Raw genomic sequence first — 44,716 nt, forward strand, 5'->3', positions numbered from 1 at the left:
CGGCTACGCCATTATCTGGATGAGAAGGGAAATAATTCTCCTACAAACATTTTACTCATACAGTTGTGTATTTTTCTGTTTTAACATCTACAATTTCCATATCATATTTTTTACTATTTTTATTTTCTTCTGAAGAAGCATACCCAGTTGAGGCACCGAGCATTAAGATAAAAGCTAATAATGGAAAAATAAATTTAAATTTTTTTGCCATCTTTAATTCCCTCCTTAAATTATTGAAAAATTTTTAAGTATTTCGCCTTCACTTGATGCTGCATTTGCTGTAAAACCAGAAGAAATAACTAGTGAAGCTAATAATACTGAGGTAAAAGATTTAAATAAATTTTTTTCATAGTACACTTCCTTTTCTTGGATTATAATTTCAAGAAGATCATACCAATTTACAAAAGGAATAAATAGGGAAAAAAGTCGTGTTTTCTAAAAAAATAAAATTTTTACTATACGAGGAGCAAAAATTATGAGAAAAATACTAATTATTTCGCTTTTAATGTTAGTGGTTGTTATCGTGATTATTATGATTATGAATAAAACTCCAGATTTTCCAGCAAATGAAATCAATGATTCTGATGCAATAGACAAACTAAGGCAATCTGAAACAGATATTGTACTAGTAGGTAACGCAGAAGATAAAGAATGGTATTTAACCCTGTTCAATAAAGGGGAAGGCCAAAAGAATTTTATCAAAGAGATGGAAAACAAGGGATGGACTTTTGAGACTCAAGAAGGTTCAGGATTTTTATTTAGAAAAGGAGAACAAGAATTGAAAGCTTCATGTGTCATATGGAATAAGAAATACAATGTCTGTCATGCTCCAGAAACAAATAATTAAGAAATCATAACTAAACGGAATATGATTCTTTCTGACTAATTTATCCCCGTTAAGTTACTATTAAAGGCTCAGTAGGAAATACAAAAATGGTAGTAGAAGAAATTGAAATGATTATGATATAACTTTATTAAAAAACTATATTCGACAATCGAAGCGCTTTAATGAAGTAACTAAAGCCTAATTTCTCACTTACAACAACGAGAAATTAGGCTTTTTATTTTAGATTTTCTTAACGTTGTAAATCCGCATTTTCCTGACTCTACCCCTTTATACATAAAAAACAGTTTCGCTTTAACGAAACTGTTTTTCGGAATGCTTTTATTGTCTTATGCCATTAAAGCCCCCGTTAACGGAACTATAATGACAGGCTTTGAAAAAGCGTAATGGTTATAACTAATGCAGATAAAGAACCAGCAGACAGTAATGTTATCATTTTCCACCAGTTTATTTCTTTTGAAGGTTTTACAGCCTCTTTAGACACCGTAACCCATATAGCCATAGATACTATAACTAAGATAAAAGTAACTTCTTTAGACACATTTAACACCTCCATAATTTAAATCAATCTTCTTGCCGTATGTACGAATTAGAAAAATTAAAGTTTCACTTATTAAAGTAAACTGCCCGTTAATTGAACAAACCTTTTATCTATATATTAACATAAAATCCCATAACCTTTTGATTTAATATTTAAAAACCACAATATTTTAGAAAACAGGCTTTATCTAATAGTTTAAAAGCCATTCGACAATTTAAGGCGGTTTGCAAAAGGAAAAACTTATGATATAGTAGCTATGAAAATATTATATGTTTATCACTGGGGGTGCCGGATTCGTGGCCGGCTGAGATTAAGACCCGTTTATGTCTTTGACCCTTATACCTGATCTGGTTAATACCAGCGTAGGGAAGTGTATTGTCGAAACCGTACATACGCAGACTCTATTGCTGGAGTCTGCTTTTTGCATTCTCCGCAAATTGGACGCCAAAAATTTCGGTTTGCCATTCCATCCCCCCAGTGCCTATTAAAACTGGAGGGATTTTTTATGGGGAAAACAAGAAAGCTCACCTTAACCGCACTGCTTGTTGCAGTGGGCACGCTAACAAGCCATGCATTTTTTATCCCGATCGGGTTCGCCAAGGTTTTTCCGATGCAGCACTTCATTAACTTGCTGTCCGCGGTGCTGCTCGGGCCATACTATGCCGTCATGCAGGCATTTACCGTTTCCCTGCTCAGAAACATGCTCGGGACCGGGTCGGTGTTTGCTTTTCCAGGCAGCATGATCGGCGCTTGTTTGGCCAGCTGGTTGTTTATGAAAACAAAGAAAACATACATGGCTTTTGCAGGAGAAGTCGTCGGGACAGGCATAATCGGCGCCGTCGCCTGCTATCCGATTGCAGTTCTCCTGCTTGGCCAGGATGCAGCTTTGTTCGGCTTCATCCCGGCATTTGTATTTAGTTCCCTGGCTGGAGCTGCAATCGGATTGGTTATTGTCAATGTGTTTTTGAAAAAGGTACCTTTTGGGAGGGATTTACATGAAAACAGCACTCACAATAGCAGGTTCTGATTCGAGCGGCGGAGCCGGTATCCAGGCAGACTTGAAAACGTTTGCGGCCCATCGTGTTTATGGAATGTCGGTGATTACCGCGGTAACAGCACAGAATACAACAGGAGTTCGCTCAATTGCGAATATTCCTGAGGGGATTATCAAAGATCAAATAGAGGCGGTCTATGAAGACATTGCGGTTGATGCTGTGAAAATCGGCATGCTGTCAACCTCAACCATTATTACGGCTGTTGCCGATGCGCTGACCAGTGTGAAAGCAACCAATATCATTGTCGATCCGGTTATGGTCTCCAAAAGCGGACACCATTTGCTTCAGCGCGAAGCTGCTGATGCATTAAAAGAACAGATCATCCCGATCGCAAAGGTCATTACTCCTAACTTACCGGAAGCAGAGGTTCTGCTCCAACAAAAAATTCAGAGCGTGGAGGAAATGAAAGACGCCTGCCTTGAATTAAAGAAGCTGGGGCCGGAAATGGTCCTGTTAAAAGGGGGCCATCTGTCCGGGGATCCTATTGATATTTTGTTCGACGGCAATGAGTTTCATATTTTTAGTGAACAGAGAATTGACACGAAGAACACGCATGGAACCGGCTGTACGCTGTCTTCTGCGATTGCGGCCAATCTCGCAAAAGGCTGGCCGATTGTTGAAGCAGTAAAAAATGCGAAAGAATATATCACCGGCGCAATTAAACATAGCTTAAACATTGGCCACGGAAATGGGCCAACCAACCATTTTTACGCTTTGTATGAACAAAACTGTGTTGCGTTGAAGGAGGAATAGCCATGCTTAAAGACGAAATTGGCAAGCTTTTTCTGAAGCTAAAAGAAAAACAGCCTCTCGTCCACCATATTACGAATGCCGTTACGATCAACGACTGTGCCAATGTTACGCTGGCGATCGGCGGTTCACCGGTCATGGCTGACAGCCCGGAAGAAACGGCCGAAATGGTTGCTCATGCGAATGCACTCGTCATCAATTTCGGGACTTTAAACAGCAGTTCATTCTCGGCGATTGTAAATGCCGGGAAGCGAGCCAATGAACTCGGAATTCCGGTTATTTTCGATCCGGTCGGGGTTGGCGCAACGAATTACCGAAATGAAAAAGCAGCGCTATTGCTAAACGAGGTTCAATTCGCAATTATTCGCGGCAATCATAGTGAGATTGCCAGTCTGGCAGGAATAACTGCGAGCACTAAAGGTGTTGATGCCGGTGAGGTTTCGGAATCGGCTTTCAATACAGCGAAAAAAGCAGCATTGCGATTTAACACAATTGTCGTCGTGAGTGGCGAAACAGACTACATTTCGGACGGGGAAAAAACATGCTGCATCGCGAACGGTGACCTGCTCCTGACAAAGATTACCGGAACGGGCTGCACAACAGCGTCTTTGATAGGATGCTTTGCAGGCTCTGGCGACAATCTTTTTTTAGCAGCGGTTGCCGGCATTTCGACGATGGGCATTTGCGGGGAACGGGCCGCAAGAAGACTCGCTTCTGGTGAGGGTCTTGGTACTTTTAAAACAAGGCTCTGGGATGAAATATCATTAATCGACGGGGATGTCTGGAAAGAGGAAGTGAGATTAAATGAGTAGAAGAATTGCTGACTTACTGAACCTATACTTGGTGACAACAGACGGCCTCCCGGCAGAAGAGCTTGTCGGCTATGTTGAAGAGGCGGTCAAAGGCGGTGTGACGCTCGTCCAGCTGAGGGAGAAAAATACATCCGGAAAAGATTTTTTTGCGAAAGCGGAGCAGCTGAAACTGATGCTTGAAAAATACCAGGTTCCATTAGTGATCAATGATAGAATCGATGTTGCATTGGCGGTAGGCGCGGCGGGAATCCATCTTGGTCAGGAAGACATTCCGGCCGATGCCGTCCGTTCCTTCATCCCCAAAGAAATGATTCTGGGAGTGTCTGTAAAAAATGTTGAGCAGGCCCTTGAAGCGGAAAGAGAGGGAGCAGATTATCTTGGTATCGGTGCCGTTTTTGCGACTTCCTCAAAAACCGATGCGGAATTACTCACAGAGGGTGCATTGGAACAAATTATTGAATCGGTCTCTCTTCCAGCCGTAGCGATTGGCGGGATTAATTTGGAAAACATCGATCAGCTGGCAGGGAAAGGGTTGGCGGGGGTTGCCGTAATTTCTGCGATTCATCGTTCTGCCAACCGGTCTGAACAGGTAAAGCTTTTGAAGAGAAGGTTTAATCAATAAAATTTGAGGAGGAAAAACAAGATGAACAATTCAATTGAACTGCACACTTCATTCCCGGGAAGCAAGAAGGTTTATGTACAAGGTTCTCGCGAGGACATCAAAGTGCCGATGCGGGAAATATCCCAGCAGCCGACGGAAGGTTTTTCAGAAAAAGAGGAAAATAGCCCGGTACGGGTTTATGACACGAGCGGGTTATACACGGACCCGGATTACAAGATTGATATTAATCAGGGGCTGCCCGCACATAGAAGGGGATGGATCCTTGCACGCGGGGATGTAGAGGCATACACTGGAAGGTCTGTCAGGCCGGAAGACAACGGCTATAATCGGGAAGATCAGGCTCTAAAGATCGACACTTTCCCCAATATCGCTGCCAAACCGTTGAAAGCAAAGCAGGGCCGGGCAGTTACGCAAATGCATTATGCAAAAAAGGGAATTGTCACCCCGGAAATGGAGTATATCGCGATCCGTGAAGGTTTGGAGCCGGAGTTTGTCAGAGATGAAGTAGCGCGTGGCCGGGCGATTATCCCGGCTAACATTAATCATCCCGAAAGTGAGCCGATGATTATCGGGCGGAATTTTCATGTGAAAATTAATGCGAATATTGGCAATTCCGCTGTTTCCTCCTCGATTGACGAGGAAGTCGAAAAAATGACATGGGCGACTAGATGGGGCGCGGATACAATTATGGACTTGTCCACCGGGAAAAATATTCATGCAACCCGGGAATGGATTATCCGCAATTCTCCTGTTCCGGTCGGCACCGTCCCGATCTACCAGGCGCTGGAGAAAGTGAACGGCATCGCCGAGGATCTCAGCTGGGAAGTTTACCGTGATACATTAATTGAGCAGGCCGAGCAGGGCGTTGATTATTTTACGATTCATGCCGGGGTGCTGCTGCGCTACATTCCGATGACGGCGAAGCGGACAACCGGGATAGTTTCAAGAGGTGGGTCGATTTTAGCGCAATGGTGCCTGGCCCACCATGAAGAAAACTTTTTGTATACCAACTTCGAGGAAATTTGTGAAATTCTCAAAGCCTATGATATTTCGGTGTCGCTTGGGGACGGACTCCGGCCGGGCTCGATTGCCGATGCCAACGATGAAGCTCAATTTGCCGAACTTGAAACGTTAGGGGAGCTCACGAAAATCGCCTGGAAGCATGATGTGCAGGTGATGATTGAAGGTCCCGGACATGTGCCAATGCATTTAATCAAGGAGAATATGGATAAGCAGCTTGAAATCTGCCAGGAGGCACCATTTTATACGCTTGGACCGTTAACAACCGATATTGCCCCAGGCTATGACCATATTACTTCGGCAATCGGCGCGGCAATGATTGGGTGGTTCGGTACAGCCATGCTCTGCTATGTCACTCCTAAAGAGCACCTCGGTCTTCCAAATAAAAATGATGTGCGTGAGGGGGTCATTGCTTATAAAATTGCCGCCCACGCAGCCGATCTCGCTAAGGGGCATCCGGGAGCACAAATCCGTGACAATGCTCTGTCAAAGGCAAGGTTTGAATTCCGCTGGAATGATCAGTTTAACTTATCGCTAGATCCGGAGCGGGCCCGGGAATACCATGATGAAACGCTTCCCGCAGAAGGTGCCAAAACAGCCCACTTTTGTTCGATGTGCGGACCAAAGTTCTGCTCGATGAGAATTTCCCACGACATTCGAAAACGGGGGACAAATAAAGGTGAGTTCGAAGAGGATGTTGTTGAACAAGGAATGAAGGAAAAGGCAAAGGAGTTTGTCGAGCATGGATCTTCCCTTTATCGCTAATCCTCATGGCGCAGATACTGTCCCTGATTTAAGAAAGGAAATTGCACAGCTTAAAAATAACATTATCGAGCTTGAAAAATGTATTTTCACGATTCAGCAAAATTGTACCCATGTTTTTGTTGAAGCTGAAGGCTACCGGAAATGTACGAAATGCTGCAAGGTCGAAGTCTGTTATTATTAAGTCTTTTAACCCCGCTGATGATTTGGTGGGGTTTTTTGATGTAAAATGGTAACTTGTTGCAGCAGTAGAACTACTGTTGGGAGATTGCAGGCCATTGATCCTCGACCAGCCCACTCCGTGAAAAAAACCCTCTATAAGAACGTGCATTCGCTTTTTGAAAATGTTAAAATGAAGAAAAAGCGGATGCGAGGAATTATTGATGAAAAAGATCACCTTTATTCATGCGGCCGATCTTCATTTAGACAGCCCTATGTCCGGATTAAAGCATCTTCCGGAAGCGATATTTGACAGGCTGCAGGAGAGCACATTCCGGGCTTTTCGAAAAATAACGGATGAGGCGATCAATCGCCAAGTCGATTTTTTGATTATTTCCGGAGACATATTTGACGGCGAGGACCGGAGCATTCGGGCCCAGACCCGTTTCAGGAAAGAGATGGACAGGCTTTTCAAGCACGATATCCAGGTTTATTTGATTCATGGCAATCATGATCATTTAGGCGGCTCATGGGTCGAGCTTAATATGCCGGCGAATGTCCATATTTTCAGAGATAATGTAGAAGTATTAACGTATAACACTAGTGAAGGTACCAGCGTGCATTTATATGGTTTCAGCTATGTAAAAAAACATGTGCTTGAACGCAGGATTAATGATTATGTGAAAAAAACTGGTGCGGACTTTCATATCGGTATCCTGCACGGCAATCATGAAGGAAACAGTGATCACGGCAACTATGCACCGTTTCATTTACGAGAGCTGATCGAAAAGGAATTTGATTACTGGGCATTGGGTCACATCCATAAACGGACGGTGCTGTCAGAGATGCCGGCGGTCGTTTACCCCGGAAATATTCAAGGCCGCCACAAGAAGGAAACAGGCATGAAAGGCTGTTACTTTGTTTCATTAGCCGGTACAGAAACAAAACTTGAATTTATTCCTGCTTCCGATGTGATCTGGGAAAAAGCTGAATTGGATATGGCTCGTTCAGAAGCGGCAACGTTTGGGGATTTATGCAAACTTTGCAGCATGGTCCTTGAAGACCATCGTCATGAAGGACTGGCGACTATTTTGCAGATCACTTTAAAAAACGTCTCGTTCGAAACGCAAACGAATGTCCTTGCTGAGGAGCTGCTTGAGGTTTTACAGGAGCAAGAGCGGGATGAAGAGTCATTCGTCTGGACAGCATCCATTCAAATAGAAGAAAGAATCGATTGGGACAGGGATCGATTGAAAAGCGAAGCTGATTTTTACAGTGAATTGTTTAATATTATTGACAAGTATGATGATGCTGAAGGAACTCTGTCTTCGTTATACAGCCATCCTGCCGCAAGGAAATACCTTGAACGTTTAACAAAAAGTGAGCAATCAGCGCTTATAAAGGAATCTGAACAATTGCTGATCCGATTGTTGTATCAATAACGGAAAGGAGGTTGGTTTATTGTTATGAAAATACTTGAAATCAATATTTACGGCTACGGTAAGCTGGAGAATACAAGAATTACCGATTTGCAGGACTTCCAGGTTTTTTATGGGGGAAATGAGGCGGGGAAATCGACAATCATGTCGTTCATACATAGTATTCTATTTGGCTTTCCCACTAAACAGCAAACCGAACTACGCTATGAGCCGAAAAACTCTGCCAAATATGGCGGACAGCTGACAGTCGTGTTTTCAGGCCGGGGCAAAGCCGTAATTGAGCGGGTGAAAGGCAAAGCAGCCGGAGATGTCTCGGTAATGCTTGAGGATGGTACATATGGAGGGGAAGAACTTCTTCAGGATTTGCTTTCCCATATCGATAAATATTTATATCAATCGATCTTTTCGTTCAATCTTCATCGCCTGCAAAATGTTCATTCCATTAAGAGTGAAGACCTGGGCAGATTTTTGTTCTCTGCGGGCGCTGTAGGCTCGGACAAGCTGCTCATTGCAGAAAACAGCCTGCAAAAGGAAATGGAGCTGCTTTTTAAGCCAAATGGCAAAAAGCCAATTATTAATGAAAAGCTGCTAAAGCTTCGCGATCTTCATAGCGAACTTCTTAAAGCTGAACAGCAAAATGGCAGATACTCGGATTTGATTAATGAAAAAGAAACGATCGAAAGCAGGATCACCGATCTCAGCAAAGAAAATGCACGCTTACAAAAACAGATAAATAAGCTTGAGGAATGGAAAAAGCTTTATCCTGTTGTAAAAGAGCAGGCGGTTATCAGGGAGGAATTAAAACAGTACGAAAATCTCCAGTTTCCGGTGGACGGAGCGGAACGGCTCGAGCATCTTGAAAATAAAGCCCAGGAATATGAAAGCCGCAAGAATAGTTTAACTGCACGAATTTCAGCAACGGCTTCGCTGCTCGAGGATTTGTCCGTTTGTACAGATCTATTGAACAGTGAATCTGCAATCGTGAATGCTTCAGAAAGTTTACCCTTATATGAACAATTAAGGCAGGAGCAAAATCAATACAAGTTAAAGTTGGAGAAATTGGAGCATGAAGTCAAAGCTTTAAGGGAAAAACTCCATTTCACAGTTAAAGAAGAAGACTTGTTAATGCTCGACACAAGTATATTTATGAAAGAAAAGATCAGTGATGCCCACTCGACACAAGCGCGCCTGAAAGTAAAAAAGGATGATCTTGACCGAAGGTTTAATGAAGAAAAGGCCAGGCTTGAAAGCCTGGAGCAGCAACTTAAAAGCATCAAAGCGCAACTCCTCCCAGACGATGAAGTGGAGGAGCTTAAAAAACGGGTTGCCCAATCGGACAAACAGGAGGATCTTCAGGCTGGGCTCGTTGATCTGCAAGAACGTCTGGCATCCCGGCAGAATGCCTACAAACAAGAAGTGGGCAGGGCGGCCAAAGAGAAAAAGCTGTTCACGACGCAAAGGGCAGCGTTTGTCGCATTGTTTGCTGCTTTAATTGTAGTAGGGATATGGAGCAGCCAATGGCTGCTAACCGCTGTCGGGGCCATCGGAGCATTATTTGTGTTGATTTCATTCCGTAAAAGTACGGTTTCGTATAGAACCGAGGATCTTCGAGCTGAAATCGAACAACTGCGCGAAAAGGAAAAGATATTAAAAGACAAGCTTGCCGAGTTTGCGAAGGGTGAACAGCCATTTTTAGCAGGAAAACTTGAAAAGGAAATGCAGCTGAGAGAAAAGCATCATTTGCTTCATATAAAATGGGATGAGCAAAATGGGCAATACGAACGGATTATTTCTGCTTTTGAGCAGTGGGAACAGGATGCAATCAACCATAAGGCATTGCTTATCAAGATCGGGCAAGATTTGCTGCTGCCGGACCATATAGTCTTAAATTATTTAAATGACGCGTTCCAGTTGATTGAAAAGCTGAAAATAGCATATCGGGATAGGCAATATTTAATCGAACAATATCGAACTGCTTCAAGCTCCCTTGAAAAAATAGAAACCCAGATTAAAACTTTAAATGACAAGTTTTTAAAAAATAGTCATCTATCGATTCAGGAAACTGCCTTGTTGCTGCGCAACAAAGTAAAAGCAGAGCTTGAAAAAAGGATTCAATACGACGAAAAACAGGCTAAGCTAACCGAATTAACTGAAGAACTCAAGGAACTGGAGACTGAATTAACCGCTACTAAAGATGAACAAGCTAAATTGCTAAACTTGGCACGGGCGGCTACAACAGAAGAATTCCGAAAGCTTGCCCATGATTCAGAAAGGAAAGAGAAGCTCTCAGACGAATTAGACAGTCTTTCCAGGCAATTAAAAATAACGACGATCACGGCGGAAGAAATAGCTGCGTTTTTATTAATAGAAGATAGCGATGAAGAGATGGCCAAACAAACGATGCGACTTGGTGAAACTGAAAAAGAATTTGCAGCTCTCCAAAGCCAGCTTGCAGATGTAAGGCACGAGATTAACCAGCTTGAAGAAGGAGAATCATATGCAAACCTTCTCCATACATTCGCGCTTCAGAAAGCCGAGCTGAACGAAGAGGCAAAAAAATGGGCAAAGTATACGATCGCAAAGGATTTACTTGCAAAAACAGCGAACCATTTCAAAAATGACAAACTGCCAAAAGTGCTCAAACACGCTGAGGAATTTTTAGACTTTTTAACAGAAAGAAACTATATTAGGATTGTTCCTCAGCAGCATGCTCAGGGGTTCTTGGTCGAACGCTCTGATGGCATTTTATTTGAAGCGAATGAACTCAGTCAGGCGACAGCCGAACAAGTTTATGTATCGCTAAGACTTGCACTGGCAACAGTCTTATACGAAAAACTTCATTTCCCGATCCTGATTGATGACAGCTTTGTAAATTTTGATCATAAAAGGACCAGAAAGATTTTGGAACTTTTGCAGCGAGTTGAAGGAAATCAAATTCTTTTTTTCACTTGCCACCAGCACCTCCTGCCAAGTTTTGAGGCTAAACAGGTCATACAACTGCGGGAAGAGGACCGGGTTCATGTCTGGCAGCAATAACAGTGGAGCCCCTGCTTTGTTAAAACTGTTGATCGCGTTTGGAAATCCTTTAATAAAAAATGGTCTGATACAAGATTAAAGTCTGTTAAGACAGTGTATAAGTGATAAGATAGGAAATAGTGAAAATACAATATTGCATAAGAAATTTATTAAAAGTTTCTTCACTTAAAAAAGTCAAGTTGGCAGAATGGCCAACTATTTAGCTAGTGCTCATTCAAGCTATTGAAAGGAAAAATTTATGGAAGATCAACAGCAGATCCAAAAAAGAAGCAGAGGGCCTCTAGCCTTATTAAGCTTTAATTTATTTATCATTATGGTTGGAATCGGACTTGTCATCCCGATTCTTCCGTTTTATGTTGAACTATTTGATGCCAATGCTCAAATTATGGGGTTACTTGTCGCTGTTTTTTCGTTTATGCAGTTCCTGTTTGCCCCGATTTGGGGCCGGCTTTCCGATAAAATCGGCAGAAAGCCGTTAATTACCGTGGGCTTGTTTGGCTTTGCAATTGCCGAGTTTATTTTTGCATTCGCAAATGGACTATGGATGCTTTTTTTATCAAGAATTTTAGCTGGCACGTTTGGTTCTGCGCTCATGCCTACGGCCATGGCCTACGTTTCGGATGTTACACCGCCTGAAAAGCGTGGACAGGGGATGGGAATGCTTGGTGCTGCAATGGCTTTTGGGATCGTCATTGGCCCGGGGATAGGCGGCTGGCTTGCTGAATTTGACTTATCCTATCCATTCATTTTTGCTGGTATAGCCGCAACTATTGCCGGAGTTGTTTCGCTGCTCATTCTTCCTGAATCCTACCCGCAGGAAAAACGGACGGCCGAGGCGGTGGACAGCCGATCAGAAGGGCAACTTTTCTTAATGAAAAAAGCGTTGTTCAGTCCGGTTGGTTTTCTATTAATTCTTGTATTCATCATGAGCTTCGGGCTTGCCAACTTCCAAGCAATTTTTGGCTATTACACAATGGAGCGTTATTCCTACAGTCCACAGCAAGTCGGCTTGATTATCCTGATAACCGGGATTGTTGGAACAGTTATCCAGGGTGGTGTTGTCGGCAAATTAGTAAGCAAGTTTGGCGAGGAACGGATCTTGACGAGTTCCCTTTTACTAAGTGCCGTCGGTTTTGTGATCATGACACTTGCGACAAACTTCATGTGGGTGCTGATCACTACGTCGATCTTTTTTATAGGGAACTCAACGCTGCGACCTTCTTTAAACTCATTTATTTCGAAACTTGCCGGCAATCGCCAGGGAATGATCATGGGTTTAAATAACTCGTTTTTAAGCCTTGGGAATGTAGCAGGGCCAATTTTGGCGGGCACACTTTATGAATGGAATATTCATATCCCTTATCTTTTCGGTGCATTTGTCATGATTTTTGGCCTTGTTGCCACTAAAATTTGGATTGCAAAAAAGCAAAAAAGGGCTGGTTTAGAGAGCCAGTAAGTTATTTTGCGATAGTTTAAATTTTCAATCTGAAATGGAAAGTGATTATGATATACTATGGCTAGAGAAAGGAGCGTCGGAGGCATGAACAGAGGTATACTGCAATTCGATGTTGGCGAGCAAGTTGAATTATTTCTATTAATCAAAAGCTCTGTAAAAGGAATAGCGAGCAATGGCAAGCCCTTTTTAACTTTAATTTTGCAGGATCAGTCCGGTGAAATAGAAGCGAAGCTATGGGATGCTTCTGAAGAAGATGTAAAAAACTATGCCGCCCAAAACATTGTAAAAGTAAGCGGAGATGTCCAAAATTATCGGGGCAGAAGCCAATTAAGAATCCGCCAGATTCGTCCGGCGTCTCCTGCGGATCCTGTGAAAATATCAGACTTCCTTGAAACAGCCCCTGTTAGTACGGAAGAAATGATGAGCAAGGTAACTCAATATATTTTTGAAATGAAGAACCCAAATATCCAAAGAGTGACCCGCCATTTGTTAAAAAAGCATCAACAGGCGTTTCTTGAATTCCCGGCAGCAACGAAAAACCATCATGAATTTGTTTCCGGGCTTGCCTACCATGTTGTCAGCATGCTTGATCTGGCAAAGATGATCTCAGGCTTATATCCGAGCCTTGATAAGGATCTTCTCTATGCCGGTGTCATTCTCCATGACCTCGGCAAAGTAATCGAACTTTCCGGTCCGATCTCAACCGTGTACACGATTGAAGGAAATTTGCTTGGGCATATTACGATAATGGTCAATGAAATCGGCAAAGCTGCTGATGAGCTTGGCATCAGCGGTGAAGAAGTGCTGATTCTCCAACATTTAGTTCTTTCCCATCATGGCAAAGCGGAATGGGGCAGCCCTAAAGCACCGCTTATAAAAGAAGCCGAAATTCTGCATCATATCGATAATTTGGATGCAAAAATGAATATGCTTGACCGTGCATTGGTTCGGGTCAAACCAGGAGAATTTACAGAGCGCATATTTGCTCTTGAAAACCGCTCATTCTATAAACCAACTTTCCATAAATAATAGATTCATAGAAGAAAAGCCGATTACAGTCGGCTTATTTTTTTGGTGAAATTTAATTAGCGTGTTTGGAATAAGTCTTAAGAGGCACGAAGATTAAGTATAAAAGAAAATCTAGCATAATTTCCGCGGATGAACATATTTTTAAATAAAGTCTAGTTTGGACAAACACTTAAAAGGGAGGCTGGGTAATGATCATCCCCGTTTGGATTTACTTTGTTGTTGCCGGCATTGTCGTCAGCGCTTATATGGCTGTCAAGGCCGGAAAAGAGGAGCGCCGCGAGCAAAATGAAGATATTGAACGTGAAGGTGAAATCTACATGGAGCGGTTGGAAAAAGCAAAAGAGGAACGAAAAGCAAATGAAAAATCTTTTGGTATTTAAGTAAATTTCACAATGTAATAAGCTAAACCGAAAAACGAATGAAGTTGTCTAAATAAACAGGAGTACGCCATAGGAAACAAATAATACTATCTTAATTTTAAATAACTGTTCGTTTTTCAGTTAAAGAATTGCTTTATGAAATTCATTCATTTAAAAAAAGGTTCCCGAGGGAACCTTTTTTTTTGAAATTATCCTTGTGCCGGTGGAGCTTCCGGAGTGTCAAGAATGCTTTCCAGGTCTTTGTCTTTAATTTCAACGTCTGCCGCCTTAAGCTCGCGCTCCATTGCTTTCTGGATAGCGGCTTGGTCAATCTTGGACCTTTTTACCTCGGTTTCAAGCTCTTTCTTCATGTCTTCGAAAGGCTCTTTTTCTTTCTTGTCAGTCAATTGGATAATATGCCAGCCGTTCTGGGTTTGGACAGGCTCACTGATTTGGTTTACTTCAAGGGCGTAGGCTGCTTCCTCAAATTCAGGAACCATTTTCCCTGGTCCGAACCAGTCAAGATCTCCGCCTTTTTCTTTTGACCCGGGATCAGTTGAATGTTCTTTGGCAAGATCAGCCATTTTTGCACCGCCATCCAGCTGCGCTTTTAATTCCTTGGCTTTTGCTTCATCTTCAACCAGGATATGGCTTGCACGAATATCAGTGCGATAATTATCGTAAGCTTCTTGAAGTTCTTTATCTGTCACTTTGACATCTTTCATCGCGGCCTTCTCTTGAAGGAGCCCGATTTTAAACATACGTTTTAAATCTTCGTCACCCTCATAGCCGTATTGGGCAAGGGCCTGTTCATAATTGGGTCCCAGTTGCTCCTTTACCTCTTCAACCTTTTTATTGATTTCCTTATCTGATACTTCATACTTGTCGGATAGAACCTTTTCAAAGACAAGTTCTTGGAGAGCCTGCTCACCGTGTTTTTCTTTCATTGAGTTATAAAGCTCTTCCTGTGTAATATTTCCAGCTTTAGACTCCACTACAGCAGCAGAATCTCCGCCATCTTGATTACATGCGCTTAAACCAATAACCCCTGCTGCAAGAGAAAGGGATAGAATCCATTTATTCATGCTGAACACTCCTAAAAAATTTCTTTGTGATGCTATTCCACAATGTCTATCATAACATAAATAACATTAATCACAAAAACTATTGTCTATGTAAAAAATGAGAGATTTTGACTGGGAGAAGCATTAAGCCATGCAGTCATGAGCAAAGCATTTCATAAAAATGGAACAAAAAGGAATAGGAAACAAGATTGCAGGCGGAGCCAAAGAATAAGTACCTGTTCAAGAAAAATGGGTTAAGCAGGATACCAGCCTATTCGCTATCCCGATAGTTTGAATAGTATAGTGTAGCAACTCTAAAGGAGGTGTTAACATGAGTGGAGGTTACGGTGGCGGATTCGCGTTAATCGTTGTTTTATTTATCTTGTTAATCATTGTAGGAGCAGCTTGGTTATAAGAACGCGGGCATGATGGCCAGAATCCATTGTGCCCATGGGGAAGGAGAATATGTACATGTCCGGTAGTTCAGGTTATTATGGAGGATTTGCTTTGATCGTTGTCCTCTTCATTCTTCTTGTCATAATCGGCGCAGCTTGGCTATAAAATACCAAAGATGAAAAAACGGCAGGCAGAAGCCTCGCCGTTTTTTCATATGTATGATTAAGCAAACAATAATTCTAAATAAGAAGATGTCAGCAAAATCAGGATCAAAATATTAATCGTCCGGAATACTTTTGGCTGTCGGTCCTCCGGGATTTCTTTTTGGATGCATAGGGAATTGGTCATTTTATTAATGTAAAAAACAATAAAGACAGCAAACGCAATAAAAACAGCGGAGATCATCCAAGATTCCCTCCTTCTTTCAGTACAGACTTTGGTAATACAATATCAAAATATCAAAAAAAAAGATAGCAATGTGATTGGGGAACTGGGAGTTGTTTTTGCAGATGATGGCATGTCAGACTCCAAATGAATGGGAACCTGAAACTTACTAACATACTGTACGATGAAAAGCAAAAAAAATCAATAGAAAATCGAACAACTTTTTGTTCGCCATATCTCAAAAATATTGTCGGATGAATTTTTATTTTAGGCAAGGACCATCCATATGAGGACCAAAAAAATAAAGGGGATTTCTCCCCGCATCGCAATGTTTTATACGTATTCCTTTTTTTCTATTCGGTCTTTTTTACGAATCTTTCCGTCGTCATCCACAAAATCTGTTTCAATGTTTTTAAATGATTTTTCAAAGATCTCCATAAAATCATCGCCATAAATATTACGGACAATGGCCATGATTTCAATGGCGTCAGGGAATTTCCCGTACAGTTTTTTCAGTGGCATGGCACCGGAAAACACAGCGTTTTTATCGGGCTGGTACGTCTCCATTAGACTGAGCAAAATATTTTCACCCTGGTCGGTTAACTTGATGTATGTATTCCTTTTGTCACTTTCTTTTTTGGAAAACTGAAGGAAGCCCCGTTCTTCAAGCTTTTTGGAAAAATTAAATGCGGTGGAAACATGCATTACGCCAAATTTTGCCACATCTGAAATAGACGCTCCGTTTAAATGGTAAGCAATCCATAAAATATGGTGTTCGTTGATATTGAGATCATAAGGTTTGATCCATTGTTGCCAGTCTTTCTCGATTGATTTCCAAAGAGCCTTGCTGAGCTGGGCGATTCTTTGGCTGAAAAGAAGCGCTTCCTTCATCGAAAATTCGTTTTCTGTCATTTGAATTCACCTTCTTTGTTATTTCTTTCAATCATTATGTCAATAAAACAAAATTAATAAAGATGACAATTTGCAAAATTTTTAGAAAATGACTTTATTACTAATAAGTATACAATTTTTATCCTAAAAAAGATATGAAAAAATATTTATGAAGTTTACAACCATTTTTATAATATATTTGTTTCGCTCACAGTCAAAAAAACCCTTCTTTTCTAATGAAGAATTTTTAGAAAAGAAGGGTTTTTCGTTTTATACTTAGGCCCGATTAGTATTTTGCTGATTGAATGAAAGCTCTAATTCACTGATGGTTTCCTCAATTTTTTTCATTTCCCTTTGCAGTTCTTGCTTGTTTGGCCTGATCGCATTTTTCCAATCTGCAATTGAATGTTTAACATCCGTTGAAAAGCTGCTGATTGCTGCTTTACCTTCTGTGGATGCCATTGAAGCAGAATTCTTCAGGTCCAGGAAGTCGTCTTTCAAAATTTTAAGGTTGGTCATTAATAAATCTTTATTTTCTTGCAAATAATTTCTGGTTGTTTTTCCAGAAGCAGGAGCAGCCAACAGGGTAGTGATCCCGGCGGCTACGCCACCAACTAAAAATCCTAACAAAAGTGATTTTGTCTTCATCCAATTCACCTCAAAGTTAAAGTGTTGTTTCCTTACATACTTCTACACTGTTCTACAAAATCCTCCTAGTGTACTTTTATCCCGATATTTTACTGTTCTTTTAAATATATCTCTATACCTTTTATTATCACTTAAATGACAATAATAAACCTGTCCATTTTTCATAGCGCAATTTTTTTTGGCATATACATAAATAATTAGGAGATTATCGAATCGTTTGCGTTGGGGGGAGTATGATGGGAGGAATTCGTTTTGGTTTCTTTGCTCTTAGTGCTGTTTTGTTTTTGGGGGCAATTCACTATTTACTGGCATCACAACGCCCTGGATCCTATCCGCCAAAGCATGTATTAAGGGCCCGGGCAACAGCGCTGGCGGGTGGTGGATTGGTTCTGTTTGCATTTGCAATGTTATTGTTGTTGTTTTGATAGAAAGTGCTGGAAGACTTTAAACTATGGCGTCATCGGCGCTAGAATGTCCTGCACGTCGGAGTTGGACATCGAAACGGCCAGTTGAGTTGAAAAATAGATATTCTGCAATTAAAAAAGAGAACTCCCGGGAGTTCTCTTCAATTATTATTGGCTGACAGGCTGCTCTATGAAATTTGCGCGTTTTAAAATGCCGGTTGCGATAGGGTATAGGATAACCATCGCTGCCGTATTGATTGCCATAGCCGGAAGTACAACAGTTGCGAACAAAATAGTAAACGGTCCTGGAAGACCGACAATGACAAATGCTGAACCTAAAAAGACAAGACCGGAAATAATTGTGCCTACAGCTGTTATTACAGCAACACTGATAATCGAATTTCGGTACTTTGTCAAGGCAAGAAAAATCGCGAAGAATAAAAATGCCGTTACGGGTTTATCAATGATATTTGGAAGCAATCCTCCCGGGAATTGTGTTGTCAACCCGGAAAGTACACCTGTTACGACTCCGATTAATAGAACATTTTTCTTATCCGGAAACAGAATGATTCCTAAAAACATCATTGTAAGCATCATATCCGGCTTCATTCCGAAAATAAATCCAGGTACGACTGCATGCAATACTGCACCTATCCCAACAAATAACGCTAATACTACAAGATTTTTCGTATTCAACCTAATCTCTCCTCTGCTTGGCTATACTATTTTGTCTCTCCTGCAGTGCACTCTTTGCCTGCAGCGAAAAACTTGCACCAATTATAACATATAATTGTTAATGTTTAAAGATTCATAACGCAATTCTTTATTTCAAAAACGAACAGTATTGAAAATTAACATAGTATTATTTGTTTCCTACGGCATTCCTGTTTATTTAGATAACTACATTCGTTTTTCAGTTTGGCTTGTTACATTGTGAAGTGTACTAAGTCGAAATATGAATCAATAATTTTTCCTAAATGTTTTCATGAACTTGGCCAGCTCATTTACCTGCTCAATCGTAACGGCATTATACAGCGAGGCCCGACAGCCGCCGATGGAACGATGGCCGTTCAGGCCGATAAACCCGGCTTCTTTAGCCTGTTCCAGAAAGGCACCAGTCGCTGCTTCGGTTTCGAGCTTAAAGGTGACATTCATCAATGACCGGCTTCCTTGATCCGCATGACCCCGATAAAATCCGTTGCTTTCATCAATAATATCGTAAAGGATTTCGGCTTTTTCGCTATTTATCTTTTCTATTGCAGGCAGTCCGCCTATTGACTCGACCCACTCCAATACAAGAGAAAGTAAATAAATGGATAGGGTAGGAGGGGTGTTGTACAATGACCGGTTTTTTGCATGCGTCTGGTAGCTGAGCATCGTCGGAAGTCTCTCATCTGAACGGGCAAGCAGGTCCTTTTTAATAATCACGACCGTGACACCTGAAGGCCCAAGATTTTTTTGAGCACCGGCGTAAATCAGGCCAAATTGGTTGACGTTAATCGGTTTGCTAAGAATGTCACTCGACATATCAGCAACAAGCGGAGCATTGAAGAGATCCGGAAATGTTTGCCATTGTGTTCCGAAGATTGTATTATTGCTTGTTAAGTGGACATAGGATGCATCGTCGGGAGCTGATGCTTCAATAGAGGGAATGTTTTTGTACATTCCTTCTTTTCCGGAAGCTAAACTGGCGGCTGACCCGATTTTCCGGGCCTCACTAAGCGCTTTTTCACTCCAGGAACCAGTCATAATATAATAAGCCGTTTCATCGTTTCTGAGCAGATTCATCGGCACCATCGTAAACTGCAAACTGGCGCCTCCTTGCAAAAATAGCACTTCATAATCATCGGGAATTTGCATGAGACGTCGAAGAAGTCTGTCAGCACTGTCATGAATCTGTTCATATTCAGCACTGCGGTGGCTCAGCTCCATTACAGCCATGCCGGAATCAAGATAATTGAGCCATTCTTTTTGGGCTTTCTCAAGGACAGCCTGAGGTAGGGCGGCTGGTCCGGCATTAAAATTCAAAGCTCGTTTCATGTGGGGCCTCCTTACGTATATACTGTAATACGCTAAAGTATAAAGATGTTTCTATCGTATCAAAAATAATAGATGAGCACACTAAAAATTTGAACAATTTAAAAAATGTTTAAAAAAAGCTTCCGTTCATTGTGAACAGTCGCTTTTTAACACATTCGATAGATCTGGAGGCGGGTTGCGTTCTGCATGTACCGTGCTGATGCCATAAGGAGATATTTCTATAAGTGGCTATTAATCCCGGTGGCGATTTTTTGCAGGTTCTCTGCAGAGTATTCACCATTGTTTGTTTTCCAGACGGCACCAAAGCCGTCACCTTGCCCGTAGCGGGGCAGAAGGTGGAGATGGAAATGGAAGACGGATTGTCCGGCTAGTTCCCCATTATTATTCAATAAATTTAAGCCAACAGGTTCGAATTCTGCTTTAATCGCATTGGCAATTTGCGGGACTGCAGCAAATAGGTTTTCGGCAATTTCGGGTGTAAGCTCATACAGGTTTTCTTTATGTATTTTTGGAATGACAAGCGTATGCCCTTTCGTCACCTGACTAATATCAAGAAAAGCAAAAACGTGTTCATTTTCAAATACTTTGGCAGAAGGAATACTGCCATTGATGATTTTACAGAAAATACAGTCGTTCATATCCAACACCCTTTCAAGGCTTTTCTCGTATTTTATCATATAATAATCTTTGACAAAAAGGTAAAAGGCAGGATTCTCAAGGAATCCTGCCGAAATGAAGGGGAAAGCTTCTATTGTACGTTCAGTTTAGGAAAGTCTTTGACAAACACCTCATTTCAAAAAAATGATGCGCTGGATTAGCGGACCGGTTTTTTGAACGGTACTGTGTGCAAAAACACGATCCCCTTATTTAGGAACGTTCGAGTCATGGACTAAAAGGTTCTAGTCTTTAGCCAACACCTCATTTCATTTGGTTGAAATGATTTCACCTAAACAGTTGTTTCCCCTTCATCAAGAGTATGCCCGGAAATCCTTGGAGTATGTCATTTTTATCCGGGAAGTCAGCTTTTTAAAAGATGCTTAATGTTTGTTAAACTATTAGCATACACAGAAGGAGGGTGTGCAGAATGGCACTTTTGGAGATTAAAAATCTGACAGGCGGTTACACAAGAAATCCTGTTTTAAAAGATATTTCTTTTCAGGTCAATGAAAGGGAGTTGGTCGGCCTGATCGGGCTGAACGGGGCCGGAAAGAGTACAACGATCAAGCACGTAATCGGGTTGATGGAAGCGCACAGCGGAGAGATTACCATTAACGACCGGACGTTTAAACAAGACCGGGAAGCTTACCGCAGACAATTCACTTTTGTTCCAGAAACCCCGATTTTATACGATGAACTTACGCTTGAAGAGCATTTAAAAATTACCGCAATGGGCTATGGGCTCGATGAAAATACATACAAGGCACGTAAACATGTACTGCTGAAGGAGTTTCGAATGGAAAAAAGGCTTAAATGGTTTCCTGCCCATTTTTCCAAAGGGATGAAGCAAAAGGTTATGATTATGTGTGCTTTTCTTGTTCAGCCGTCCCTATATATTGTTGATGAACCTTTTGTAGGTCTTGATCCCCTCGGTATCCAATCGCTTCTGGATTTAATGAACAGAATGAAAGAAGCGGGTGCCGGGATATTAATGTCGACACATATTTTGGCAACGGCTGAACGGTACTGCGACAGGTTTGTGATTTTGCATGAAGGAAAGATCAGGGCCTCAGGTACACTCGGTGAGCTTCGCGAGCAGTTTTCGATGCCGGGAGCAACTTTGGATGACCTTTATATCCAGCTGACTAAGGAAGAAGATTATGTTTAATGGCGCCCGGTTATGGAAAGAGCGGTTCTCGCGGAGAAGCAGGGAAATGGGCCGGTACCTTCGCTATATTTTCAACGGGCATCTCGTGATTGTTATGCTGTTTCTGCTTGGAACAGCGGCCTACTACTATCAGGCCTGGGTCAAAGCGCTGCCGGCCGATTATCCTGTTTCGATTATTATTGCTGTGCTGCTCGGTTTATTACTGACATATAGTCCGATTTATACGTTTTTATTTGAAGCAGATAAAATCTTCTTGCTTCCGCTTGAAACAAAGCTTGCTGATTATTTTAAACGGTCGATCATGGTTAGCTTCGCTTTACAGACTTATCTCCTTATCCTTGTCCTTGCTGCTGTAATGCCGGTGTATGTTCAAGTGAACGAAGGGGAGTTTTCCTCCTATTTTGCATTTTTGCTTATCCTGCTGGTCGTTAAATGCTTGAACCTGATGGCACGCTGGAAAATACAATACTATGTTGAAATAGCAGTACATTGGACTGACTCTGCGATTCGCTATAGCTTAAATACTGTGTTTGTCTACATGCTCTTTTCCGGTGCAGGCCTGCCCTTTCTTATTGTCATAGCCGGTTTGATGGCGGTGTTGTATTGGTATTATCGAATCCAAGTAGTTGATAAAGGCCTGAAATGGGAGTATTTAATTGAATCGGAAGAAAGGCGGATGACGTCGTTTTATCGCATTGCCAATCTGTTCACCGACGTACCCAAATTGAAGGACAAAGTGAAGAGGCGGAAATGGCTTGACTGGCTCTTGGCCAGACTGGCTTTTAAGCAGGAACAAACCTATACCCACCTCTATATGAGAACCTTTTTACGGGCAGGCGATTATTTTGGCTTATTTCTGCGCTTATTAATTATTGGAGCAGGAGTCCTGTATTTAATATCATTTGGAATCGGACAGGTTGCAGTCGTTTTATTATTTTTATACTTAACCGGATTCCAGCTGCTTCCGTTATGGAACCATCACCAAAATAAACTGTGGGTTCAGTTGTATCCTGTAGCAGAGAAATATAGATCAGGTTCATTCAAGGTTCTTCTTTCGGCGTTGCTTTTCGCTCAAAACATCGCCTTCTGTCTCGTTCTGCTGCTAAAAGGGGATTGGCTTGTTGGCGGGCTTTCCTTTGCAGCCGGTATTGGTTTTATCTACTTTTTTGTATTCATTTATACAAAGAAGCGCTTGGAGATGATATAAGCTCAGGTTGGATGAATTCAGTGGGTGGTCCTGGCCTGTTTTTTTAGGAGCAGTTGCTAAGAATGCATATAGGCTCAGAATATTGCGAACGCCTCCGCATAGCTGAAATTAGAAAACCCATCGGCATTTTTCAGTGCCAATGGGTTTTTAAGTGCATTATAACGCTTGTTCAGGCACAGGGGCCTCCAATTTGACGGATTGATATTCAACGGCTGCAGTTCCTAAAGTTTTCGCTGCAACGAGCATCGCTTTTTCATCAATATCAAACTTTGGATGGTGGTGCGGGTAATTTTCCTCCGTTTCCGGGCGTGCACCTGTAAAGAAGAATGTTCCTTTCACATGCTGCAAATAGTAAGCGAAATCTTCCCCGCCCATTTGTGGTTCTGTTTCCACAACACGGTTAACACCGGGAACTTTGCCAGCAACTTCAACCAGGAAGTTTGTTTCTTCTTCATGGTTGATCACTGCTGGGTATCCTCTTTCAAATAAATATTCGTAATCACTGCCGCTTGTATAGCAAGTGCCTTTTGCCGTACGCTCGATTTCTTGTTCAACGAAAGTTCTCACATCTTCACTGAAGGTTCTCACCGTACCTTCGAGCTTTGCTTTATCAGCAATTACATTGAAAGCATTTTCGGCAACAAACGAGCCGACCGTTACAACAGCAGAATCAACAGGATTTACCTTGCGGCTGACAATTTGCTGCAAGTTGACGACTAGCTGTGAAGCTGTGACAACAGCATCTTTTGTCCGGTGAGGCTGGGCTCCATGACCACCCTTGCCCTGTACCAATATTTCAAACCGGTCAGCAGCAGCCATGATCGGCCCGACCCGGTATTGGATCGTCCCAGTTGGTTCTGAAGCCCATAAATGAGTTCCGAAAATTACATCCACACCATCGAGGCAGCCATCTTCGATCATCGACACTGCGCCTCCTGGTGCATATTCTTCGGCATGTTGATGGATCATGACATAATCGCCTTCCAACTCATCTCTTAATTCGTGAAGGCTTTTCGCCAGAACGAGCAATGTTGCGGTATGGCCATCATGTCCGCATGCATGCATAACTCCAGGAACCAATGATTTATATGGAACATCTTTCTCATCCTGAATTGGCAGGGCATCGAAATCCGCTCTTAAAGCAACTGTTTTTCCTGGCTTGCTGCCGTATATTTTAGCAACTACTCCATTGCCGCCAACATTGCCTCGTACTTCGATTCCAAGTTTTTCATAGAAGGACTTTATGTATTCGGCTGTATTTGTCTCCTGAAAAGATAGTTCAGGATGCTGGTGCAAATAACGCCGGATTTCCACCATCTCCTCATAGTAACTTGCAAGTTTAACATTCAGGCTTTCCAGCATAACAATCTCTCCTTAATATAAATAATTTTTAGACAATTATAACACATTTCGAGAGTCGAAGGTTATTTTAATGAGAGTATTTTCTGGAAATACAAGTAGTTTCCGAATATTTTTAAAAGGAAAGAGAGCTGCACTTCGGGAGGCAGTCTCTTTCTTTGACTAGATAAGAAACATTGCAACAATGGTGGTGATAATTAAACCAATCGTTACAGGCAGGAGATTTCTCCTTGCCAATTCAAATGGATCGACATTGCATATCGCTGCGGCAGGAATGAGCGCCCATGGGACGAGTGTGCCGCCACCAACCCATATCGCGGCAATTTGGCCGAGAGCGGTTAGCGTGGCTGCTCCAGCTCCGATCGCTGTAGCAAATAAATTGGCTATTGATCCGGCAAGTGATATACCGGAAAAACCCGATCCGTCGAGGCCGGAGATCGCTCCTACAGCGGTTAACGTTACGGCACCCACTTCTTTGCTTAACGGGACAACCGAAGCAAGCGTTACACCAAGATCGTTTACGATCCCGTGCGAGTTCTCTGGGAGGAAATCACCGATGATTTTTGTGAATCCGGCATCGCCTAAATAGAAGAAAGCAGCTATCGGAATCACCGGGCCGAATACTTTAAATCCGAATTGAAAACCTTCAATAATATAACTGGTAGCTTTTTCAAGCCCTTTATTTTTGTGGCTGACCATTGTGATGATAAGAAGAATAACGATCGAGGTTCCGCCAATTAAGGCTGTAGCGTCGCCACCTTGAAGATTAAAATGAAACATGGCTGCTACATCAAGGGCAAACAAAGCAGGGATAAGCAGTGCGAAGAAACGTTTTTGATTTATGGTTAGTAAACAACCATCATTGGTTGACGGATCCGCATCAGGCAGTTCGGAATGCTCTGAATCTACTGTGAGCCTGCCTGCTTTCATATCCCGTTTCAGAAAATAAAAAGCAGTAACAGTGGTAACCATCCCCATAATAAACACTAACGGAATACTCGCATCAATGACCGCATTTACCGGCAGGCCGGCTGCGTCGGCTGTAAGTTTTGGAGCAGCCTGGATGATAAAATCACCAGACAGGGCAATTCCATGCCCGAACAAGTTCATCGCCATCGCAACACCGAGGGCAGGCAGGCCGACCCTTAATGCGACCGGGAGGAGCACAACACCCAATAATGCAACGGCTGGCGAAGGCCAGAAAAACCATGATATGCCCATCATCAGAATGCCGATCGTCCAGTAGGCAAGAGAAGGTGTGCGAATCAATTTGGCAAACGGGGAAATCATCACATCGTTAATCCCGGTTGTCGTCAGCGTTCTGCTCATCGCCACAATAATTGAAATAACGAGAATAGTAGAAAGCAATTCAGTAATCGCAAAAATAAAACTGGTGAAAATGCTGCTAACAGAATAGCTAAGCGAGCCGGTTGCTGTAATCGCGATAAGAAAAATTCCGGCAATACAAATCAGTGTTGTGTCCCGCCGCATGATCATAAAACCGATAATTAACACAATGAAGCTGACATATATCCAATGAAGTGCGGTTAGTTCAACGGCCATATCCATTAATGCCCCCTCCGTTCATCCTTATAGGCGAAACATAGGTATTTGCCCAATTTGGATTTAATACAGGATATGTACTTTTTCAACAGGTGTGAAGGGGTAAAAAAGATTTGCGGCTTTAAGCTGGAGCCGGGGAATAAACTGGGTGTAGTAAGTGCGGAACTCCAAATTTACGAGCGGAATTCGAGATTTACGAGCGGAACTCCAAATTTACGAGCGGAATTCGAGATTTACGAGCGGAATTCGAATAACAAGAGGGATGAAGCGGCGTTCATCCCTCGTTACGTTCTTCTTCGTGGGCGGCATATGTAGTCACATAGGAAGCACCGGAAAAGATTTGCTGCTTGTCCACGCCTTGTTCGCTGCCGCGTTTTTCATGTGCTTTTTCGTATGCTTTTGATTGCTGCCAGTTTTTATAGCCCTGCTCGTTTTCCCATAGTGTTAAGATCACATATGTATTCGAATCTAACGGGCGCAGAACGCGAATCGCGGCAAAGCCAGGTTCATTTTCAATCTTGCGGGCCCGGTTTTTGAAACGGTATTCAAATAGGGGACGGCCTTCATCCGTGACGGGGATATTGTTTAAAACAGCAAAATTTGCATGTTCGAACGTCCCTGCCGAATCAATCACTTCATAGCGGCGCGGTGTGTTGAAAACTGTTTCACCCTCTGTTTCGTGAATCAGCAAGGCGTTGTCCTGATTTTCCATTAGCAACATCTGTTCACCACTATTTTTTTCCTTGATGCTCTTCATGAAATCATACGTGCCCGTTGTCATATACAAGTACATGCTTGATCACCTCTATGCGATATTTTCTTCCTTCCTTATTATATCTTTCTCCTCCCATTAATTCACCAAACTCGATTTATATCCTAAAAAAACGTCAATTTTTTTGACATTTAATGTCGTTAACTATACATCAACAGTGGAAAAACGCTATATTGGAAACAGTTCATAAAATGTACGTTTCTTGCTGTTTCTTATTTTGCCGATAATATATTAAAATGAAATACAGGAAGTTTTTGAAAGGTGGATTATTTGTATATGACAAAAGTAGTCAATGAAACATTCTTAAAAGCGGCGTCGGGAGAAAAGACGGACTATGTACCCGTTTGGTATATGCGTCAGGCCGGCCGTTCCCAGCCTGAATATCGAGAACTGAAGGAAAAATATTCTCTATTTGAAATTACGCAACAGCCCGAATTATGTGCCTATGTCACGAGGCTGCCCGTTGAACAGTACAATGTCGATGCAGCCATACTATATAAGGATATAATGACCCCGCTGCCTGCGATTGGTGTCGATGTCGATATTAAAACGGGGGTTGGCCCGGTTATTTCCAATCCAATTCAATCGTTAGCGGACGTTGAAAAGCTCGGTGAAATTAATCCTGAGGAAGATGTCCCTTACGTTCTAGAAACGATTAAAATTCTCACGGAACAACAGTTGTCGGTACCGCTCATCGGTTTTGCCGGAGCACCTTTTACCATGGCCAGTTATATGATCGAAGGAGGACCTTCAAAAAATTATAATAAAACAAAAGCCTTTATGTATGCCGAACCGAAAGCGTGGTTTGCCCTGATGGACAAGCTTGGTGAGATGGTGATTACATATGTCCGATCGCAAATCAAAGCCGGTGCCAAAGCGATTCAAATTTTTGACTCATGGGTTGGAGCTTTAAATGTAGAAGATTATCGTTATTTTATTAAGCCGGTCATGCAGAGGATTTTTTCTGCTTTAAAGGAAGAAAGAATGCCGCTTATTATGTTCGGAGTCGGTGCAAGCCATCTTGCCCTTGAATGGAACGACCTTCCTGTTGATGTAGTGGGACTGGACTGGCGCCTTCCTATTCAAGAAGCGAGAAAAATCGGCATTACGAAAACTGTCCAGGGTAATCTCGATCCGGCAGTTTTGCTGGCACCGTGGCAAGTCGTAGAGGAAAAAGCGCAAGCGATCCTCGATGCTGGCATGGAACATCCGGGATATATCTTTAATCTCGGCCATGGAGTGTTTCCAGATGTAGATCCCGAGACTTTAAAGCGTCTTACAGCCTTTGTACATGAATATTCAGCTGCAAAATTGAGCCGTTAGTCCTCATTTGTTAAGCGTTTCATTTGGTGATCGGAGCTTTTTTTGGCACAATAGAGGACTGTAGACTTATTTCTTAAGAGGTGGATAACATGGCAAAGAAAAAAATCGGCTTACTCGTGATGGCTTACGGAACCCCATATAAAGAAGAAGATATTGAAAGATATTATACGCATATTCGCAGAGGAAGAAAACCATCCCCGGAGATGCTGGAGGATTTGCGGAGCAGGTACGAAGCAATCGGCGGCATATCTCCGCTGGCAAAAATTACGCTTGAGCAAGCGGAAAAGCTAGCGCAGCATTTAAATGAGATCCAAAATGAAATTGAATTTAAAATGTATATAGGCTTAAAGCATATTGAACCTTTTATTGAAGATGCCGTAAAGCAAATGCATGAAGATGGAATTGAAGAAGCAGTAAGCATTGTGCTCGCTCCTCATTTTTCAACCTTCAGCATTAAGTCATATAACGGCCGCGCCAAGGAGGAAGCAGAAAAGCTTGGCGGCCCGCAGATTGTTTCCGTTGAAAGCTGGTATGATGAACCGAAGTTCATTCAATATTGGTCAAGCAGAGTCAAGGAAACGTTTGAGCAGATGGCGGCTGAAGAACGGGACAAGGCCGTTTTAATTGTTTCCGCTCACAGCCTTCCTGAAAAGATTTTACAAATGGGTGATCCGTATCCAAATCAGCTTCAAAAGACAGCTGAAATGATTGCCGGGCAAGCAGGAGTTAAACATTATGAGGTGGGCTGGCAGAGTGCCGGCAACACACCGGAACCATGGCTTGGACCAGATGTCCAGGACTTAACGCGTGCACTTTACAACGAACACGGCTACAAAGCATTTGTGTATGTTCCTGCCGGATTCGTTTCTGACCATTTGGAAGTGTTGTTTGATAACGATGTCGAATGTAAAATCGTGACTGAAGAAGTGGGGGCAAGCTATTATCGCCCTGAAATGCCTAATGCGCAGCCTGAATTTATTGACGCGCTGGCAACGGTCGTACTGCATCATATTGGGAAATAACTTTATACGAAAAGAAGGCGATGTAATCGTGTTGCAAGGAAGAAAGAGGGTTGCTGTTATTGGCGGGGGAATCACCGGGCTCGCTGCTGCTTACTACCTGCAAAAGCAGGCAAGAGAGCAAAACATGGCAGTCGATGTCAACTTAATCGAGGCTTCCCACAGGCTTGGCGGGAAAATCCAGACAGTTGTAAGGGATGGATATGTGATTGAAAAGGGTCCGGATTCTTTTCTTGGCCGAAAGCAAAGTGCTTCAAGGCTTGCAAAAGAAGTGGGAATGGCTGATCAATTAATCAACAATTCCGCTGGAAAATCATATGTCCTTGTCAAGGAGAGGCTACATCCGATGCCGGGGGGTTCGATTATGGGAATTCCTACTGAGGTTGCCCCCTTTGTGACTACTGGCTTATTTTCGATCCCGGGAAAAATAAGAGCAGCAGCCGACTTTTTCTTGCCGCGCTCCAATCCTTCAGAGGACCAGTCCCTCGGTCAATTTTTCCGGCGCAGGCTCGGGGATGAGGTTGTTGAAAACTTAATCGAGCCTTTGTTGTCCGGGATTTATGCGGGTGATATTGACCGCTTGAGCCTAATGTCCACATTTCCGCAATTCTATGAGGTTGAGCAAAAATACCGGAGCCTGATTTTGGGAATGAAAAAGGCCACTCCAGCCAGGCCGAAAAATCCGAGCCAAAAAGGCAATGGACTGTTTTTAACCTTTTCTTCAGGATTACAGTCGTTTGTCGATGCTATTGAGTCGAAGCTTGAGCCTCGTTCAGTTTTAAAAGGGATGAGGGTTGAACAAATCATTCAAAAATCGGGCGGCTATGAGATCGAGCTTAATAATGGCGAGATCATTCTCGCCGACAGTATCATCTCGGCGGTTCCACACCAAGCCGTGCCGATGTTATTCCCTGGAAATGACCTTTTTAGTGAATTAAAGGAGATGCCTTCCACGTCTGTAGCAACTGTTGCGATGGCATTCCCAAAAGAAGCGATAAAAAAGGATATTGAAGGCACGGGCTTTGTCGTTTCCCGGAACAGCGATTACACGATTACTGCCTGTACGTGGACGCATAAAAAATGGCCGCATTCGACCCCTGACGGAAAAGTGCTGCTCCGCTGTTATGTAGGGAGAGCAGGGGATGAAGCAGTTGTTGGCCTGTCAGATGACGAAATCATCAAAATTGTCCTCGAAGACTTAAACAAAACGATGGATATCACTGCCGAACCGGAATTTTCAATTATTTCACGATGGAATAATTCAATGCCTCAATATACAGTTGGCCACAAACAAATGGTTGAAAAGATAAAGGAACAAATGCCTTCAGAATACCCAGGCATCTTCCTGGCCGGGAGCTCGTTCGAAGGCCTTGGTATCCCGGACTGTATTGACCAGGGCGAAGTAGCTGTCAAGATGGTCTTAGATTACTTAACCATTAATGAAGAAGCAACAACAGCTGTCAAATCTTAAACGAAATTCTGTCGTATCACAATTTTGTAATAATAGAGATTGCAAGCACTATTGCTGAAAAAACCAGCCGCTCATCCTAACGGCTGGTTTTTTCGTTTATATGATATATTCCAAAATAGAAAGCTGGTAAATTATCTTAAACTATTAAATATCGGTTACTCCCAAGCAATGGTCACATTTGTTACCGTAGCATTCATGTTGCTCGTCAATGGTTTTTCCGCATTCGGCACATTCTTTCGGCGGCAAATTTCTGAAGAATTCCATAATGTTAAAAAGCATCGCTGTTAACCTCCAATTTTTAAAATAATCTGAATTTAACTCAATTGTATTATAACAGATGTTTTTTGTCAACAACTGTTTCAATACAATTTAAAAAAAGAATAAAATAAGCAAAATGACTTATGTAATCTGTTGAACCGGGAAATGGAAAAGGGTAATGATTTTTTGGTACTATGAAATAAGAAGCAATAAATCGTCATTAGGAGGCGTGTTCAGTGAAATTAACGGTAATCGGCTGCTGGGGAGGGTACCCGAAGATAAATGAAGCAAGTACAGGGTATTTACTTGAGGAGAACGGATTCAAGCTGCTAATCGATTGCGGCAGCGGCGTGCTTTCAAAGCTGCAAAATATCATCCAGCCGGAAGAAATAAATTCTGTGATCCTGTCGCATTATCATGCTGACCATATTGCAGATATTGGAGTTTTGCAGCATGCAAGATTAATTCAATCTTTCCTTGGTAAGAAAATGGATGAGCTGCCTATCTATGCGCCTGAGTCTGAACAAGAATTTCCGAAGCTAACTCATAAAAACATCACCAACGGAGTCGAATATCATCCTGCTGAAGTGCTGACAGTTGGACCATTTAGCATCCGTTTTTTACGGACAGACCACCCGGTTCCATGCTATGCGATGCGGATTGAAACTGGTGGAAAAGTTTTTGTATATACCGCTGATACGTCATACAAACACGAATTGGAGCAGTTTAGTAAGGACGCAGACCTGCTCTTATGCGAGTGTAACTTTTACAAGGAACAGGATGGAAAAAATGCAGGCCACATGAACAGCCTTGATGCTGGAAAACTTGCGGCTGTAGCTAATGTTAAACGTCTGATCCTGACGCATCTGCCTCATTATGGCGATATTCAACGCCTCAAGGAAGAAGCAGCTGAGGTTTTCAATGGTCCGATTTTAGTAGCGTCGGAAAATCTGTCGATTACTTTATAGAAGAGGAGACTTTGACATGTTATTTATCGATAACGAGGGAATTACAGATCCGCGCATTAACCTGGCGATCGAAGAATACGCTTTGAAAAATCTCGATATCAACGAGACATATTTGCTGTTTTACATAAACGAACCATCGATTATTATTGGCAAAAACCAGAATACGATCGAGGAAATCAATACGGAATATGTTGAGAGCAAAGGCATCCATGTCGTGCGCAGATTGTCCGGGGGCGGGGCGGTTTATCATGACCTTGGCAATTTAAATTTCAGCTTTATAACAAAAGACGATGGCGAGAGCTTTCATAACTTTAAAAAGTTTACAGAACCGGTCATTGCTGCCCTCCAGAAGCTCGGTGTAAATGCGGAGCTGAGCGGCCGTAATGATATTGTTGCGGAGGGCAGGAAAATTTCAGGCAACGCGCAATTTTCGACAAGGGGCAGAATGTTCAGCCACGGCACACTCCTGTTCAAATCTGAAATCGAGCATGTCGTTTCGGCATTGAATGTTAAAAAAGATAAGATTGAATCAAAAGGAATTAAATCAATCCGCAGCAGGGTAGCCAATATTTCAGAGTTTTTAGCTGATCCAATTTCGATTGAGCAGTTTAAAGACCTGCTCCTGAAAAATATTTTCAGTAATGAGGAAGATATTCCACAATATAAATTGACGGAGGATGACTGGAAAAAAATCAATCAAATCTCGGAGGAGCGCTATAGGAACTGGGATTGGAACTATGGGAAATCACCAAAGTTTAATCTCCAGCATTCACATCGCTTTCCAGTTGGACAAATTGATGTGAGACTGGAAGTGAATAAGGGCGGCATCGAAAACTGCAAAATCTATGGAGACTTCTTCGGAGTGGGTGACGTGTCAGAAATTGAAGACAAGCTTACGGGAATCAAGTATGGAAAATCAGACATAGAGGCAGCCCTTGAGGGTGTAAACATCCAGCATTACTTCGGCAACATTTCAAAAGAAGACTTTGTTAACTTAGTATATTAAGAAAGCAGCAGTGTCCGCCTCAGGGCACTGTTTTTGTATGGAAAATTTTGAAAGATAAGTATGAAAGTTTGAAAATTTGGATTTGTACGACGATTAATCTTGAATAGGGAACTTTTTTTCAATATAATTAATTTAGAAAATTTATGCCCAAAAAATGAATAACCATTCATTTTTGGTTCGTATTTTTTTGAAAAGGGGAGGGGTTAAGTTGAATTTGTCAGATCAGCTTCATCACATTGCAAAGGTACTGGCGAGTAAACCTGCTTATTATTTTATGGACCAATCCAGTACATATGCCGAATTGGACGGGGCTGTCACAAAATTTGCCTCGGGACTTGAAAAGCTTGGAGTTAAAAAAGGGGATCATATTGCACTGCTATTAGGCAATTCACCGTATTTTGTAATTAGCCTATACGGTGCACTTCGGCTTGGTGCCAAGGTTATTCCGATTAATCCAATTTATACACCGGATGAAATTGGTTATATTTTGAAAAATGGCGACGTTAAGGTCGTTGTTGCACTGGATCTTTTGCTTCCGCTTGCTGAAAAAATGCATCACAACCTGCCGGACGTGGAGCAATACATCGTCTGTGAAACTCCGCAAGGACAACAGGCGGGAACAGATGTAACAATCTTATCAGTATTCCCGAAATTGAAACCGTTTACAGAAGTGGTTGCTACAGGTGATCCTTCATTTGCCGGCCCAGATCTTCAGGAAGAGGATGTCGCTGTCATTCTGTATACATCAGGAACAACGGGTAAGCCGAAAGGTGCAATGCTAACTCATAAAAATCTTTACCGAAATGCAAAGGATAGCGGTGACTATCTGCGGATCAATGAGGATGACCGGGTTATTACCACTTTGCCAATGTTTCACGTCTTTTGTTTAACGGTAGCTTTGAATGCACCGCTCATGAATGGCGCAACGATCTTAATTGATCCGAAATTCAGCCCGAAGGAGATTTTTCGTCTCGCCAGAAAATATCAACCAACTGTGTTTGCGGGCGTGCCAACGATGTATAATTTCCTCTTGCAGTATGAGGAAGGCAATCCTGATGACTTGAAGTCGCTCCGCTTATGCATTTCTGGTGGCGCTTCCATGCCTGTTGCCCTGCTAAAAAGCTTTGAGAATAAATTTAATGTCCTGTTGTCGGAGGGCTATGGTTTATCAGAAGCATCACCGGTGACATGCTTTAACCCGCTCGACCGTCCGCGCAAGCCCGGGTCTATTGGACAGTCTATTATGAATGTTGAAAACAAAGTCGTTAACGAACTCGGAGAAGAGGTTCCGGTTGGCGAAGTTGGCGAATTAATCGTCAGGGGCCCAAATGTAATGAAAGGCTACTATAAAATGCCTGAAGATACAGCAGTAACGATTCGTGACGGCTGGCTATACACCGGGGATTTAGCAAGGATGGATGAAGAAGACTATTTTTATATCGTCGATCGCAAAAAGGACATGATTTTGGTCGGCGGCTATAATGTTTACCCGCGCGAAGTCGAAGAGGTTCTGTACAATCATCCGGATGTAGTCGAGGTCGCCGTTGTAGGGATTCCGGATCCGAATTTAGGAGAAGCAGTGAAATGCTATGTTGTTTCAAAAAATCAGCAGCTGACTGAGAAGGACTTGTTTGAATATTGCAGTGAGCACCTTGCTAAATACAAAATCCCATCAGCAATCGTTTTTCTTGAGGAGCTTCCGAAAAACACAACCGGAAAAATTTTAAGAAGGGCACTCAAGAATCAAGAAGTCGCCTCATCCAGGTAAATTGCAATTTTTAACAGGACATAAAAGACCGAAATATCATGTTTTGGTCTTTTTGTTGATTTATTCCATATCACCTTTTGTTATAATACGATTAGTTAATAAGCACTAAAAAATGGGGTATGAAAATGATTGAACAAAATAGTCGGCTGCCGTTGTATGTTCAATTGAAGCTATCAATAATCAAGCAGATTGAGCAAGGCCTATATAAAAATGGGGATAAAATCCCGACTGAGCATGACCTTTCTGAAAAATATAATATTAGTAGACCGACAGTCAGACAGGCTTTAGCGGAGCTTGTCCAAGAGGGGTATTTAGTGAAAAGAAGAGGCTTGGGCACCTATGTTTCCAATCCTGTCATAATAGGTAATGCTTCAGTATTCCGCACCTTTGCAGAAGAAATGGAGATATTCGGATTCAACCATAGTGCCAAGTTAATTTCAAAGAAGGTATATCCCCCGCCAAAGGACTTGGCAGATACATTATCCATTGACCGGGGAGAAGAAGTGTTTGAGATTGTTCGTTTAAGGTATGCGAATAATAAGCCTTTGGCAATTCGGACTTCAATTATTCCTGTTAGAACATATCCCAACCTGTTGGAAGAGGATCTTGAGGTGCTGTATTCTTTATTTGCTCAAAAAGGGATTTTTCCTACACGATCAAAACAAACATTTCAAGCTGTGCCAGCCACAAAAGCGGAAGCTGAATTATTGAACATTTCGGAAGGAATGCCTTTAATGTTATGGGATGGACTTGTTTTTACAGACAATAACCAGCCTTTGGAAAAAGTGAAGGTTGTTTATCTCGGGTCTCATTTTCGCTTCGAAATTGACCAAACGAGAGAACAATCAAATGTTCAATTTAATAGTCAAATAGACAAAAGGAGCTAGACTAAAAAGCATAATACGCTTTTTGATCTTGCTCCTTTTTTTATTTTTTCTAAAAAAACCTTGTTAAATAATCTAACAAGATTGTTTACGGCCTAAAAATAGAGACATATAATTCAGTTTAAGTATTTAGAGTTGTTAGAAAACGTGACATGGCTTATGAGAATTTTTTAATTTTAAGTTGTAAAGACATCATAACAAAATAAGGAGTGATAAGAATGATGATAGTTAATTCTGCAAAAGCTGTTGAAAACTATACAAAGGAAGAACATGCCATTGAATTGCAAGGAATAAAGAAACATTTTGTTGATAAAGAGGATAATGTGATTCAGGTTATTAAAGATATCACACTTGATATTAAAGAAAAGGAGTTTATTAGTATTATTGGTCCGAGTGGCTGCGGAAAGAGTACTATGTTTAATATTATCTCTGGTCTCATGGAACCGTCGGCAGGACATGTAACGGTAAAGGGGGAAAATATTTCGAGTTCAACTGGTCATGTAGGTTATATGATGCAAAAAGATTTATTATTTCCCTGGCGCACAATCCTCGACAACGTTAGTCTCGGACTTGAGGTAAAGGGGAAAGCAAAGAAGGAACGTGAAGAAATTGGGTTGGCCTATTTGGCGAAATATGGACTTTCCGACTTTGCGAACGCCTATCCTTCCACATTATCGGGAGGAATGAGACAAAGGGTTGCACTCATTCGCACCCTGGCAATCGACCCCGACATTATTCTTTTGGATGAACCTTTTTCTGCTTTAGACTATCAAACAAGATTAGTACTGGAAGAGGAAATACTGGGAATTTTAAGAGATTTCGGCAAAACAGCCGTTTTAATTACACATGATATAGGTGAAGCGATTGCGATGTCGGACCGGGTCGCCGTTATGACCCAAAGGCCGACTTCGGTAAAGAAAATCTATGAAGTGGGCCTTGCCAAAGAATACAGTTCCGCTATGAAGGCTAGATCCGATCATCGATATAATCATTTTTTTGAAAGTATTTGGGCCGATTTAGATATTCAAATTGGGAGGGAGTTATAATGGATTTAACACAAGTCGGTACTGGAAAGATTATTCAAACAAAAGCCCGGCAAAAGAAAAAGAAGCTCAATCCCATCGTGCTTTATAATATTTCAAGACTGGGAATTGTTTTATCTCTATTGGCTATATGGGAACTGGCAGTTTATCTGCAATGGGTCAATTCTTTTTTGATGGGTTCTCCGCTTGGCATATTAAATGAAACGGTTCGTCTTATTCAAAGCGGGCAGCTTTTCAGTGATATGCTGGCAACTGTTTATGGAACGATTATGGGCTTTATTATCGGCAGTGTTTTAGGTTCTGTTGTCGGTCTTCTATTATGGTATTCTACAACATTTGCAAGAATTATTGACCCCTTTATTGTCGCTTTAAACGGCCTGCCGAAAATTGCCCTTGCACCGATGATTATTATTTGGTTTGGCTCGGGGATGTTCTCGAAGATTGCTTTAGCCGGTATTGCTACGTTTATCGTGGCGTTGCTTTCAGCATACCAGGGAACACATCAAATCGATTCAAATCTTGTCAATTTAATGCGATCACTCGGAGCGTCCAAAGGCCAAATTTTTAAAAAGGTTGTTTTTCCTTCATCCATGCCCTGGATTATTTCCGCATTCCGATTAAATATAGGTTTTGCCTTAATTGCTGTTATTGGGGGAGAGTTTATCTCTTCTGATAAAGGACTTGGAAGAATGATTTTCGTCGCTGGAAATCTATTTAACTTAAATGTTGTCTGGGTGGGAGTCTTAACTTTAATGGCAGTTGCGATCTTTCTTTATGTTGTTGTATCGAAAATGGAGTCTCGATTAATTCCTTGGGATGCAATGAACAAACAAAGTGAAAATCAATAACAGTTCAGATGGGGGATTTTTCAATGAAAAAATATTCGATTATCACACTACTATCTATACTTGTTGTGACTCTGTCAGCTTGTTCTGGAAGTAACGCAGGAGTTTCTTCAGCCCAGGCTGAAAAAGATGGTGAAATGGACACTGTTCTTATAACAGAGGCCTTCCACACTCTTCTTTATTTACCACTGTATGTGGGTTTCCATGAAGGTGTGTTTAAAGAAAATAATATAAATATCTCTAATATTCGCTCTGCCGGTACCGGCCCGACCGCATTGACGTCCGTGCTTTCCGGCGAAGCACAATTTTCAGTACATGGTCCGGAGCACGTAGGTTTTGCCAATGAAAAAGGCGGCGATGCAAAAGCTGTCAGTGCAGTAGCAAATAGCGCTCCTGTCTGGGTGCTTGCTAATAAAGATGTTGTGTTTGATTCACCGGCAGATTTAAAAGGAAAACGAATCATCGTCGGGTTAGCTCCAGGCACATCGAATACGCTACTCAAACGCTTGCTCGAAGATAACGGACTTGATTATCAAAACGATGTAAAAGTAACTGAAGTCCAAAACGGATCTGAACTGGGCCCCGTACTGGCAGGGGAAGCGGATATTGCGGTCGCTTATCAGCCACAGGTAGAGCAGGGCTTAGCTGAAGGTTTGGAATTAGTTTACGATTTCACAAAAGAATATCCCGACTATGCATTCTCTACTTTCAATACGTCTCAAAAAATCATCGATGAAAATCCTGAGCTAGTAAAACGATTTGTAAAAGCTATGGACGAATCTCTAAAACTAATCCATAAAGACCCGGAAACTGCAAAGAAAGTAGCTAAAAAAGAGTTTCCGGAACTGGACGGAGACGTTATTGATCAAGCTGTTCAACGTATGATTGACAGCAACGTTTATCCGGAAAATGTCGAGATTACTACGGAAGCTTTTAAAACAGCTATCGATATGCAGAAATTTGTAGGAAATATAAAAAACGAAATGAAGTATGAAGATATTGTGAATTCAGAGTTTATTCCTGGTGAATGACAAGGAGGAGGTGTCTAGTTATGAAATTAACAATAGTTGGACTGCAAAGTGGTCCCAATTTAAATGGAGAAAGTTATACTGATCGTCTTGAAATGCTGGCTGCTCAATTTGATCATGCTATTCACGATAATCCAGGAACAGACCTGGTCGTTTTCCCCGAGCTAATGACGACTCCTTATTTTTGCCCGATAGATGATCAAAGCTTTTTTGAATTAGCAGAACCTTTACTTGGCGAAACGTTTACATTTTTTTCTCAAAAAGCAAGAGATTCGGGTGTGTATGTTGTGATTACCATATTTGAAAAATATGCAGATGATCAAAACACTAGCTATTATAATACGGCAATTATGATTTCTGATGCAGGAGAATATATCGGCAGTTATCGGAAGACACATATTCCAAAATTGGCACTCCCAACTTTAACAACGGATGAAACTCGTTATTTTAAGAGGGGAACTGAATTTCCTGTTTTTGATGTAAAAGGCTATAAGGTTGGTATTCTCATCTGTTTCGATCGTTCCTTTCCAGAAGCTGCCAGGGCTCTCGCGTTGCAGGGGGCAGAATTAATCATCATTCCAACAGCAGCCGGAGGAGAAGAGCGAAAGGCAGCATGGCTTTCCGAGTGCCAGGCCAGAGCCAGAGAAAATGGCCTCTATGTTGTCGGGGTTAATAAGGCAGGAGACGAAACACTTAAAGCTGAAGGCCGGGAGTTAACATCACGATTCTTTGGGTTAAGCTGTGCCTTTGATCCAAGCGGAAATGCTGTGCAACCTCATTTAGACAGTGAACCTTGGAAGCACATTATCCTCGAAATCGATGGTAAAAAAGTAGAAGAACAAAGGAATAGGTTAAACTTTTTGGATTTTTTACAAGGAGATTTATATCATTCTTATTCGAGTGAAGTTCAGAAAGTAAGAAAATATGAAATTAAGAGAGAGACAGTTCCGCTTTTTGGACCGAAAGGAGTCGTTACAATTGATTAAGACGTCTATGTTTTCCTTGACGATTGCAGATGCCCACCGATTATTAAGAGAAAAACAAATATCCCCAACTGAGCTGGTTTCATTATATTTAGAACAGATCGAACAGGCAGAGCCAACCATAAGAGCCTGGGTAACAATTGAAAAAGACCGCGCTATTGAAAGAGCAAAAGAGTTAGAGCACAAAGTGAATCAGTTTAAAACGTTTTCACAGCTATATGGTATTCCATATGCAGCAAAGGACATCATTTATACGAAAGGAATAAACACTGAAGGCGGATCAAAGGCATTAAAAGGATTTACACCTGATCAGGATGCTACCGTGGTTCAAAAATTATCTGATGCAGGGGCTATTTTACTCGGCAAAACAACGACGACAGAATTTGCTAACTGGGGAGGCCCACCGGAAACTAGGAATCCATGGAATTTAAACCACACGCCTGGCGGATCAAGCTCCGGTTCGGCAGCAGCCATGGCTGCAGGTATGACTTTAATGGCATTGGGGACCCAAACAGCCGGATCATTATCAAGACCGGCTGCCTATAATGGCTTGACAGTGTTAAAAGCAACTTATGGAAGAATAAGCAAGGCCGGTGTGATACCCGCCAGCTGGAGCTTGGATCATATAGGTGCTTTTACAAAAACGGTTGAGGATACAGTCCTTGTCTATAATGAAATTTCCGGGCCGGACCAACATGATTCATCCACTTGGACATTGCCAAAACAAGATCTCTGCTTACGGGAAAAGAAAGACTATAAGATCGGCATTGTAATAGATGAATATTTTAAAGACACTGATGGTGAATTGCAAAAGTCTATCGAAGACGCGATTCAGGTGCTTCAGAACATAGGTTTTAAAACGATTTCTATTCATTTGCCCGGCAGTTTGGAAGCGGCCAACGCTGCTCAACACATCGTGATGAAATCGGAAACAGCCCATTATCATGCAGATAAATATTTGAAAGAACCGGCCCTTTTCGGTCCCTATTTACAGCAGTTTATTAAAGAAGGCTTACAAATTAAAGCAAATGATTATCTGAAAGCGCAACGAATCCGATCTATTTTTAGAGAACAAATGACCGAACTCTTTAAAGATGTAGATTTGTTAATTACCCCAGCCTCACCAACACCCGCACCAAAAGGGATTTCAGAAACAGGATCACCTGCCTACAATCTTCCATTTACAAATGCAGGTGTCCCAACTCTGACCATTCCTATTGGATACACACAAATCAATCATCTGCCAATGGCAATGCAGCTAGTTGCCGGTCCGATGCACGAGCAAAAGCTAATAGATGCCGGGTTTCTTTTTCAAAAGGAAACGGATTGGCATATGAAAACACCTGAGATGCTTAGGTAAAAGATGTTATTGATTGTAACGATGCTATTGTTAGGGTTCGTGTTGGGATTTGTTGGAGCTGGGGGCTCCGGTTTTATCATTGCTATACTTGTGACGATTTTCCATATCCCCGTACATACCGCATTAGGCACTGCCGTATCTGTCATGTTCTTTAGCGTATTGTCAGGAAGTTGGAGTCACTTTCGAGAAGGGAATCTATATTTAAAAGAAGGCTTAATTGTCGGTTTGTTCGGGGGAATTGGTGCTTTCTTTGGGACCAGATTGACCGTGTTCATAGACCCGAATGTGCTGATGTTTTTTACAATGACAGTGTTAGTCATTTCAGCAGTACTTCTTTGGTTAAAAACTAGAGTGAACATCAGGGTTGAGGAAGAGAGAACAAATCCGGCGGTTCTTGGCTATAGCCTAATCGGGCTCGGTAATGGCTTGATTTCAGGAACTTTCGGGATCGGTGCAGCTCCCTTTATCCAGTTGTCACTCATAAAATGGCTGCATTTTCCAATGCGGTTCGCCGCAGGAACTACGATGTTGGTTATTGTACCCATTTCGATGTTCGCATCTGCTGGCTACATCGTAAACGGCTATTTTGACACTCTGTTGTTTTTAAAAGTAGCTCTTGGAACGATAGTTGGGACCTACATTGGAGCGAAGTTAACCAAGAAACTTCCCCAAGTTCTATTGCGATACGGAATGGTTATTACTCCGATTGCAAGTGCGATCATATTACTAATCAATTTTCTATGAAATGGAAAAGCTTAATCCAATAACAAATGATGAAGCAGCCTATTTTTATCATCGAAAAATTGTTTCATGATTTTGTAGTGATTGGTTTCTTCCAGGGCTGTTTCATTGATTCCGTCCTCGCTAAGCTCAAATATTTTGGAGGATGGATAAGACATGATGATCGGGGAATGGGTCGCTATGATAAACTGAGAATTCTCGTTCACCAGATCATGGATCCTTGCGATCATCGATAATTGCCTGATTGGTGAAAGGGCCGCCTCAGGTTCATCCAAAATGTAAATGCCGTTGCCGCGAAAACGATTTGTGAAGGTCGAAAAAAAAGCTTCGCCATGTGATTGTTCATGGAGTGAAACTCCGCCAAACGAGTCAATTACCCGGGGGCCGGGTGCTGGTTCACTGTCCATTTTTTCTATGTTGGAAGCGACATTATAAAAGCTTTCCGCTCGAAGAAAAAAGCCATCTTTGGGCCGCAATACGCCTTTTATCACTTTAAGGTAATGTTCGAGAACGGAATGAGAGTCATAAGTGGTGAAGTTGAAGTTCAACGAACCTCCTTCTGGATTAAATCCGAGCGAAACGGCAATGGCTTCTAAAAAGGTTGATTTGCCCACCCCATTTTCACCGACAATGAAAGTGACATTTGGATGGAGAGATAGTTCGGTTAATGAATGAATGCTTGGGAGATTAAAAGGATAGTCATTAAATGAAGGAACTTTATCTCTTTTCAATTTAATGCCTCTAACATATTGGGAATGTAAGTGATCCATACAATTACCCCGCTTAACTGATGATCTTTATTCTATATTTTATCAGATTAAAGAAGTGGAAACATTTATTTCTGTTGGAATTTTTAAATGGAAGGTTCGATTATAACCCCCCTGTTTGGAGACAAAAAGGGGGGGTTTTTGTGTGTTTTTTCATCAGATTCAGCTTGTTTTACACTTGTTTTAGTTGGACCAGCATTCCGCCATTGGCACAAGCCTTATTTAAAGGGAGTTCAAGAAATTCTAAGCCTGCCCGTCAATGTTGAGAGGATCAATTAAGCGGAAATTCCCGGGATTTAAGCGGAAACTTGAATAATTAAGCGGAAATACGATTATTTAAGCGGAAAAAATAATAATTAAGCGAAATGCGAGTTTATTTAAGCGAAACGTAGAAAGCGATTTGGTCATTAGGCTGAGGGACGGTCTGGACAGGGTGAAAAGGATTATCGTCAGAGGGTCAAATCTGCCAGACCTTAATGTAAAGGCAAGGGGCGCAAGATAATTTTGATGGTGTGAGGCATCTTGAGGTCGTTTTGTGCTTCTCTTAAAAACTGATACATGGCTTTACCACCGACGGAGTTGGCGGAGTGAATCGTAATGCGTTCTGCGAACAGCTGGTACTCTACCATTAAGTGCACAAGCTTTAACCCGTTTCTCGTTTTATTGACCAGATCATGGTCCAACGACAAATGTTCGACATGAAAATGCACTAACAGGTTGAGACATTCATCAATATTATCGGTCAAAATATATCCTGGTGGACAAGGCCGGTAATCATCAAGAAACACACTTATTTTCATGACCATACCTCCCTCTATGTTCGGATTACGAATATTTTACCACATATTCATAGTGTTAATTGGTACTCCAGCAATAATAAGCAAGAAAAAAGGTAGGAATACCAATTGATTCCAGCTTCGTAAATAGGTACAAAGTAATTTTTTAATTTATGAAAATTTACGGATTTATTCTCATAGATCATTGGTTGTTTATAGTAAAATATGTATTGGACATTATTGGGGGAAGAAGAATGAAAATTCTGTTGGAGTTGCTGCGAATTGTTTTTATATTTTTTATTCTGGGCGGTATCATGACGGAGCTGTTAATAAATGTATATGCGAGTACGGGGATTAACGTAGACGATTATAACTGGATGGGTGTTTTGGGCATCTTAATATTGCTTTTTGTTTTGTATCGAAATAGATGGCAGTTTTCTGGCTGGTATTCTGGAAATGGCAGAGAAAAACTTCCGGTAAAAACTTCGAATCTATTGTTAACGATTCTATTTTGATGCTAATGCTTCCCCCTGTTTTAGGTTTAATACTTTAATTGAAATATAGAGAGTTGAGTGACAATGAATATCCGAACAGAAAAAGCCAGTGATTATAAAAAGGTTTACCAATTAAATTATCTTGCTTTTGGTGAGAGAGACGATGAATCCAAACTGATCGAAAGAATCCGGTTATCCGAGGAATTTGTTCCGGAATTGTCGATCATCGCAGAAGAAAAAGGAGAAATCGCCGGCCATATCCTCTTAAGCAAAGCTAAAGTAAAGAATCCAAATCAAGAATATGAAGTGATTGTTCTTGCACCAATAGCAGTTAGGCCTGGATACCAAAAGAAAGGGATCGGAACCAAGCTGATGCAGGAAGGACTGCGAAGATGCAAGGGCCTGGGCTACGGATTGGTTTTATTAATCGGCCACCCGGATTATTATCCTAAGTTCGGATTTAAACCGGCGAGAAAGTATCGGTTGGAGTTAAGGCAATTTGATGTCCCCGATGAGGTTTTCATGGTTTGTGAATTGAAGGTCGGGGAACTTAATAAAGTCCATGGTGAACTCACTTATCCGGACGCTTTTTTTAGCTGAATACTTGGAGAAGAGAAATGGAAAATAATCTGTATTTGTTTTAAAATCAATCTTGATAGAAATAATGTATTTGGTTTCTGAAAATGTGTATGAACGTGGGTTTCATGTGAAGTTCTAATAATAACGGAGGAAATAATCATGAGCGCTAAAATTAAGCTTAGAGATGTTATTGAAGGAATTGATATGCAGTTTGATGATACATATACTTTTCTAAATAAAGAGACTGGTGAAGTAATTTCCGTATCTCATGAAAACTTCCAGGATGCTGAAGAATTAGACTCATTCGAGAATTTATCCGAATGGCAGCAGGAGGAACTGGAAATTGCGATTGATGTCCTTGGGAATGACGAAAAATATATAGAACTTCCAACAAAAAATGATATTAATGAATATAGAATTATGGAAGACTTTTGCTATTCAGTACAAGATAAAAGAATACAAGACAGATTATTTGATGCTATTGATGGAAAAGGTGCCTTTAGGAGATTTAAGAATAAAATTCATGATTTTGGAATTGAGGATCAATGGTATTCCTTTCGAGATGAAGAATTTAAAAAAATCGCAATCGAATGGTGTCAGCATCATGATCTGCAGTATATCGATTAAAGCTGAAATGAGTCGCTTCGAAATCCTATGTTAATTTTGCAAGAGATAAAGTAAATTGCAAGGATGGTGGGAGTTTGTGTTTGTAAAAGTATACCAGTACCATATTGAAACAGGAAAAGAACAAGAGTTTATTGAAATTCAAGAAAAAGCAGCAGAGATTTATCATAAATATGTAAACTTTCATACCACTTGTCTAAAAAGTAACGACAATCCCACTAAATGGATGGAGATAAGCTGGTATGAAAGCGAGAAAATCTATGAAAAGTCTATTTCCATTCACTAGCGTTGCACAAAAAATCTATGAAAAAGTCAAGGATGAAAAAATGGAATAAAAATCAA

Annotated in this window: 49 protein-coding genes and 1 riboswitch; of the genes, 34 read left to right on the plus strand and 15 right to left on the minus strand. The window is 41.6% G+C overall.

Annotation, left to right across the window (positions count from 1 at the left end):
- Positions 1–55: 55 nt before the first annotated feature.
- On the minus strand, positions 56–211 hold the full coding sequence (locus CU635_RS23275; RefSeq protein ID WP_180956535.1) for a hypothetical protein: 156 nt from the start codon (positions 209–211) through the stop codon (positions 56–58).
- Positions 212–475: 264 nt separating this feature from the next.
- Here CU635_RS23275 and CU635_RS08295 point away from each other — a divergent pair, with 264 nt between their 5' ends.
- On the plus strand, positions 476–847 hold the full coding sequence (locus CU635_RS08295) for a hypothetical protein (protein ID WP_101576782.1): 372 nt from the start codon (positions 476–478) through the stop codon (positions 845–847).
- A 355-nt stretch (positions 848–1,202) separates the two neighbouring features.
- Here the strand turns inward: CU635_RS08295 and CU635_RS08300 are convergent, their stop codons facing one another.
- Positions 1,203–1,385 carry a hypothetical protein gene (locus tag CU635_RS08300; protein ID WP_245917379.1) on the minus strand — a complete coding sequence of 61 codons (183 nt, stop codon included), beginning with the start codon at positions 1,383–1,385 and terminating at the stop codon, positions 1,203–1,205.
- Positions 1,386–1,656: 271 nt separating this feature from the next.
- Positions 1,657–1,771, plus strand: a riboswitch (TPP riboswitch).
- A gap of 119 nt (positions 1,772–1,890) precedes the next feature.
- On the opposite strand from CU635_RS08300, the gene thiW reads away from it, so the two are divergent.
- The 11 genes from thiW to CU635_RS08355 all read left to right on the plus strand — a co-directional run bounded on the left by thiW (position 1,891) and on the right by CU635_RS08355 (position 13,905).
- Positions 1,891–2,412 carry an energy coupling factor transporter S component ThiW gene (gene thiW / locus CU635_RS08305; RefSeq protein WP_101576786.1) on the plus strand — a complete coding sequence of 174 codons (522 nt, stop codon included), beginning with the start codon at positions 1,891–1,893 and terminating at the stop codon, positions 2,410–2,412.
- Positions 2,381–3,193, plus strand: a complete 813-nt coding sequence (gene thiD, locus CU635_RS08310) for a bifunctional hydroxymethylpyrimidine kinase/phosphomethylpyrimidine kinase (protein WP_101576788.1) — start codon at positions 2,381–2,383, stop codon at positions 3,191–3,193. Before thiW ends, thiD begins: the two co-directional genes overlap by 32 nt.
- Before the next feature lie 2 nt (positions 3,194–3,195).
- Positions 3,196–4,002, plus strand: a complete 807-nt coding sequence (gene thiM / locus CU635_RS08315; protein ID WP_101576790.1) for a hydroxyethylthiazole kinase — start codon at positions 3,196–3,198, stop codon at positions 4,000–4,002.
- Positions 3,995–4,624, plus strand: coding sequence for a thiamine phosphate synthase (gene thiE, locus CU635_RS08320; protein WP_101576792.1), 630 nt, complete (start codon positions 3,995–3,997; stop codon positions 4,622–4,624). The genes thiM and thiE overlap by 8 nt, the downstream gene beginning before the upstream one ends.
- A 21-nt stretch (positions 4,625–4,645) precedes the next feature.
- Positions 4,646–6,409 carry a phosphomethylpyrimidine synthase ThiC gene (gene thiC / locus CU635_RS08325; protein WP_101576795.1) on the plus strand — a complete coding sequence of 588 codons (1,764 nt, stop codon included), beginning with the start codon at positions 4,646–4,648 and terminating at the stop codon, positions 6,407–6,409.
- The gene (locus CU635_RS08330; protein WP_101576797.1) at positions 6,387–6,590 is read left to right on the plus strand and encodes a hypothetical protein; all 204 of its coding nucleotides are present in this window, start codon (positions 6,387–6,389) and stop codon (positions 6,588–6,590) included. Before thiC ends, CU635_RS08330 begins: the two co-directional genes overlap by 23 nt.
- Before the next feature lie 199 nt (positions 6,591–6,789).
- Positions 6,790–8,007, plus strand: a complete 1,218-nt coding sequence (locus CU635_RS08335) for a metallophosphoesterase family protein (RefSeq protein WP_101576800.1) — start codon at positions 6,790–6,792, stop codon at positions 8,005–8,007.
- A 24-nt stretch (positions 8,008–8,031) separates the two neighbouring features.
- Positions 8,032–11,040, plus strand: coding sequence for an ATP-binding protein (locus CU635_RS08340; protein ID WP_101576802.1), 3,009 nt, complete (start codon positions 8,032–8,034; stop codon positions 11,038–11,040).
- A gap of 238 nt (positions 11,041–11,278) precedes the next feature.
- Entirely contained in the window at positions 11,279–12,496 is a 1,218-nt protein-coding gene (locus CU635_RS08345; RefSeq protein WP_101576805.1) for an MFS transporter, read from the plus strand.
- 84 nt (positions 12,497–12,580) lie between these two features.
- Positions 12,581–13,525, plus strand: a complete 945-nt coding sequence (gene yhaM / locus CU635_RS08350) for a 3'-5' exoribonuclease YhaM (protein WP_101576808.1) — start codon at positions 12,581–12,583, stop codon at positions 13,523–13,525.
- Positions 13,526–13,713: 188 nt separating this feature from the next.
- The gene (locus tag CU635_RS08355) at positions 13,714–13,905 is read left to right on the plus strand and encodes a sporulation YhaL family protein (RefSeq protein ID WP_180955564.1); all 192 of its coding nucleotides are present in this window, start codon (positions 13,714–13,716) and stop codon (positions 13,903–13,905) included.
- 188 nt (positions 13,906–14,093) lie between these two features.
- Here CU635_RS08355 and CU635_RS08360 read toward each other — a convergent pair whose 3' ends face one another.
- Positions 14,094–14,969, minus strand: coding sequence for a peptidylprolyl isomerase (locus CU635_RS08360; protein WP_101576810.1), 876 nt, complete (start codon positions 14,967–14,969; stop codon positions 14,094–14,096).
- A 310-nt stretch (positions 14,970–15,279) separates the two neighbouring features.
- On the opposite strand from CU635_RS08360, the gene CU635_RS08365 reads away from it, so the two are divergent.
- Both CU635_RS08365 and CU635_RS08370 read left to right on the plus strand, forming a co-directional pair.
- Positions 15,280–15,363 carry a YjcZ family sporulation protein gene (locus tag CU635_RS08365; RefSeq protein ID WP_101576812.1) on the plus strand — a complete coding sequence of 28 codons (84 nt, stop codon included), beginning with the start codon at positions 15,280–15,282 and terminating at the stop codon, positions 15,361–15,363.
- A 56-nt stretch (positions 15,364–15,419) separates the two neighbouring features.
- Positions 15,420–15,509: a YjcZ family sporulation protein gene (locus CU635_RS08370; protein WP_101576814.1), complete on the plus strand. Its 90-nt coding sequence runs from the start codon at positions 15,420–15,422 to the stop codon at positions 15,507–15,509.
- A 57-nt stretch (positions 15,510–15,566) separates the two neighbouring features.
- Here the strand turns inward: CU635_RS08370 and CU635_RS08375 are convergent, their stop codons facing one another.
- The 3 genes from CU635_RS08375 to CU635_RS08385 form a co-directional block, all read right to left on the minus strand.
- Positions 15,567–15,749, minus strand: a complete 183-nt coding sequence (locus CU635_RS08375) for a hypothetical protein (RefSeq protein ID WP_101576816.1) — start codon at positions 15,747–15,749, stop codon at positions 15,567–15,569.
- 312 nt (positions 15,750–16,061) lie between these two features.
- Positions 16,062–16,640: an HTH-type transcriptional regulator Hpr gene (locus CU635_RS08380; RefSeq protein WP_101576818.1), complete on the minus strand. Its 579-nt coding sequence runs from the start codon at positions 16,638–16,640 to the stop codon at positions 16,062–16,064.
- Between the two features lie 255 nt (positions 16,641–16,895).
- Complete coding sequence (locus CU635_RS08385) at positions 16,896–17,267, minus strand: YtxH domain-containing protein (protein ID WP_101576820.1); 372 nt, start codon at positions 17,265–17,267, stop codon at positions 16,896–16,898.
- 236 nt (positions 17,268–17,503) lie between these two features.
- Between CU635_RS08385 and yhzF the strand changes: the two genes are divergently transcribed.
- The gene (yhzF, locus tag CU635_RS08390) at positions 17,504–17,692 is read left to right on the plus strand and encodes a membrane protein YhzF (protein ID WP_101576823.1); all 189 of its coding nucleotides are present in this window, start codon (positions 17,504–17,506) and stop codon (positions 17,690–17,692) included.
- Positions 17,693–17,839: 147 nt separating this feature from the next.
- On the opposite strand, the gene CU635_RS08395 is transcribed toward yhzF, so the two are convergent.
- The 3 genes from CU635_RS08395 to CU635_RS08405 all read right to left on the minus strand — a co-directional run bounded on the left by CU635_RS08395 (position 17,840) and on the right by CU635_RS08405 (position 20,349).
- Positions 17,840–18,367 carry a tryptophan transporter gene (locus tag CU635_RS08395; RefSeq protein WP_101576825.1) on the minus strand — a complete coding sequence of 176 codons (528 nt, stop codon included), beginning with the start codon at positions 18,365–18,367 and terminating at the stop codon, positions 17,840–17,842.
- Between the two features lie 264 nt (positions 18,368–18,631).
- Positions 18,632–19,711, minus strand: coding sequence for a 3-phosphoserine/phosphohydroxythreonine transaminase (serC, locus tag CU635_RS08400; protein ID WP_101576828.1), 1,080 nt, complete (start codon positions 19,709–19,711; stop codon positions 18,632–18,634).
- Positions 19,712–19,929: 218 nt separating this feature from the next.
- Complete coding sequence (locus CU635_RS08405; RefSeq protein ID WP_101576831.1) at positions 19,930–20,349, minus strand: HIT family protein; 420 nt, start codon at positions 20,347–20,349, stop codon at positions 19,930–19,932.
- A 446-nt stretch (positions 20,350–20,795) separates the two neighbouring features.
- Here CU635_RS08405 and CU635_RS08410 point away from each other — a divergent pair, with 446 nt between their 5' ends.
- Complete coding sequence (locus CU635_RS08410; protein ID WP_101576834.1) at positions 20,796–21,536, plus strand: ABC transporter ATP-binding protein; 741 nt, start codon at positions 20,796–20,798, stop codon at positions 21,534–21,536.
- Entirely contained in the window at positions 21,529–22,743 is a 1,215-nt protein-coding gene (locus tag CU635_RS08415) for an ABC transporter permease (RefSeq protein WP_101576836.1), read from the plus strand. Before CU635_RS08410 ends, CU635_RS08415 begins: the two co-directional genes overlap by 8 nt.
- 156 nt (positions 22,744–22,899) lie before the next feature.
- Here CU635_RS08415 and CU635_RS08420 read toward each other — a convergent pair whose 3' ends face one another.
- The 3 genes from CU635_RS08420 to CU635_RS08430 all read right to left on the minus strand — a co-directional run bounded on the left by CU635_RS08420 (position 22,900) and on the right by CU635_RS08430 (position 26,458).
- A complete protein-coding gene (locus CU635_RS08420; protein WP_101576839.1) occupies positions 22,900–24,105 on the minus strand; it encodes a M20 family metallopeptidase in 1,206 nt (401 codons plus the stop codon).
- A 159-nt stretch (positions 24,106–24,264) separates the two neighbouring features.
- Positions 24,265–25,665 (minus strand): hypothetical protein, encoded by a 1,401-nt coding sequence (locus CU635_RS08425; protein WP_101576880.1) that lies wholly within the window; start codon positions 25,663–25,665, stop codon positions 24,265–24,267.
- Between the two features lie 274 nt (positions 25,666–25,939).
- Positions 25,940–26,458 carry an antibiotic biosynthesis monooxygenase family protein gene (locus CU635_RS08430; RefSeq protein WP_101576841.1) on the minus strand — a complete coding sequence of 173 codons (519 nt, stop codon included), beginning with the start codon at positions 26,456–26,458 and terminating at the stop codon, positions 25,940–25,942.
- A gap of 255 nt (positions 26,459–26,713) precedes the next feature.
- Here CU635_RS08430 and hemE point away from each other — a divergent pair, with 255 nt between their 5' ends.
- The 3 genes from hemE to hemY all read left to right on the plus strand — a co-directional run bounded on the left by hemE (position 26,714) and on the right by hemY (position 30,250).
- Entirely contained in the window at positions 26,714–27,760 is a 1,047-nt protein-coding gene (gene hemE, locus CU635_RS08435; protein WP_101576843.1) for a uroporphyrinogen decarboxylase, read from the plus strand.
- Between the two features lie 89 nt (positions 27,761–27,849).
- Positions 27,850–28,782, plus strand: a complete 933-nt coding sequence (gene hemH, locus CU635_RS08440; RefSeq protein WP_101576845.1) for a ferrochelatase — start codon at positions 27,850–27,852, stop codon at positions 28,780–28,782.
- A gap of 28 nt (positions 28,783–28,810) precedes the next feature.
- Positions 28,811–30,250, plus strand: a complete 1,440-nt coding sequence (hemY, locus tag CU635_RS08445) for a protoporphyrinogen oxidase (RefSeq protein WP_180956536.1) — start codon at positions 28,811–28,813, stop codon at positions 30,248–30,250.
- Positions 30,251–30,394: 144 nt separating this feature from the next.
- Here the strand turns inward: hemY and yhfH are convergent, their stop codons facing one another.
- A complete protein-coding gene (gene yhfH / locus CU635_RS08450) occupies positions 30,395–30,529 on the minus strand; it encodes a protein YhfH (protein ID WP_101576846.1) in 135 nt (44 codons plus the stop codon).
- Positions 30,530–30,744: 215 nt separating this feature from the next.
- On the opposite strand from yhfH, the gene CU635_RS08455 reads away from it, so the two are divergent.
- From CU635_RS08455 to CU635_RS08500, 10 genes are all read left to right on the plus strand, one after another.
- The gene (locus CU635_RS08455) at positions 30,745–31,476 is read left to right on the plus strand and encodes an MBL fold metallo-hydrolase (RefSeq protein ID WP_101576848.1); all 732 of its coding nucleotides are present in this window, start codon (positions 30,745–30,747) and stop codon (positions 31,474–31,476) included.
- A gap of 16 nt (positions 31,477–31,492) precedes the next feature.
- Positions 31,493–32,482 (plus strand): lipoate--protein ligase, encoded by a 990-nt coding sequence (gene lplA, locus CU635_RS08460; protein ID WP_101576850.1) that lies wholly within the window; start codon positions 31,493–31,495, stop codon positions 32,480–32,482.
- A 208-nt stretch (positions 32,483–32,690) separates the two neighbouring features.
- Positions 32,691–34,250 (plus strand): fatty acid--CoA ligase family protein, encoded by a 1,560-nt coding sequence (locus CU635_RS08465; protein WP_101576852.1) that lies wholly within the window; start codon positions 32,691–32,693, stop codon positions 34,248–34,250.
- A 125-nt stretch (positions 34,251–34,375) separates the two neighbouring features.
- Positions 34,376–35,137, plus strand: coding sequence for a GntR family transcriptional regulator (locus tag CU635_RS08470; protein WP_180956538.1), 762 nt, complete (start codon positions 34,376–34,378; stop codon positions 35,135–35,137).
- A gap of 215 nt (positions 35,138–35,352) precedes the next feature.
- Positions 35,353–36,180, plus strand: coding sequence for an ABC transporter ATP-binding protein (locus tag CU635_RS08475; protein ID WP_245917382.1), 828 nt, complete (start codon positions 35,353–35,355; stop codon positions 36,178–36,180).
- Positions 36,180–37,025, plus strand: coding sequence for an ABC transporter permease (locus tag CU635_RS08480; RefSeq protein WP_101576857.1), 846 nt, complete (start codon positions 36,180–36,182; stop codon positions 37,023–37,025). Before CU635_RS08475 ends, CU635_RS08480 begins: the two co-directional genes overlap by 1 nt.
- Before the next feature lie 23 nt (positions 37,026–37,048).
- On the plus strand, positions 37,049–38,053 hold the full coding sequence (locus CU635_RS08485) for an ABC transporter substrate-binding protein (RefSeq protein WP_245917384.1): 1,005 nt from the start codon (positions 37,049–37,051) through the stop codon (positions 38,051–38,053).
- A 20-nt stretch (positions 38,054–38,073) separates the two neighbouring features.
- On the plus strand, positions 38,074–39,036 hold the full coding sequence (locus CU635_RS08490) for a carbon-nitrogen hydrolase family protein (protein ID WP_180955067.1): 963 nt from the start codon (positions 38,074–38,076) through the stop codon (positions 39,034–39,036).
- Positions 39,029–40,393, plus strand: coding sequence for an amidase (locus CU635_RS08495; protein WP_219619914.1), 1,365 nt, complete (start codon positions 39,029–39,031; stop codon positions 40,391–40,393). The genes CU635_RS08490 and CU635_RS08495 overlap by 8 nt, the downstream gene beginning before the upstream one ends.
- Positions 40,394–40,396: 3 nt before the next feature.
- The gene (locus tag CU635_RS08500; RefSeq protein WP_101576866.1) at positions 40,397–41,137 is read left to right on the plus strand and encodes a sulfite exporter TauE/SafE family protein; all 741 of its coding nucleotides are present in this window, start codon (positions 40,397–40,399) and stop codon (positions 41,135–41,137) included.
- Between the two features lie 11 nt (positions 41,138–41,148).
- Here the strand turns inward: CU635_RS08500 and CU635_RS08505 are convergent, their stop codons facing one another.
- Entirely contained in the window at positions 41,149–41,904 is a 756-nt protein-coding gene (locus tag CU635_RS08505; protein WP_101576869.1) for an AAA family ATPase, read from the minus strand.
- Positions 41,905–42,374: 470 nt separating this feature from the next.
- Positions 42,375–42,701 (minus strand): cyclic-phosphate processing receiver domain-containing protein, encoded by a 327-nt coding sequence (locus tag CU635_RS08510; protein ID WP_101576871.1) that lies wholly within the window; start codon positions 42,699–42,701, stop codon positions 42,375–42,377.
- Between the two features lie 230 nt (positions 42,702–42,931).
- Here CU635_RS08510 and CU635_RS08515 point away from each other — a divergent pair, with 230 nt between their 5' ends.
- From CU635_RS08515 to CU635_RS08530, 4 genes are all read left to right on the plus strand, one after another.
- Complete coding sequence (locus tag CU635_RS08515; RefSeq protein WP_245917386.1) at positions 42,932–43,192, plus strand: hypothetical protein; 261 nt, start codon at positions 42,932–42,934, stop codon at positions 43,190–43,192.
- A gap of 63 nt (positions 43,193–43,255) precedes the next feature.
- Complete coding sequence (locus CU635_RS08520) at positions 43,256–43,771, plus strand: GNAT family N-acetyltransferase (RefSeq protein WP_101576873.1); 516 nt, start codon at positions 43,256–43,258, stop codon at positions 43,769–43,771.
- A gap of 138 nt (positions 43,772–43,909) precedes the next feature.
- On the plus strand, positions 43,910–44,377 hold the full coding sequence (locus CU635_RS08525) for a UPF0158 family protein (protein WP_101576875.1): 468 nt from the start codon (positions 43,910–43,912) through the stop codon (positions 44,375–44,377).
- A gap of 55 nt (positions 44,378–44,432) precedes the next feature.
- On the plus strand, positions 44,433–44,660 hold the full coding sequence (locus tag CU635_RS08530; protein WP_101576877.1) for a hypothetical protein: 228 nt from the start codon (positions 44,433–44,435) through the stop codon (positions 44,658–44,660).
- Positions 44,661–44,716 lie beyond the last annotated feature (56 nt).

This window comes from Bacillus canaveralius (assembly GCF_002860125.1).
Taxonomy (GTDB): Bacteria; Bacillota; Bacilli; order Bacillales; family Cytobacillaceae; genus Bacillus_BJ; species Bacillus_BJ canaveralius.

Bases quoted from the DNA above. Each gene is read 5' to 3' on its own strand.
- CU635_RS23275 (WP_180956535.1), bottom strand. From the start codon at position 211: ATGGCAAAAAAATTTAAATTTATTTTTCCATTATTAGCTTTTATCTTA.
- CU635_RS08295 (WP_101576782.1), top strand. From the start codon at position 476: ATGAGAAAAATACTAATTATTTCGCTTTTAATGTTAGTGGTTGTTATC.
- thiW (WP_101576786.1), top strand. From the start codon at position 1,891: ATGGGGAAAACAAGAAAGCTCACCTTAACCGCACTGCTTGTTGCAGTG.
- thiD (WP_101576788.1), top strand. From the start codon at position 2,381: ATGAAAACAGCACTCACAATAGCAGGTTCTGATTCGAGCGGCGGAGCC.
- thiM (WP_101576790.1), top strand. From the start codon at position 3,196: ATGCTTAAAGACGAAATTGGCAAGCTTTTTCTGAAGCTAAAAGAAAAA.
- thiE (WP_101576792.1), top strand. From the start codon at position 3,995: ATGAGTAGAAGAATTGCTGACTTACTGAACCTATACTTGGTGACAACA.
- thiC (WP_101576795.1), top strand. From the start codon at position 4,646: ATGAACAATTCAATTGAACTGCACACTTCATTCCCGGGAAGCAAGAAG.
- CU635_RS08330 (WP_101576797.1), top strand. From the start codon at position 6,387: ATGGATCTTCCCTTTATCGCTAATCCTCATGGCGCAGATACTGTCCCT.
- CU635_RS08335 (WP_101576800.1), top strand. From the start codon at position 6,790: ATGAAAAAGATCACCTTTATTCATGCGGCCGATCTTCATTTAGACAGC.
- CU635_RS08340 (WP_101576802.1), top strand. From the start codon at position 8,032: ATGAAAATACTTGAAATCAATATTTACGGCTACGGTAAGCTGGAGAAT.
- CU635_RS08345 (WP_101576805.1), top strand. From the start codon at position 11,279: ATGGAAGATCAACAGCAGATCCAAAAAAGAAGCAGAGGGCCTCTAGCC.
- yhaM (WP_101576808.1), top strand. From the start codon at position 12,581: ATGAACAGAGGTATACTGCAATTCGATGTTGGCGAGCAAGTTGAATTA.
- CU635_RS08355 (WP_180955564.1), top strand. From the start codon at position 13,714: ATGATCATCCCCGTTTGGATTTACTTTGTTGTTGCCGGCATTGTCGTC.
- CU635_RS08360 (WP_101576810.1), bottom strand. From the start codon at position 14,969: ATGAATAAATGGATTCTATCCCTTTCTCTTGCAGCAGGGGTTATTGGT.
- CU635_RS08365 (WP_101576812.1), top strand. From the start codon at position 15,280: ATGAGTGGAGGTTACGGTGGCGGATTCGCGTTAATCGTTGTTTTATTT.
- CU635_RS08370 (WP_101576814.1), top strand. From the start codon at position 15,420: ATGTCCGGTAGTTCAGGTTATTATGGAGGATTTGCTTTGATCGTTGTC.
- CU635_RS08375 (WP_101576816.1), bottom strand. From the start codon at position 15,749: ATGATCTCCGCTGTTTTTATTGCGTTTGCTGTCTTTATTGTTTTTTAC.
- CU635_RS08380 (WP_101576818.1), bottom strand. From the start codon at position 16,640: ATGACAGAAAACGAATTTTCGATGAAGGAAGCGCTTCTTTTCAGCCAA.
- CU635_RS08385 (WP_101576820.1), bottom strand. From the start codon at position 17,267: ATGAAGACAAAATCACTTTTGTTAGGATTTTTAGTTGGTGGCGTAGCC.
- yhzF (WP_101576823.1), top strand. From the start codon at position 17,504: ATGGGAGGAATTCGTTTTGGTTTCTTTGCTCTTAGTGCTGTTTTGTTT.
- serC (WP_101576828.1), bottom strand. From the start codon at position 19,711: ATGAAACGAGCTTTGAATTTTAATGCCGGACCAGCCGCCCTACCTCAG.
- CU635_RS08405 (WP_101576831.1), bottom strand. From the start codon at position 20,349: ATGAACGACTGTATTTTCTGTAAAATCATCAATGGCAGTATTCCTTCT.
- CU635_RS08410 (WP_101576834.1), top strand. From the start codon at position 20,796: ATGGCACTTTTGGAGATTAAAAATCTGACAGGCGGTTACACAAGAAAT.
- CU635_RS08415 (WP_101576836.1), top strand. From the start codon at position 21,529: ATGTTTAATGGCGCCCGGTTATGGAAAGAGCGGTTCTCGCGGAGAAGC.
- CU635_RS08420 (WP_101576839.1), bottom strand. From the start codon at position 24,105: ATGCTGGAAAGCCTGAATGTTAAACTTGCAAGTTACTATGAGGAGATG.
- CU635_RS08425 (WP_101576880.1), bottom strand. From the start codon at position 25,665: ATGGCCGTTGAACTAACCGCACTTCATTGGATATATGTCAGCTTCATT.
- CU635_RS08430 (WP_101576841.1), bottom strand. From the start codon at position 26,458: ATGTACTTGTATATGACAACGGGCACGTATGATTTCATGAAGAGCATC.
- hemE (WP_101576843.1), top strand. From the start codon at position 26,714: ATGACAAAAGTAGTCAATGAAACATTCTTAAAAGCGGCGTCGGGAGAA.
- hemH (WP_101576845.1), top strand. From the start codon at position 27,850: ATGGCAAAGAAAAAAATCGGCTTACTCGTGATGGCTTACGGAACCCCA.
- yhfH (WP_101576846.1), bottom strand. From the start codon at position 30,529: ATGCTTTTTAACATTATGGAATTCTTCAGAAATTTGCCGCCGAAAGAA.
- lplA (WP_101576850.1), top strand. From the start codon at position 31,493: ATGTTATTTATCGATAACGAGGGAATTACAGATCCGCGCATTAACCTG.
- CU635_RS08470 (WP_180956538.1), top strand. From the start codon at position 34,376: ATGATTGAACAAAATAGTCGGCTGCCGTTGTATGTTCAATTGAAGCTA.
- CU635_RS08475 (WP_245917382.1), top strand. From the start codon at position 35,353: ATGATGATAGTTAATTCTGCAAAAGCTGTTGAAAACTATACAAAGGAA.
- CU635_RS08480 (WP_101576857.1), top strand. From the start codon at position 36,180: ATGGATTTAACACAAGTCGGTACTGGAAAGATTATTCAAACAAAAGCC.
- CU635_RS08485 (WP_245917384.1), top strand. From the start codon at position 37,049: ATGAAAAAATATTCGATTATCACACTACTATCTATACTTGTTGTGACT.
- CU635_RS08490 (WP_180955067.1), top strand. From the start codon at position 38,074: ATGAAATTAACAATAGTTGGACTGCAAAGTGGTCCCAATTTAAATGGA.
- CU635_RS08500 (WP_101576866.1), top strand. From the start codon at position 40,397: ATGTTATTGATTGTAACGATGCTATTGTTAGGGTTCGTGTTGGGATTT.
- CU635_RS08505 (WP_101576869.1), bottom strand. From the start codon at position 41,904: ATGGATCACTTACATTCCCAATATGTTAGAGGCATTAAATTGAAAAGA.
- CU635_RS08510 (WP_101576871.1), bottom strand. From the start codon at position 42,701: ATGAAAATAAGTGTGTTTCTTGATGATTACCGGCCTTGTCCACCAGGA.
- CU635_RS08515 (WP_245917386.1), top strand. From the start codon at position 42,932: ATGAAAATTCTGTTGGAGTTGCTGCGAATTGTTTTTATATTTTTTATT.
- CU635_RS08520 (WP_101576873.1), top strand. From the start codon at position 43,256: ATGAATATCCGAACAGAAAAAGCCAGTGATTATAAAAAGGTTTACCAA.
- CU635_RS08525 (WP_101576875.1), top strand. From the start codon at position 43,910: ATGAGCGCTAAAATTAAGCTTAGAGATGTTATTGAAGGAATTGATATG.